Here is a 57,671-nt window from a genome sequence, read left to right as displayed (position 1 = left end):
TAATGATCACCTTTTTAACGAATCAAGAAGATTATTTAAAAAGCAAATTGAAGAAAACATGAATAGTGAGGGGGAGGTTGTTGACTTCAAACAACGAGATGCTATTCATTATGTTGTATACGACCTCCAGCCGCTACTACAGGCTGCACTTGCCGCAATGTCACGCGGTGAAGATTGGTACCATTGGACTGCTCCAAATAATGCGTCACTTGAAAAAGGAATAAACTGGCTGACCCCCTATGTCACAGGAGAAAAAACGCATAATGAATTTATAAATTCAAAAATAAAACTTGACGCCATAAGAAAGCAGCGCGGTCTAAAAAATTTCAATGGTATATTTCGGCCTGAGGAAGCTAAATCAGTTTACTGGTTAGCATCTGCATTCAATGCATCATATGAGCCACTAGCCTTGAAGCTCCTGGCTAAACCTCCTTTGATTATGGATTGGTGCAATTAATTTCATTTCAACAATAGTCATCTACATTATAATATGATGCATTCTGGTTAAGGATGCATCTTTTCGCAGTCCTAAGTCTCATTGGGTTAAATATATTGTCACATCAACATTTGATAACTCGCGGCAATGGCACAAATTCAGTGCAGTGCTAAATCAGAGCTCCTCGTCTTTCCGAAGACTTCGAATGAATTCAGCCAGAGTCGTGTCATTAAGTGACGAATGCTCCCTATCATGATTATATTCCCTGCGCCACTTGGCGAGTTTGTCCTGCGCATCTTCCCGTGGGAGGAACCAGTGAAAGTTTGCGCAGACTTTCTCAATAAACGGATTATCCTTTGGTTTTCCTAGGCGTGAGAAGTCCAGCGTGACACCGTGCCCATACAGCTATTTCCCCAGACTTTTCGAGATAAACTCGCTGCCGTTATCCGTCTGGATACGTACTGGCAAGCGCTTATTCAGCCCCCGTATTCCTTCCATTATGCTGACCACATCCTCGCCTTTCAGCTATATTCCGGCATGGTTAGCCAGACACTCACGACTAAAAATATCCACTACAGTCACCACCAGAAAACGTTGCCGGTTAAAAAGACTATCCGCCATGAAATCCCTACTCTAACACTGATTGATGTGCGTCAGACCCGAGCGCTGCTGGTGAAGTGCGGCACTGAAATGCTTGCAGGGGCGTTTTCTGCGCAGATTCAGCCCTACCTGGCAATAAATCCTGTGTGTTTAATTTTTGTTAATTTTCCAGCCTTCCCGCTATAACTGAATAGAAATACGTGGACAACCGAATAATATTAGGAAGAAGAAACTGATCGAATCCGCAGAGGATGTCACTCACACCCTGCATAACACTTACTCACTGCGCGGGGCGAAGATCCGTGAGCCGCTGCCGTGGTCGAAATATATCAACCAGGCGATCGTTCGCTGGGGCGATAAGGCTGAGATCATTATGGCCCAGCATCACTAGCCGACCTGGGGCAACGAGAACGTGGTGAACCTGCTGAAGAGCCAGCGTGACCTGTATCGTTATATCAACGACCAGACCCTGAGGATGGCTAACGAAGGCCTGACCCGCGATGAAATCGCCGCTAACTTTAAGCTACCGGACAGCCTCGCCAATACCTGGGCTAACCGCGGCTACTACGGCTCGGTCAGCCACGATGTGAAGGCCACCTACGTGCTGTATCTCGGCTGGTTCGACGGCAACCCGGCCACCCTTGACGAACTGCCGCCGGAAGAAGCGGCGAAGAAGTTCGTCGATTACATGGGTGGCGCGGATGCCATCCTGAAGAAAGCGAAAGAGGACTACGACCAGGGTAACTACCGCTGGGTTGCCCAGGTGGTGAGCAAAGTCGTCTTCGCCGACCCTAACAACCAGCAGGCGCGTAATCTGGAAGCCGATGCCCTGGAGCAGTTAGGCTATCAGGCGGAGTCCGGCCCGTGGCGTAACTTCTATCTCACCGGCGCCCAGGAGCTGCGTAACGGTGTGGTAAAAGGCCCGACCCCGAACACCGCCAGCCCGGACACCGTCCGCGCCATGACCCCGGAAATGTTCTTTGATTATCTGGCGGTCCATATCAATGGCGAAAAAGCGGGTAACGCGAAGTCGGTGTTCAATATCGATCTCGGCAGCGATGGCGGCCAATATAAGCTGGAGCTGGAAAACGGCGTGCTGAACCACACCGCGAATGCGCAAGCCAAAGAGGCGGATGCCACCCTGACGCTGGATCGCGCCACCCTGAACAAAATCATCCTCAAAGAAGAGACCCTGAAGCAGGCGGAAGATAAGGGTGAGGTGAAAATCAGCGGTAACGGGGCTAAACTCGATGAAATGCTTGGCTATATGGACCCGTTTGACTTCTGGTTTAACATCGTGACGCCGTAATGATTCGCTGACGGGCGTCGTGGGTAGCAGGGCGGTGAATGCCGCCTTGTTACCTTCTCAGCGACGTTTAGTACTCTGCGGGCAACGGTCGATCGATAGAGATAAGCTTGCCACGTTTCATGGTGATATATCCCCCCGCCTTTAAGTCCGCCAGCACGCGAAAAACATGGGTACGCGAAAGATTGGTACGCCTGATGATAAATAACGCCAGTCCCTCATTTTCACCCTCATGCGTATGCTGCCGATACAGATAGCGATATAGCATCGGGCGAATCGTCTGATAGCTCGTCACCTGACGGCGTTCATTGTGCAGGTCGATGGTAAAGATACTCATGAACACCAGCACTTTCGCCAGCGCCTCAACGCGCTGCGGGTGATTATTAATGAACAGACGATCGAAGGTCGCGTAGGTAATTTTACGCAGCGTCACCGGAGCGCTACCGATATATTCAAATTTCGCCATCGGGCAATATCGCTCCATCAGGCCAATCGGCATATGCTCAATGGAATTACCAATACTCAATCCATTATCCGGCATTAATATTGATAACGAACCCTCGGTACAAAAATAAATATATCCTGACTCCGGACGCCATTTTTTACTGGCGGCGAGAATAACCTCTTCACCTTCCACGAGGATATCGGCAAAAAAGTCGGCTATGGCTAACATTTTATAATAACTATGTATTTCCTGGAAATTCATCCTCTACCCTCGCCTGCGCCGTTAGCGACAGTATAGCAGTCCTCGCCTGCTAAAGACGAGAGGATCCTTTGGCGGCGCCGCGCCAGTCCCATATGGGACTATTCAGCGAAATATTAGTCTTTAGAATAAACCGCAAGCCATTCACTTTTTAAGCGGGAAATATTGCTTTTATTCCCACGTAATAAATTACCTGAGAGGTAGTGATGAAATTAAATCAGAGAGCCAAAAATCTGGCGCTGGCCGGAATGTTATCGTCTTTGTCGATAACCGCCTTTGCCGCCGCGCAACAACAGGATGCCACACCGGCCACGCGGGAGGCGAATCAGGCGCTATACCGCAAACTGCCGTTCGCGGATAAAACTGACTTTAACAACGCCCATCAGGGCTTTATCGCGCCCCTGCCGCCAGCGATGCTCAAAGGCGCACAGGGAAATATTATCTGGGATCCCGCCAAATATGATTTCGTCAAAGAAGGCGAAAAGGCGCCGGACACCGTCAATCCCAGCCTGTGGCGACAGTCACAATTGCTCAATATCGGCGGCTTGTTCAAAGTTACCGACGGCGTTTACCAGATCCGTAATCTCGATCTTTCCAATATGACCATTATCGAAGGCAAAACCGGGATTACGGTCATCGACCCCTTGCTGAGCGCCGAACCGGCCAAAGAGGCTCTGGCGCTCTATTTTGCCCACCGGCCGAAAAAACCGGTGGTGGCGGTGCTGTTTACCCACAGCCATGTGGACCACTACGGCGGTATCCGTGGCGTAGTCGATGAAGCTGACGTGAAAGCCGGTAAAGTGAAGATTTACGCCCCTGCCGGCTTTATGGAGGAAGCGGTTTCCGAGAACATCATGGCCGGTACTGCGATGAGCCGCCGCGCCAGCTACATGTACGGCAACCTGCTGAAGCCGGACGCTAAGGGACAGGTCGGCGCCGGTCTCGGCACCACCACCTCGGCGGGTACCGTTACGCTGATCCCGCCGACCCACTACATTACCCATACCGGTCAGCAGGAAGTGATCGACGGTCTGACCTATGACTTTATGATGGCGCCGGGCTCGGAAGCGCCGTCGGAAATGCTGTGGTATGTCAAAGAGAAGAAAATGATCGAGGCGGCAGAGGATGTGACCCATACCCTGCACAACACTTACTCTCTGCGCGGCGCCAAAATCCGCGATCCGCTGGCGTGGTCGAAATACATCAACGCCGCCATCGACCGCTGGGGCAACGAGGCGGAAGTGATTATCGCTCAGCATCACTGGCCGACCTGGGGGAACGACAATATCGTGAAGCTGATGAAAGGTCAGCGCGATATGTATCGCTATATCAACGACCAGACCCTGCGTATGGCGAACTTAGGCATGACCCGCGATGAGATCGCCGCCAACTTCAAGCTGCCGGATTCGCTGGAGAAACAGTGGTCCAGCCGCGGCTACTACGGTTCCGTTAGCCACGATGTGAAAGCGACCTACGTCTTCTATCTCGGCTGGTTTGATGGCAACCCGGCCACCCTCGACGAGCTGCCGCCAGAACAGGCGGCGAAGAAGTTCGTGGAATATATGGGCGGCGCCGATGCCATCATGCAGAAAGCCAAAGCCGATTACCAGCAGGGGAACTACCGCTGGGTGGCCCAGGTGACCAGCAAAATCGTCTTCGCCGATCCTGACAATCAGCAGGCGCGTGATCTGGAAGCCGACGCCCTGGAGCAGCTCGGATATCAGGCGGAAGCCGGGACCTGGCGCAACTTCTACCTCACCGGCGCTCAGGAGCTACGTAACGGCGTGCAGAAACTGCCTACGCCGAACACCGCCAGCCCGGATACCGTGCGGGCGATGACGCCAGAAATGTTCTTCGATTACCTCGGGGTGCATATCAACGGCGAAAAAGCCGGGGCGGCTAAAGCGGTCTTTAACATCGACCTGGGTAAAGACGGCGGCAAGTACAAACTGGAGCTGGAAAACGGCGTGCTTAACCATACCGCCAATGCGGTGGCGGACAATGCCGACGCCAGCATCTCGCTCAGCCGCGACACCCTGAATAAGATTATCCTCAAGCAGGAAACGCTGAAGCAGGCTGAAGCTCAGGGCAAGGTCAAGATTAGCGGTAATGGCGCTAAGCTCGATGAGATGCTGAGCTACATGGACACGTTTGCCTTCTGGTTCAATATCGTCACACCATAAGCGTTTAACGCGGACATCCCCCGTCGCCGGTCAGGCCGCGGGGGATTTTTTGATCCCCCCCGCCACGATAATCAATGTGCGGATCAGGCATCAGCGCGACGCAATTCTCCCTGCAGCAGGGAAAAACAGGCTTCGATAAGCGGCGGCAGCGCCTGCGGGCCGCGCATCAGGGCCACCGTACGGGTCAGCGCCGGCTGCTGCAACTGGGCGACCTGGAGCGCCGGGTCCTGCAGATGGGTGGTGTACAGCGCCGGCAGAATGGCCACCGCTAAGCGCGAGCGCACCAGGCCATACAGGGTTTCGATATAGTCCACCTGGTAGCGGGTGGTCAGCGTCAGGCGATGGCTCTCCACTAATGCCGCCACCAGCCGTTGAATATTGCCCTTCGAGAACACAGCAATATCCCGCCCCACCAGCTGCTTCCACGGCAAGTGCGCCTGCGCGGCCAGCGGATCGTCGCGGTGCAGCACCGCCACAAAGGGATCTTCGCGCAGCGGATAGACCAGCAGTTCAGCAGGCACTGAGCTGTCGATCGCCCCGATACCGAAATCAATCTCGCCGCGCAGCAGCGCCTGGATAAGCGCATCGTTGGTCTGATCGTGAAATTCAATGCGCAGACGCGGAAAGGCCTGGGCCAGGGTCTGCGGCAGCAATGGGAACAGCAGCGAACTGACCGACGGCACCAGACCGATGCGCACAGTCCCGTCGCCGCCCGCCTCGACGATCTGCTGCATATCGAAAAAGGCCGCCTGCGCTACGCTGAGGATCCGCTGGGCGTGGGGTAAAATCGCCGCCCCCAGTTCAGTCAGGGTGACCGCCGAAGCGGTACGGTTGACCAGCTTACCGCCGAGTACCGTTTCAATCTGCCGCAGGGCGCTGCTCAGCGCCGGCTGGCTAATCGCCAGCCGACTGGCGGTATCGGTAAAATGGCGCAGCTGGGCCAGGGTGACGAAATACTGAAGCTGTTTAAGAGAGAGCGCGGGCAGCCGCTGCCAGGGTTCGTTCATCATCGGGTTCGCTACGGTGGTCCTGCACAATAACCCGAGCTTATCGGGTGATAAATTTATTCATCTGGGCAAACGTTTGCTGTGCCCCTAGAGTATCCGCATTATCCTTGTGCCGGAGTGGTTATGTCCAGCAATGCTCAAGTCCGCCGTCGCGCCGTGCAGGCCGCGCGCGGTGAATCCCCGTTTGATCTGCTACTGATCGATGCGCAGATCGTCGATATGGCCACGGGCGAAATTCGCCCCGCTGACGTCGGTATCGTCGGCGAAATGATCGCCAGCGTCCACCCGCGCGGCAGCCGCGCCGACGCCCATGAAGTACGTTCCCTGGCCGGTGGCTACCTGTCCCCCGGCCTGATGGACACCCACGTACACCTCGAAAGCTCGCACCTGCCGCCGGAGCGCTACGCGGAAATCGTCCTCACCCAGGGAACCACCGCGGTGTTCTGGGATCCGCATGAGCTGGCCAACGTCCTCGGCGTCGAGGGCGTGCGCTACGCGGTTGACGCCAGCCGCCATCTGCCGCTGCAGGTGATGGTCGCCGCCCCGTCCAGCGTCCCCTCCACGCCGGGTCTCGAAATGTCCGGCGCCGATTTCGCCGGCGCGGAGATGGAGACCATGCTCGGCTGGCCGGAAGTACGCGGTGTGGCGGAAGTGATGGATATGCACGGCGTGCTGCACGGTAGCGAGCGGATGCAGGAGATTGTCCAGGCCGGTCTCAACAGCGGCAAACTGATTGAAGGCCACGCCCGCGGCCTGAGCGGCGCTGACCTGCAGGCCTACCTCGCCGCCGGCGTCACCTCCGATCATGAACTGACCTCGGCGGACGACGCGCTGGAAAAACTGCGCGCTGGTCTGACGATCGAGATCCGCGGCTCGCACCCCTATCTGCTGCCGGATATCGTCGCGGCGTTAAAAACGCTGCCGCACCTCTCCTCGCAAATCACCGTCTGCACCGATGACGTGCCGCCGGATATGCTGCTGGAGAAAGGCGGGATCATCGCCCTGCTTAACCTGCTGATCGAGCACGGTTTACCGGCGGTCGATGCGCTGCGATTCGCCACCCTCAACGCCGCTATTCGCCTGCAGCGCCACGATCTCGGGCTGATTGCCGCCGGGCGGCGCGCCGATCTGGTGGTGTTTGATTCCCTGGAGAAACTGGTGGCCCGTGAAGTCTACGTTGGGGGGGAACGGCTGGCCTATGCTGGCCGCCTGCTGAAGCCGATCGCGCCCGCCGCGGGCGTCACGCCGCCGCGCGATACTTTGCAGATCGCCCCCCTCCGCGCCGATGACTTTATTCTGCGCGTCCAGGGCATTCGTCACGGCATCGCCCGCCTGCGCCATATCCGCGGCGCGCGCTTCACCCAGTGGGGCGAAGTAGAAGTGCAGGTTCGTGACGGGAAAGTCCAGCTGCCCGCCGGCTTCAGTCTGATCTGGGTCAAGCACCGCCACGGCCGCCATCAGGCGACGCCGCAAATCGCCCTGCTTGAAGGCTGGGGTGAGCTGCGTGGCGCCATCGCCACCAGCTACTCCCACGACTCGCATAATCTGGTGGTGCTCGGACGCGACGCTAATGATATGGCGCTGGCGGCCAACCAGCTTATCGCCTCCGGCGGCGGGATGGCGCTGGCGCAACAGGGCGAGATCCTCGCCCATGTGGCGATGCCGATTGCCGGCATGCTGTCGGATCTCCCGGCCGCGGAACTGGCGCGTCAGTTCCGCGAGCTGCGCGATCTGAGCAGCCAAGTCGCCGACTGGGAGCCGCCGTACCGGGTCTTCAAGGCCATTGAAGGCACCTGCCTTGCCTGTAACGCCGGGCCGCATTTAACCGATTTGGGTCTGACCGACGGCGGCAGCCGCCAGATAGTCGACCCGTTGATAGCCTGCCGGGAGATCCCGGAGCCAACCGATCACAACAATAATCCTCAGGGAGCCTGAGCATGGCCGATAACACACTTCACTCTTCCGCCCGCGCTAACTGGCTGGAGCGCCGCTTTGCGCTGCGCTCGCGCGGCGGCACGCTACGCACCGAATGCCTGGCCGGGATCACCGGTTTCCTCGCCGCCGCCTATTTACTGGTGGTTATCCCGGGGCTGCTGGCGATCGGCGGGATGGATAAAGGCGCCGCCACCACCGGCACCATTCTGGTCTTCGTCGTCGGCTCGCTGCTGATGGCGTTTTATGCCAACCTGCCGTTTATCGTCGGCCCGGGCATTGGCGGCTCGGTGCTGGTGGGGGTGACGCTGGCCGGTAGCGAAGGGATTGGCTGGCAGACTGGCCTCGGAATTGCCTGCTGGTCGGGGATCCTCTTCTTCCTGCTGACCCGCTTTGGCCTGCGCGAAGTGGTCACCCGCTCGGTGCCGCAGTCGATCAAGCTGGGATTGACGGCCTCCATCGGCCTGTTTGTCGCCGTCCTCGGTTTTCGCAATGCCGGGCTGGTGCTGGCCAATGCGAAAACCAACGCCCTGATGCTCGGCGACTTTCTCGCCCCCGGCGCGCTGGTGGCGCTGTGCGGCCTGTTCCTGGCGATAGCCCTACAGGCGCGTAAGGTACCGGGCGCCATTTTGTGGGCCATTCTGTGCGCTACCCTGGTGGGTATCCCGTTCGGCGTGACTAAACTGCCGACGCATTTTATCGATGCCCCCCACTCGCTGGCGCCGGTGCTGGGACAGGTTGACCTGCTGGGGGCGTTAAACATCGCCTTCCTGCCGTTCCTGTTCGTCTTTTTCGCATCTGAGTTTTTCTCCACCATGGGGACAACGCTGGCGGTGGGCGGCGAGGCGGGTCTGCTGGATGAAGAAGGCAACATGCCGCAGATTAATCGCCCGTTCATGGTCGATTCGATTGCCGCCGCGCTCGGCCCGTGGGTGGGCATTCCGGCGGCGACGGCGCTGATTGAATCTTCGGCGGCAGCGGAAGCGGGCGGCAAAACCGGCCTCACCGCCCTGTCGGCGGCGGTAATGTTCCTGCTGATGCTGCTGTTCACGCCGGTGGCGTTGATGATCCCGAAAGAAGCCACCGCCCCGGCGCTGATCCTGATTGGCCTGAACATGTTCAGCGGCCTGCGCAAAGTGGATCTTGCCAACTTCACCGACGGGCTGCCGGTGCTGATGATGGTGATGATCACCCTTATCGCCAACAGCTTTGGCACCGGGATTGCCGGCGGGCTGCTGTTTTACATTGTGATCAAGGCTATCGCCGGTAAGTGGCGGGAGATCCCGATTGGCCTGTGGGTATTGGCCGTCCCGCTGGTGTATTACTTCGCGACCTTAGTCAGGCATTAAGCCCTTCACAATGTGATTTCACCTCTTCATATAACAAACGCACCGCGGCAGAGAGCTGTTTGCGGTGCGGACAAATCAGATTCAACGGCACTACATCCCCCTGATAACGCGGCAGCAGGCGCCGCAGGCGCCCCGCCCGCAGATCGTCGCTGACGTCGAGCATCGATTTATAGGCAATGCCCTCCCCGGCGATCGCCAGCCGACGGATCACCTCGGCGTCGTCGCTCATCACCGTGCCGGAAACCTTCTGCTGCTGAACCACGCCGTCGAGGCTCAGCGACCAGCGGTCGAACGGACGGCCGCGCAAAATGTAGATCAACGCATTATGCTGGCTGAGTTCCTCGAGGGTCTGCGGTTCGCCATGGCGGGCGATCCACTCAGGCGAGGCCACCAGCACCCGACGATTTTCCGGCGCCACCGGCAGCGAGATAAACGAGGCATCGTCGTTATTGCCATAGCGAAACGCAACGTCCACCGGATCTTTAAACACGTCGGTCAGCTGATCGGAAAAGAGCAGCCGCAGGCGCAGCGCCGGGTGGCGTTGGCGGAAATCGCGGAACAGGGTCAGGAGCAGGTTACGCCCGAGGTCCGACGGCACGGCAATCTGCAACATGCCGCGAACTTCATCATCCGGGGTCTGGATCTTCTGCAGACCGGCCTCGAGGGTATCGAGCATCTGGGTGGCGTAGGGCAGCCAGGTCTCCCCCTCCGGCGTCAGGCGCAGGCTGCGGGTCGAACGGGCAAACAGGCGAATATTGAGGATCGTCTCCAGACGCTTAATTGCCGCGCTGACCTGCGCCGGCTGCTGCCCGGCCTCGCGCGCCGCGTCGCTAAAACTGCCCAGCGCCGCGGCGCGGACAAATAAGGTCAGATCTTCCAGCCTGAACATGCCGATTCTCCCCTGCTTCAGATTGCTCCCAAAATACGCATCACCGTCGCTGCAACGCAAGCGGCACAAGACTTGCGCCGCGTTTTGCTTACACTTTTTAAAAATCCAGTGCTTGCCATTTCAGCAACGCATCAGGAATGATACGAGGCTGCTATTTTGAGTCCAGGTAATATTGAGGAAACTATGCGTAAAACAAAAATGATGCTTCTGGGCGTACTTCTTGCCACCGCTGGCGCCAGCTGGACGGCTACTGCCGCGGGGATCGATCAGTATGCGCTGAAAGAGTTCACCGCCGATTTCACCCAGTTTCACATCGGCGACACCGTTCCGGCGATGTACCTCACCCCGGAATACAACATCAAACAGTGGCAGCAGCGTAACCTGCCTGCGCCGGACGCCGGCAGCCACTGGACCTATATGGGCGGTAACTACGTGCTGATCACCGATACCGAAGGCAAAATCCTCAAAGTGTACGATGGCGAGATCTTCTATCATCGCTGATCCGCGCAATCTCCACGTCCGCCCCGGCGAGCCAGCGGACTCTCCGGCGCTGCGCCAGATCTTCCTGCGGGCGCGCAGTTTATCGTGGACCTGGCTTCCCGCCGCGGCGTGGCGGCTGGAAGATTTCGATGCCGCCACCGCGGATGAACAACTGTGGGTCGCGGAATGCGACGGCCAGCCGGTGGGCTTTGCCGCCGTATGGACCGCCGATAATTTCCTTCACCATCTGTTTGTCGACCCCGACTGGCAAGGCAAACATATCGGCAGCGCGCTGCTGGCGCAGGTCGAACGGAGCTTTACCGCCAGCGGAACGCTGAAGTGCCTGATGGAAAATAAAAACGCCCTGCGCTTCTACCAGCGTCATGGCTGGACCATCGAAGCACAGGGCGCGTCGCCCGAGGGCAGATACTGGCTAATGCGCTCGCCGCGGCCTTAAACGGCGCGGAAGGCAATCTCACCCGGGATCACTTCTCCCTGCCAGTACATCTGGGCCGCCACCCGGCCCGCCAGCTGGCGGTAGATGTCGGTAAATTCGCTGTCCGGACGCGCCACCACCGTCGGCGTGCCGTTATCCAGATCTTCCCGCAGCGTAATATGCAGTGGCAGCTGGCCCAGCAGCTGGGTGTGGTATTTCTCGGCCAGTTTTTGCGCGCCGCCGGTGCCGAAGATAGGCTCGTGGTGCCCGCAGTTGCTGCAGATATGCATGCTCATGTTTTCCACGATCCCCAGCACCGGCACTTCCACTTTCTCGAACATCACGATGCCTTTTTTGGCGTCGATCAGCGCGATGTCCTGCGGCGTGGTGACCACCACCGCGCCGGTCACCGGAATGTTCTGCGCCAGGGTCAGCTGGATGTCGCCGGTGCCCGGCGGCATATCCAGCACCAGGTAATCAAGATCCGGCCACAGGGTCTCCTGCAGCATCTGCATCAGCGCCTTGCTGGCCATCGGCCCACGCCAGACCATGGCGTTGTCGTCGGTCACCAGGTAGCCGATGGAGTTGGTTGCCAGACCATATTTCATGATCGGCGCCATATGAGTGCCGTCCGGCGAGGTCGGGCGGCTGTCTTCCGCACCCAGCATGGTCGGAATCGACGGACCATAGATATCGGCATCCAGAATGCCCACCTTCGCCCCTTCCGCCGCCAGGGCCAGCGCCAGGTTTACGGCAGTAGAAGATTTACCGACGCCGCCTTTGCCGGAGCTGATGGCGATAATGTTTTTCACGCCGTTGACCCCGGGCTGGTTTTTCACCCGCTTGAGGGTTGCGATGCTGTGGGTCAGCTTCCAGTCGATGGCCTTCGCGCCGGTGATGCGCAGCAGTTCGGCGCTGCACTGCTCTTTCAGCGCTTCGAAGGCGCTGCTCCAGACGAACGGCATTTGCAGTTCAATATGGACGGTATCGTCCAGCCAGGCGACATGGTGCAGCGCCTTAAGGGCGGTGAGATTATGCTTCAGGGTTGGGTGCTGGAAATTGGCCAGCGTCCCGGCGACCATCGCACGTAGGCGCTCAGGGGATTTGGCCTGGGATTGCGAATTCATCCCGACTCCTTTGTTGTTTTGAGATGCTTTCAGTAATCACAGAGTTTATCACAGGTAACGATTATCCATATATGGGCAGCCATTTATGGCGCACCCACAGCCCTTTTGGTAATATCGGAAGCCCTTTTTACAACAGAAGATGTAATGCTCACTATGACTCAAGTCGCGAAGAAAATTCTGGTAACGTGCGCCCTGCCGTACGCCAACGGCTCCATCCACCTCGGCCACATGCTGGAGCACATCCAGGCTGATGTCTGGGTCCGTTACCAGCGAATGCGCGGCCACGAGGTCAACTTCATCTGCGCCGACGACGCCCACGGCACGCCGATCATGCTCAAAGCGCAGCAGCTCGGTATCACACCGGAGCAGATGATTGGCGAAATGAGTCAGGAGCATCAGACCGATTTCGCCGGCTTCGACATCAGCTATGATAACTATCACTCGACGCACAGCGACGAGAACCGCGAGCTGTCGGAGCTTATCTACACCCGCCTGAAAGAGAACGGTTTTATTAAAAACCGCACCATCTCTCAGCTCTACGATCCGGAAAAAGGCATGTTCCTGCCGGACCGTTTTGTGAAAGGCACCTGTCCGAAGTGCAAATCTCCGGACCAGTATGGCGATAACTGCGAAGTGTGCGGCGCGACCTACAGCCCTACCGAGCTTATCGACCCGAAATCGGTGGTCTCCGGCGCCACGCCGGTGATGCGTGACTCCGAGCACTTCTTCTTCGACCTGCCGTCGTTCAGCGAAATGCTGCAGGCGTGGACCCGCAGCGGCGCGCTGCAGGAGCAGGTCGCGAACAAGATGCAGGAGTGGTTCGAATCCGGCCTGCAGCAGTGGGACATCTCCCGCGATGCGCCGTACTTCGGCTTCGAAATTCCCAACGCGCCGGGCAAATATTTCTACGTCTGGCTGGACGCGCCGATCGGTTACATGGGTTCCTTCAAGAACCTGTGCGACAAGCGCGGCGACACCACCAGCTTCGACGAATACTGGAAGAAAGACTCCACGGCCGAGCTGTATCACTTTATCGGCAAAGACATTGTCTACTTCCACAGCCTGTTCTGGCCGGCGATGCTGGAAGGCAGCAACTTCCGTAAGCCGACTAATCTGTTCGTGCACGGCTACGTGACGGTCAACGGCGCCAAGATGTCCAAGTCGCGCGGCACCTTTATCAAGGCCAGCACCTGGTTAAATCATTTCGATGCCGACAGCCTGCGCTACTACTACACCGCCAAGCTCTCTTCACGCATCGATGACATCGACCTGAACCTGGAAGATTTCGTGCAGCGCGTGAACGCCGACATCGTCAACAAGGTGGTTAACCTCGCCTCGCGCAACGCCGGCTTTATCAGCAAGCGTTTCGACGGCGTGCTGGCCGCGGAGCTGGCCGACCCGGCGCTGTACAAAACCTTCACCGACGCGGCGGAAAGCATCGGCGAAGCATGGGACAGCCGCGAGTTCGGTAAGGCCATCCGCGAAATCATGGCCCTCGCCGACGTGGCTAACCGCTACGTCGACGAGCAGGCGCCGTGGGTGGTGGCGAAACAGGAAGGCCGCGACGCCGACCTGCAGGCCATCTGCACTATGGGCCTGAATATGTTCCGCGTGCTGATGACCTGGCTGAAGCCGGTCCTGCCGCAGCTGGCCGCACGTGCGGAAGCGTTCCTCAACAGCGAACTGAGCTGGGACGCCATTCAGCAGCCGCTGCTGGCGCATAAGGTCAATCCGTTCAAGGCGCTGTACAACCGTATCGAGATGAAGCAGGTGGAAGCCCTGGTAGAAGCCTCTAAAGAAGAGGTGAAAGCCACCGCGGCGCCGGTCACCGGTCCGCTGGCGGACGATCCGATTCAGGAGACCATCACCTTTGACGATTTCGCCAAAGTCGATCTGCGCGTGGCGCTGATTGAAAACGCGGAATTCGTCGAGGGCTCCGACAAGCTACTGCGCCTGACGCTGGATCTCGGCGGCGAAAAACGTAACGTCTTCTCCGGCATCCGCTCCGCCTATCCGGATCCGCAGCCGCTGATTGGTCGCCTGACGGTGATGGTCGCCAACCTGGCGCCGCGCAAAATGCGCTTCGGCATCTCCGAGGGCATGGTGATGGCCGCCGGCCCTGGCGGGAAGGATATCTTCCTGTTAAGCCCTGACGACGGCGCCAAGCCGGGTCAGCAGGTGAAATAACAAAAAAGCCGGAGAGTATCTCCGGCTTTTTTTTGCCCGGCGGCGCTATGCTAGCACGCGCCCGGGGGCAGTCGTTGTAGGCCGGGTCAGGCGAAGCCGCCACCCGGCAAAAAATCATGCCTTCGGGTTATGCACCCGCTGGGTCAGTCCGCGCAGGAAATTGCGCAAAAACTGGTCGCCGCACTCGCGGTAGTTTTTGTGGTCAGGCGAGCGCATCATGGCGGTGATCTCCGGCACCGACACCCGGTATTTCTGCTCGCTCATAATCGCCTGGATATCGTCCGTTTTCAGCGAGAAGGCGATCCGCAGCTTTTTCAGCACCGTGTTGTTATTCACCCGGCGCTCCAGCGCCAGCTCCGGGGCCGAATCATCTTTGCCGCGCTTGTCATAGATAAGGCCGTTCAGGAAACCCGACAGGATAATGTCCGGGCAGCGAACAAAGCCCTCTTCATCCTCTTTCGTCGTCCAGGTGTCGAAGCTGGCGGCGGTGGATTCCATAGCGGAGAGCGCGAGAATGCGCACCATATCGTTATTATTGACTTTCAGGGTGTAGCGCAGGCTACGAAGAATATCATTACTGAGCATGAGGGCCTTTTACTGTCGATGATGCAATGGGGCGCAGTGTACCAGCTTTACAGGCCAATCGCCTCTTTCAGGCTTTTTAAATAGCGTCGGCTCACCGGCACCGTTTGCCCGGCGCGCATCAGCAGCTCCGCCTGACCATTCTCCTCCAGGCGAATCTCCTTCAGGTGCGCCATATTCACCAGATACTGGCGATGGCAGCGCAGCAACGGCGTGCGGCTCTCAAGGGTGCGCAGGGTCAGTTCGGTAAAGCCCTCTTTTCCCTCGCGGTCGGTCACGTAGATGCCGCTCATCCGGCTGCTGACGAAGGCCACATCCTCCATCTGCAGCAGCCAGATACGACTGTGGCCGGTACAGGGAATGTATTTCAGCGTCTGCTGAGCATCATCCAGCAGCGACACATCCTGCAGATTACGCTCCTGGCGCAGGCGGGCGAGGGTTTTCTCCAGCCGGGCAGCTTCAATCGGCTTCAGCAGATAGTCAAAGGCATGCTCCTCAAAGGCTTTCACCGCGTATTCATCAAAGGCGGTGAGAAACACGATATAGGGGCGGTGCTCCGGGTCGAGCATCCCGACCATCTCCAGACCGCTGATGCGCGGCATCTGGATGTCGAGAAACAGCACGTCGGGACGCAGCTTATGCACCGCGCCAATGGCCTCCACCGCGTTGCCGCACTCGCCGACAATCTCGATATCGCGCTGTGTCTCCAGCAAAATGCGCAGGTTTTCCCGCGCCAGCGGCTCATCATCGACGATCAATACTCTCAGCATGCATTCTCCTCCAGGGGCAGACGTAGGGTGACACAGGTAAAGCGCTCCGGCTCGCAGGTGACGCTGATGCCGCAGTCGGCGCCAAAACGCGCCCGCAGCCGCCTGTCCACCAGATTCATCCCCAGCCCGCTGGCCTGGGGGTTGGCCCGGTACAGCCCGGCGTTATCTTCGATATCCAGCTGCAGCCAGCGATCGTCCTGGCTGGCGCGGATGGTAATTTCGCCGACGCCAAGATGTTGCGATGTACCATGCTTAATGGCGTTCTCCACGATCGGCTGCAGGGTAAAGGCCGGCAGCTGGTGATGCGCCAGCCCTTCCGGCACCGCCATCTGGATCTGCAGGTTAGCCTGAAAGCGAGCCTTCTCAATCTGCAGATAGGCGTTAACATGCTCGATCTCATCGGCAAGAGTGACAATTTCCGTCGGCCGTTTCAGGTTCTTGCGAAAGAAGGTCGACAGATACTGCACCAGCTGGCCGGCCTGTTCGCTGTCGCGGCGGATCACCGCCTTCAGCGTGTTAAGCGCGTTAAACAGGAAGTGCGGGTTGACCTGGGCGTGCAGGAGCTTGATTTCGGATTGCGTCAGCAGCGCCTTCTGCCGCTCGTACTGTCCGGCGAGGATCTGCGCCGACAGCAGCTGGGCAATCCCCTCCCCGAGGGTGCGGTTGATTGAACTGAACAGGCGATTTTTCGCCTCATACAATTTAATGGTTCCTATCACCCGTTGGTTCTCGCCGCGCAGGGGGATCACCAGCGTCGACCCCAGCTTACAGTGCGGATGAATCGAGCAGCGGTAAGGCACCTCGTTGCCGTCGGCGTAGACCACCTCCCCGGTCTCAATCGCCCGTTGCGTATACGAGGAGGAGATAGGCTTGCCCGGCAGATGGTGGTCGTCGCCGATGCCGGTAAACGCCAGCAGCTTGTCGCGATCGGTGATCGCCACCGCGCCGATGTCCAGCTCCTGGATCAGCACCTGGGCCACCTTCATGCTGTTCTCTTCGTTGAACCCCTGACGCAGGATCCCCTCGGTGGACGCCGCCACCTTCAGCGCCGTGGCGGAAAAGGCGGAGGTGTACTTCTCGAACATCGCCCGTTTATCCAGCAGAATGCGCATAAACAGCGCCGCACCGACGGTATTGGTGACCATCATCGGCGCGGCAATGCTCTGCACCAGATGCAGGGCGTCCTGGAACGGGCGGGCAATCAGCAGAATGATCATCATCTGCACCAGCTCGGCCACGAAGGTGATCGCCCCGGCGGTCAGCGGGCTAAAGACTTTGTCCGGCCGGCCGCGTTTGACCAGCACGCTGTGCACCAGACCGCCCAGCAGCCCCTCAACGATGGTGGAAACCATGCAGCTTAAGGCGGTCATTCCCCCCAGCGAGTAGCGGTGCAGGCCGCCGGTGAGCCCTACCAGCCCGCCGACCACCGGCCCGCCGAGCAGGCCGCCCATCACGGCGCCGATGGCGCGGGTGTTGGCGATGGAGTCTTCGATATGCAGACCGAAATAGGTCCCCATAATGCAGAAAATGGAGAAGGTGACGTAGCACAGCAGCTTGTGCGGCAGGCGAACGGTGACTTGCATCAGGGGGATAAACAGTCGGGTTTTGCTCATCAACCACGCGATGACCAAAAATACGCACATCTGCTGAAGCAGCAGCAACACCAGATCAAACTCGTACATACCCGCAAACCACACATGCCTGAAAGCGCGTACCATACCCTGCCTGGCGAAAAGTTTCTTTGAAGCCCTGCATAAAAATGAAAAATGGCGGCCAGGATCACACTTTTCCCGGTGCATTTGCTTAGTAAACGCGGCAAAAACCCCGGCGCGGCGCGCTAAACCGCAATTAATGTTTCATTAACACCTGCGCTTCACCGTATAATCCCCCTGTTAACATCAGGAGCCTATTATGAAGCCAGCGAAAATCGCGGTCGTCACTCTCTTCTTACTTATGGCCATCGGCGGGATCAGCGGCGTAATGCTGGCCGGCTATTCCTTTATTGTGCGTGGCGGTGTCGGCTGATCCAGCGGGTCAGACGCTCAAACGCGCGGTCGACGATAATCGCCGCCAGGGCCACCAGCAGCGCCCCCTGAACAATATAGGCGGTATTAAAGCCGCTCAGGCCGATGATGATCGGCGTCCCGAGCGTACTGGCCCCCACCGTCGAGGCAATGGTCGCGGTACCAATATTGACGATGACCGAGGTGCGGATCCCCGCCAGGATCACCGGGGCCGCCAGCGGAAGCTCCACCTTATACAGACGCTGCCAGCCGGTCATTCCCATCCCTTCAGCCACGCCTGACACCCCAGGCGGTATCGAACCCAGCCCGGCCAGCGTCCCCTGCAGCACCGGCAGTATGCCATACAACGCGAGGGCGATGAGCGCGGGCAGCCAGCCAAAGCCCAGCACCGGCACCGCCATCGCCAGCACCGCCACCGGCGGAAAGGTCTGCCCGATAGCGGCGATGGTCTCCACCAGCGGACGAAACGCGCCGCCGGCGGGCCGGGTGACCGCCACCCCAGCCCCCAGCCCGATTGCCGTTGCCGCGAGGCTGGACGCCACCACCAGCCAGCCGTGATCGAGAGTGAGCGCCCAGAAGCTCTCCTGCTGGTAGACCGGCCGCGGCAGTTCCGGGAACAGCCGACTGAACAGCGGCGCGCTGTAGGGCAGCCCTGCCAGCAGGCCGATAAACAGCGCGATAAGCCACCACAGCGGCTCACGAAGCGCCTTCATGGCTCATCTCCTGACGCAGCAGATCGGCAAAATGCAGCGTACCGCAGGGCCTGCCTTCGGCATCGACCACCGGCAGCGTCTCGCAGCGCCGGGCGACAAACTGCGACAGCGCTTCCCGCAGGGTCATGGTGACGGTCAGCCCCTCGCCCGCCAGCCGTTCGTCGGGACGCAAATAGTCCCCCACCTCGCGCAGCGACAGCAGGCGCACACCCAGCTCGCTGCGGCCAAAAAAGGTCTGTACAAAGCTATTTTTCGGTCGCAGGAGCATCTCCAGCGGCGCCCCCTGCTGGACCACCTCGCCCCCGTCCATCAGCACCAGGTGGTCCGCCAGACGCAGCGCTTCGTCAATATCATGGGTCACCAGCACAATCGTCCGTCCCAGCAGACGGTGGATGCGCAGCATCTCCTGCTGCAGCGCCTCGCGGGTCACCGGGTCGAGGGCGCCGAAGGGCTCATCCATCAACAGCACCTCCGGATCTGCCGCCAGCGCCCGCGCCACCCCCACCCGCTGCTGCTGGCCGCCGGAGAGCTGATGCGGGTAACGGTCGCGCAGCGTCGCCTCCAGCCCCAGCAGCGCCATCAGCTCGTCGATCCGGTCGGCGATCCTTGCCTGCGGCCATCTTTGCAACTGCGGCACGGTGGCGATATTCTGCGCCACCGTCCAGTGGGGAAACAGGCCGATGGACTGGATGGCATAACCCATCCGCCGCCGCAGGGTCAGGACCGGCTGCTGGCGGATGTCCTCGCCGGCAAAGCGAATGGTGCCCCGGTCCGGCTCCAGCAGACGGTTGATCATCTTCAGCGTCGTCGACTTGCCCGAGCCGGAAGTCCCCACCAGCACCGAGAAAGCGCCTTCGCGCAGCTCCAGGGTCAGGTCCTTCACCGCCGGGTGGCCGGCAAACACTTTGCTCACCCCGTGAAATTCAATCATTGGCCTCTCCTTTTAGCCAGGCGCCCCACAGGGCGAACAGGGCATCCACCACCACCGCCAGGGCAATGGTCGGCACCACGCCCAGCAGCACCAGATCCAGCGCACTGCTCAGCAGCCCCTGAAAAACCAGCGCGCCAAAGCCGCCGGCGCCGATCAGCGCGGCCACTACCGCCATGCCGACGGTTTGCACGCTGACCACCCGCAGGCTGCGCAACAGTACCGGCATCGCCAGCGGAAGCTGCACCTGACGAAAGCGCTGCCCGGCGCTCATGCCCATTGCCGTCGCGCTTTCCAGGGCATCCTGCGGCACCTGCTGCAGGCCGGTCACCACCCCGCGCACCAGCGGCAGCAGCGCATAGAGAGTGAGAGCGATCAGGGCTGGCGCCACGCCGGTCCCGGAGACGCCCAGCTCGCCCAGCGTCGGGAAATAACGCGCCAGACCGGCAAGCGGCGCAATCAGCAGGCCAAAAAGCGCTACCGACGGAATAGTCTGGATCACATTGAGCGCGGTGAAAGCCGGCGCCTGCCAGCGCGGACGCCGCCACAGCCATACCCCCAGCGGCAGGCCAATCAGCAGGCCCGGCAGCAGGGTGCCGAACAGCAGAAGCAGATGCTGGCGCAGGGCGTCATCAAATACCTCCTGACGGTTGGCATACTCCTTCAGCAAGGAGAGCTGATCGAGCGCCCCGATAGCGAGCAGGATGATGGGCAACAGCCAGACTTGCGCATTGAGCAGCCAGCGCCAGAGCGGCCGGACGGTAAGATGACGGATGGCCTCGCTGGCCAGCAGCAGACAAAGCGCCAGCGACAGCCACAGGCCGCTGCCGGGCGAGGTGCGCGCCAGCGGCGAGCCATGGCGGGAGAGCTCAAGCGCCGCCTGGCCGCTGCCCCAGATAAGCAGCGGGAAGAGCAGTTCGGCCAGCAGCAGGTGGAGAAACGGCACGATCCTGCCCGGCAGCCAGCAGAGCAGCATCCCGGCAAGGGCCGCCGCCAGCTGAACGCCGGCGAGCCAGGGCAGCGCCTGCCATAGCCCGCGCCCTTCCCCGGAGAGTAAGCGATTCGGCGCATAAGTGACAAACGGCAGCGCCAGCGTAACCAGCAGCAGACCAGTCAGCAGCAGGCCGACGCGATGAGTACAGCGAATGGTCACCGGTGGCTTACTTCAGCAGGCCTTTCTGCTGCAGATAATCTGCCGCCACGCGCTTCGCATCCTGGCCCTCCACCGCAATGCGGGCGTTCAGCTGCTGCAGCGTTTTTTCATCGAGGCTGGCGAAGACCGGCTGCAGCCAGTCGGCGATCTGCGGGTAGGCCTTCAGCACCGCCTCGCGCACCACCGGCGTCGGGGCATATATCGGCTGCACGCCCTGCGGGTCGCTCAGCGTCTGTAACCCCAGGGCCGCCACCGGGCCATCGGTGCCGTAGGCCATCGCCGCGTTAACGCCGGAGGTCTGTTGCGCCGCCGCTTTGATGGTCACCGCCGTATCGCCCCCGGCCAGCGACAGCAGCTGGTTCTGGTTGAGGTTGAAGCCATACGCTTTTTCAAACGCCGGCAGCGCGTCCGGGCGCTCAATAAATTCCGCCGAAGCCGCCAGCTTAAATTCGCCGCCCTGCTTCAGGTAGCGACTGAGGTCGGCCAGCGAGGTCAGCTTATTTTTCTCCGCCAGGTCCTGGCGCACGGCGATAGTCCAGGTGTTGTTGGCCGGCGCCGGGGTGAGCCATACCAGCTGATGTTTCTCCTGATCGAGGCGCTTCACCTTCTCATAGCCCTGTTGGGCATTCTTCCACGCCGGGTCGTTTTCATCTTTGAAGAAGAAGGCGCCATTGCCGGTATATTCCGGGTAGATATCCAGCTCGCCGGCGACAATCGCCCCGCGCACCACCGGCGTGGTGCCGAGCTGGATTTTATTAATCGTTTTTACGCCGTGGCTTTCCAGCACCTGCTGGATCATATTGCCCAGCAGCGCGCCTTCGGTATCAATTTTCGAGCCGACCTTCACCGGCTCCGCCGCCTGCAGCGGTAAACTTATCAGGGCGGCCAGCGCCAGCGCGCCGGACCATGTCGTTGCCATCTTCATCCCGCATCCCTCAGTTCTTTTGCGCTTCGCTTACAGAAGCTTAAGAGAAAAGCGTAGCCCATTTGCCAGCGATGCGAAAAAGAAAAGGCCGATTAATCGGCCTTTAAAGCGTGACGTTGGGCTTAAGAGCGATACCTTACAGCAGCTCAAACTCGCTCTGCTTCACGCGGGCGGAGTCCAAGCCGATAAAGACATTAAATTTGCCCGGCTCAGCAACGTATTTCATTTGCTGATTCCAGAACTTCAGCGCGTCGACGTCGATTGGGAAGCTAACGGTTTGCGTTTCGCCCGGTTTGAGGGTGACCTTTTTAAAGCCGCGCAGCATTTTCACCGGCCGGCTCATGGAGGCGGTGACGTCCTGTAGGTAGAGCTGGATCACCGTCGCCCCTTCGCGATTGCCGGTGTTGGTCACCTGCACGCTGGCGGTCACGCTGCCATCGCGCGGCATGGTGGCCGACGACATGTTGACATCGGAGACGCTAAAGGTGGTGTAGCTCAGACCGTAACCAAACGGATACAGCGGGCCATTGGCTTCATCGAAGTAACGCGAGGTGTACTTGTTCGGCTTCTCCGGATTATACGGCCGGCCGGTATTCAGGTGGCTGTAGTAGGTTGGGATCTGGCCCACCGAGCGCGGGAAAGACATCGGCAGCTTGCCCGACGGGTTGTAGTCGCCAAACAGCACGTCGGCGATGGCGTGGCCGCCTTCGGTGCCGGCAAACCAGGTCTCCAGCAGCGCATCGGCTTGCTGATCCTCTTTCACCAGCGCCAGCGGACGCCCGTTCATCAGCACCAGCACCAGCGGTTTGCCGGTGGCTTTAAGAGCGGCAATCAGATTGCGCTGGCTCTGCGGCAGGGTGATATCGGTCCGGCTGGAGGCCTCATGCGCCATGCCCTGCGCCTCGCCCACCACGGCGACCACCACATCGGATTGCTTCGCCGCCGCGACCGCTTCGTCGATCATTTCCTGCGGCGAGCGTGGGTCAACCTGCACCGCGTTCTCATACAAATTGAGGAAATCGACAATGCCTTTGTCATCGGTAACGTTCGCCCCTTTGGCGTAAATCACTTTGCCGTTATCGCCCAGCGCTTCTTTGATGCCGGTCAGGACGGTCACCGACTGGTCGGCCACCCCGGCCGCGGACCAGCTGCCCATCATGTCGCGCTTGCTGTCCGCCAGCGCGCCCACCACCGCGATAGTGCCGGATTTTTTCAGCGGCAGCGTATCAAGACGGTTCTTCAGCAGCACCAGGCTCTCGCGAGCCACTTCGCGCGCCTCTTTACGATGCAGACGACTTTCCGCATTGGTGTCCTGCGGGTCAGAATCTTTCGGTCCCAGGTGGCTGTAGGGATCGTTGAACAGTCCCATATCATATTTCACGTTGAGCACGTGTCGGGTGGCATCATCCAGCTCGGCCATGGTCACCTTGCCGGACTTCACCAGCCCCGGCAGGTACTTACTGTAATACTCGTCGCTCATGCTCATGTTGATGCCGGACTTCAGCGCTACGCGCACCGCGTCTTCCGGGTCGGAGGCCACGCCGTGCTTAATCAACTCTTTGATGGCGCCGTGGTCGGAAACGGTGATGCCTTTAAAGCCCCACTGGTCGCGCAGGACGTCTTTCAGCAGCCAGGAATCAGAGGTCGCCGGGGTGCCGTTCAGCGAGTTCAGGGCCACCATCACCGCGCCGCTGCCGGCATCAAGCCCGGCTTTGTACGGCGGCATATAGTCGTTGAACAGGCGCTGCGGGCTCATGTCGACCGTGTTGTACTCTTTCCCGCCCTCCACCGCGCCGTAGGCGGCGAAATGCTTGACGCTGGTCATCACCGAATAGCGGTCCGCCGGGCTCTTGCCCTGCATCGACTCCACCATCGCCTGGCCCATCATCGTGGTCAGATAGGTGTCTTCCCCGAACCCTTCGGAAGCGCGTCCCCAGCGCGGGTCGCGGGAGACGTCGACCATCGGCGCCCAGGTCATGTTCAACCCGTCATCGGCAGCTTCATAAGCTGACACGCGGCCCACGGTCTTCACCGCATCAAGGTTAAACGACGAGGCCAGGCCGAGGCTTATCGGAAACACGGTGCGCTGACCGTGCAGCACATCGTAGGCAAAGAACAGCGGGATCTTCAGGCGGCTAAGCTGCATCACCTGATCCTGCATCACACGGATATCCGGGCGGGTAACGGTGTTAAAAATCGCCCCCACCTGACCGTTCTTGATCATTTCACGGATCGCCTCTTTCGGGTTATCCGGGCCAACGCTTATCAGACGCAGCTGGCCGATTTTCTCGTCCACCGTCATTTTTTTCAGCAGGTCGGTGACAAAGGCATCCCGCGCCTGCGGGGTCAGGGGGTGGTTACCAAACAGTTCATCCGCCAGCGCGGGTTGCAGCGCCAGACTCACGGCGACGCCTACAGTGCAGAGCCATTTCATTGTTATCTCGCTTTATCTCAGACGGGGACTCGGTAAAACATAATAAAAACCGCAGTTTGCCATATATATAAACAACGCGCCCGCAGAATGCTAAGGTTCTTCTCTGATTTTTGCGAAACATTCATGCATCAAATTGTCATACAAAGCGCTATGCTTATCCTCGATATTTCGCGCACCACCACAAGGAGTGGAACATGTCATCTGCACCCACTGACACCCATAAAACGTTTCTGGCTGACCTGGCGCGCCTGGTTGGCCCTTCGCATCTGCTGACCGACCCGGCAAAAACCCAGCGCTACCGCAAAGGCTTCCGCTCCGGTCAGGGCGAGGCCCTGGCGGTTGTCTTTCCCGGCACCCTGCTGGAACTCTGGCGCGTGCTCAACGCCTGCGTAGACGCCGATAAAATTATTCTGATGCAGGCGGCCAACACCGGCCTGACCGAAGGTTCGACCCCCAACGGCAATGATTACGATCGCGAGATCGTGATTATCAGCACCCTGCGCCTGGACAAACTGCATCTGCTGGACAAAGGCGAGCAGGTGCTGGCCTGGCCCGGCACCACCCTCTATTCGCTGGAAAAAGCGCTCAAACCGCTGGGACGCGAACCGCACTCGGTGATCGGTTCGTCATGCATCGGCGCGTCGGTCATCGGCGGGATCTGCAACAACTCCGGCGGCTCGCTGGTGCAGCGCGGGCCGGCCTACACTGAGATGTCGCTGTTCGCGCAGATTGACGCCGACGGCAAGCTGAAGCTGGTCAATCATCTGGGCATCGATCTCGGCAGCACGCCGGAGCAGATCCTCAGCCGCCTCGATGACGAACGGATTAGCGATAGCGATGTCCTGCACGACGGCCGCCACGCCCACGATCACGACTATGTCACCCGCGTGCGCGATGTCGATGCCGACACCCCGGCGCGCTATAACGCCGACCCGGACCGCCTGTTCGAATCCTCCGGCTGCGCCGGCAAGCTGGCGGTTTTCGCCGTGCGTCTCGATACTTTCCCGGCGGAAAAGCGCCAGCAGGTGTTTTACATTGGCACCAACCAGCCGCAGGTATTGACCGAGATCCGCCGCCATATCCTCGCCGAGTTCCAGCATCTGCCGGTGGCGGGGGAATATATGCACCGCGATATTTACGATATCGCCGAGAAGTATGGCAAAGACACCTTCCTGATGATCGACAAGCTCGGCACCGACAAAATGCCGTTCTTCTTCACCATGAAGGGGCGCACCGACGCGATGCTGGAGAAAGTCTCGCTGTTTAAGCCGCACTTTACCGACCGCTTTATGCAGAAGCTCGGCCACGTCTTCCCGGCGCATTTACCGGAGCGGATGAAAACCTGGCGCGATAAATATGAACATCATCTGCTGCTGAAGATGGCTGGCGACGGCATCGAAGAAGCGCAGCGTTGGTTGACGGAGTACTTCCAGCAGGCCGAGGGGGATTTCTTCGCCTGTACGCCGGAGGAAGGCAGCAAGGCGTTCCTCCATCGCTTTGCCGCCGCCGGCGCGGCGATCCGCTATCAGGCGGTGCATGCCGACGAAGTCGAAGATATTCTGGCGCTGGATATCGCCCTGCGCCGTAACGATACCGAGTGGTTCGAACATCTGCCGCCCGAAATCGACAGCCAGCTGGTGCATAAGCTCTACTATGGCCACTTTATGTGCCATGTGTTCCATCAGGATTACATCGTCAGGAAAGGGGTCGACGCCCACGCGCTGAAGGAAAAAATGCTGGAGTTACTGAAAGCGCGCGGCGCCCAGTACCCGGCGGAGCATAACGTGGGTCATCTGTATGAGGCCCCGGAGAGCCTGCAGCAGTTCTATCGCCAGAACGATCCGACCAACAGCATGAACCCGGGGATTGGTAAAACCAGCAAGCAGAAATACTGGGGTGAAGCGGCCCCGACGCCAGCCTCTCCGGCGGATCCGCAATAATCGACGACAGGACTATTCAGCCTGGCGCTTCTGTATTACGCTGCACGCCGGAGAATGTTTCTCCGGCAGATTCAGGAGCGCCGCCATGCCCGCAGAGGCCCCGTTACTCGACAGTGATTTAGAAATTCGCGAAGCGCTGCCCGACGATGCGCACGCCATCGCCGCGCTGTATGTCTGGCACGTGCTTAATGGCCGCGCCTCCTTCGAAGAGATCCCCCCCACCGTTGACGAAATGCGTAAACGGATCCAGACCGTGCGCGACAACGGGCTGCCGTGGCTGGTAGCACTGTGGCGCGGGGCTATCGTCGGCTACTGCTATGCCACCTTCTATCGCCCGCGTCCGGCCTATCGCTACACCCTCGAGGAATCGATATACGTGGAATCCGGAATGGGCGGACGCGGCATCGGCAGCGCGCTGCTGTCCAGGCTAATCGCTGAGTGCGAGAAAGGCCCGTGGCGGCAGATGCTGGCGATCATCGGCGATGGCCATAACAATGCCGGCTCGCTGGCGATCCATAAAAAGTTCGGCTTTACCGTGGCGGGTCAGCTGCGCAGCGTCGGCTACAAGATGGGCGACTGGCGGGATACGTTGATTATGCAGCGCGCGCTGGGTGACGGCGACTGGACGCTGCCGGAGTGATATCCGGCGTCAAATCCCCGGCTCGCGGCGTAAACGCCTTAGCCGGGCTACCGTTCAGCGCGGTTCCGGAGAGGCGTCAGCCGCCATCCGCCACAAACACCGGCACTCGACCTGATTGCCCGGCGGCGCTGCGCTTGCCGGGCCTACGAAGGGGATGAACCCGCCGCCAAATCACGTAGGCCGGATAAGGCGCGAGCCGCCATCCGGCACATACGCGGCACGGTGTCGGGTATATTGTCCGGCGGCGCTGCGCTTGCCGGGCCTGCGAAGGGGGCAAACCCGGTGCCAAATCACGTAGCCCGGATAAGGCGCAATGCGCCGCCATCCGGGAGACATGCAGATTAATCGTTCTGCGCGGTCTGCGCGCCGCCTTTCAGCATCGCCTCCGCCATCTGCGCTTCGCGCTGCTTTTTATAGCTCAGCGCCGAGGCGGGTACCGGCATCACCTTCCCGGTTTCAATCCAGGTCCGCAAGCGGCTGGCGTCAGCGAAGTGGGTATATTTGCCGAAGGCATCCATCACCACCAGCGCCACCGGACGTTGGTTAATCACCGTGCGCATAATCAGGCAGTGGCCGGCAGCGTTGGTGAAGCCGGTTTTGGTCAGCTGAATGTTCCAGTTATCGCGATACACCAGATGGTTGGTGTTGCGGAACGGCAGGCTGTAGGCCGGATGGGCGAAGGTGGCGGTCTCTTCTTTGGTGGTGCTCAGCTGGCCGATCAGCGGATACTGCTCGCTGGCGATCAGCAGTTTGGTCAGATCGCGGGCGGTGGAGACGTTATGCACCGACAGGCCGGTGGGCTCCACGTAGCGGGTATGGGTCATGCCCAGCGCCTGGGCTTTGGCGTTCATCGCGCGAATAAAAGCGTCGTAGCCGCCCGGATAGTGATGCGCCAGGCTGGCGGCCGCGCGGTTCTCGGAAGACATCAGCGCCAGCAGCAGCATATCGCGGCGACTAATCTGGCTGTTGAGGCGCACGCGGGAGTAGATCCCCTTCATTTCCGGCGTATGGCTGATATCCACCGTCAGCATCTCATCCAGCGGCAGATGGGCATCGAGCACCACCATGGCCGTCATCACTTTGGTGATCGACGCCATCGGGCGCACCAGATCCGGCTGGCTGGCATAAATGATTTTTTTCGTGGCCAGATCGACGATCATGGCGCTGCCGGAGGCAATTTCCGGCTGCGAGGCGGTCACCGCCGTCGGGGTTTTTGCTAACGCCTGGGGCGCAAAAGGCACAGCCAGCAGCAAGGTCAGGCTGAGCAAAGAGACTCGAAATTTCGGCATCATGGGCATTCTGAAAAGTATTTTTGCACGTTATGGAACGTACGCCGCGAGGTTAAGTGGGCAACTTCGCTGGCAAACGCCATCATACCGCGCCGTAAGGCCCTGTGCCTAATAAGAATCGTGAAGAAATGCTGCATTGCCGACATAAAATACATATTTGCCGGCAATGCATATTTACCCGTGTCGCCCGATCAGAAGAGTCGGTAGCCATACCCCCAGAGCACCACGGTGATGGCCAGCAGCACTTCCAGCACCAGTACCCCAATAGCTAGCGTCGAGCTGGCAAAGCTTAACCCCTCTTCCCGATTAATGCTCAGGAAGGTCGGAATGCCGAGATACAGCAGATACCCGGTATAGAACAGCGCAATAGTACCGACCAGCGCGCACAGCCAGACCAGCGGATAGAGCGCCACAATCCCGCTCAGAAACAGCGGGGTGGCGACGTAGCCGGCAAACACCATGCAGCGTTTCAGGGAAGGCTGCTGCGGATACTGCCTCGCCATCCACCAGATGACCCGCCCCATGATCGCCACCCCGGCGAGCATCACGGCGTAAAACAGCACCGCCAGCGCCAGTCCGGTCAGCATCGACAGTTTAATCACGGTGCCATCGCCGAAGTTCCAGCCCAGCTGCGTGGTGCCGATAAAGGCGCAGATTACCGGAACCGCCGCCATCAGCAGCACATGATGCGTATAGTGATGAGAAATGGTTTCATTCTCGCTCTTAATCACGCTCATTTCCCGGTTGGGATGAGCGAAGAGCCCCCAGACATGGTTCATAGCGTCCCCCTTGTCACGGCTTCGTACTGCACTGATCCAAGTATAATTCACCCTGTAGATTATTTTATGTACAGCACAGAAAATTCTGCGTCGCCGCGTTTTGGTCAGCAGGGTGTATGATTAAGAGGTGATGAGGTAAGGAGAAAAGCTTTTTATGGATATCAATCACCTGATTTCCCAGTATGGCTACGCGGCGCTGATCGTCGGCAGCATGGCGGAAGGTGAGACCATTACCCTGCTGGGCGGCGTCGCGGCGCATCAGGGGCTACTGAAATTTCCCCTGGTGGTGATCGCCGTCGCCCTCGGCGGGATGATTGGCGATCAGCTGCTCTATCTGGTCGGCCGCCGCTTCGGGGGACGCATCCTGCGCCGTTTCGCCAGTCAGAAAGCGCGGATCCGTAAAGCGCAGCGTATGATCCAGCACCGGCCGTGGCTGTTTGTCATCGGCACCCGCTTTATGTATGGCTTCCGGGTAATCGGCCCCCTGCTGATCGGCGCCAGCCGCCTGCCGCCGCGCATTTTCCTGCCGCTGAATATTGTCGGAGCGCTGGTGTGGGCCCTGCTGTTTACCACCATTGGCTATCTCGGCGGCGAGGTGGTTGGCCCGTGGCTGCACCATCTGGATGCCCATCTGAAGCACTGGATCTGGCTGATCCTCGCGGTGGTGGTGGTGGTGGCCGCCCACTGGTGGCTCAGGCGGCGCGAGAGTAAGAAGAAAGACTAAGCGGCGCGCCCGCGGGCGCACCGTGGTTGGCGGTTACTTCACCGTCTGGTGGTAGCCGCCGCCGAGGGCCGAGGTCAGTTGAATGCTAGCGTCAATCCACTGGCCGTGCAGGCGCAATGCGGTGATCCGCTCCTGCAGCGCCGGGAGCTTCGCCATACTGACTCTGGAGCCAGGTAAGATCCCCGCCGCCATTCGGGCCTGCGCCAGATCCACTACCCGTTGAGCGTCTTTTTCAACCTGCTGCTGCTGCTGGCTTTTGGCCATTAATGTTTCGACCTGGCTGGCGGTTTTCGCCACCTGGTTAACGGCATCCACCACCGCTTTGTTGTACTGGGCGATCGACAGGCTATTCTGCGCGCTGGCGATATCCAGGTTGGCGTTAAGGCGGCCGCTGTCAAAGATCGGCAGCGTCAACCCGGCAGTAACGCCCATCTGCTGCGCCGAATGGCGGAAAAGATCGCTTAAGTGCAGGGCATCCTGCTGCAGGAACGCCATCAGATTGATGTCCGGATAAAACGCCGCTTTCGCCGCGTCCATTTCGCTCAGGGACGCCTCAATATACCAGTGGGCGACCTGCAGATCCGGGCGGCGCGCCAGCAGCTCATAGCCGAGGGTATCTGGCAGCTGCGCGCTGACCGTTGGCAGGCTGGCGGGTTTGAGGTTTAGCGACTGGCTCTGGCTGTTGGTCAGGGCCATCAGCCGCGCTTCAATCTCTTTCATCGTGCCCGTCACGTCCGCCAGCTGCTGGTCGGTTTTGCTGACGTTAATATCGTTCTCCGCTCCTTCGGCGGAGTTAGTGATCCCGCGCTGATACAGGGCCCTGTCGACCGTCACGATATTATTTTGCTCGTTTTTCACCTGCTGCAGCACCGCTTTGATCGCCGCTTCCGTCTGCCACTGCCAGTACAGACGCGCCACGCTGCCGGAGAGCAGCTCACGGGTCTGGGCCTGTTCAGCAACCTGGGCTTTCAGCTCGCCGATACGCGCTTTCACCAGCGCACGGTTTTTTCCCCACAGATCGAGATCCCAACCGGCGGTCAGGCCAAAGGTACCGTTGGTGTACCACGGGCCGGTATTGCCGTCGGTGTCGGTAGCAAACGGTCCCATCAGGCCTTCGGCCGACATGCGCTGGCGTTCAATATCGGCGGAGAAATCCATCTCCGGGCCAAGATTCGCCTGCGACATTCGCGCCTGCGCTTCGGCAAGCCTGATGCGCTGTTCGGCAATCTGCATATCCGGCGCGTTGGCCAACGCTCGCTGAATCAGATTATTAAGCTGTGGGTCATGGTAATCTTTCCACCAGTCAGTCTGCGGCCAGCCATTTTTCACGGCGGCAGGGAGATCCATGGAAACATGGGAGGCTGGAATTTGCTGCTGCGGCGGATTAGCAACCTCAATGAGATGGCGCGCAGCCAGCCAGCGCGATGGCCAGGGGCAATGCCGCCAGCACGCTTTTATTTAATATCAATTTCATTGGACAGGTCAGATAACTTAATCAGGTTGGTTATCATAAGTTAATTGAATTAAACGCGTTTAGTAAAGCGTGTGACTAAATTATTAGTTTGCTAAAAATAAACAACCTTATCAATTCAAGGGATGAATATAAGCCGGCATCTTTTAACGAGCCGCACCTCTTTTCCACCCTGCCCGCTCTGGATGAAGAGAAAGAACCTCCGATGACCTTTTTACTGCGCGCGCGTAAACCGGCTAATCTCCCGCCCGGCGATGGCCGGGCGGGCATCCTTTAGGCTTTCAGGCTGGCGCCGCGGCTGGCAATCACCTCTTTATACCAGCCAAAGCTCTTCTTCTTACTGCGCGCCAGGGTGCCGGTACCGTCATCATGGCGGTCGACATAGATAAAGCCGTAGCGCTTCGACAGCTCCGCCTTTGAGGCGCTCACCAGGTCAATCGGTCCCCAGCTGGTAAAGCCCATCAGCTCAACGCCATCGTCAATGGCTTCCCGCGCCTGCACCAGGTGGTCGTTCAGGTAACTGATGCGGTAGTCATCGTTAATGCTGCCGTCGGCTTCCACCTTATCTTTGGCGCCCAGACCGTTTTCCACGATAAACAGCGGCTTCTGGTAGCGATCCCACAGCACGTTCAGCAGCGTGCGCAGGCCCAGCGGGTCTATCTGCCAGCCCCACTCCGAGCTCGCCAGGTGCGGGTTCGGCACCATGCTGAGAATATTGCCGCGCGCCTGCTGGTTCAGCGCCTCGTCGGCGGTGACGCAGCCGGTCATGTAGTAGCTGAAGGAGATAAAGTCGACGGTGGTTTTTAGCGCTTCACGATCGGCGTCGGTGATGGTGAGCGTGATGCCGTTGTCACGGAAATAGCGCTGCATATAGCCCGGGTACGCGCCGCGCGCCTGTACGTCGCCGAAGAACTGCCAGCTGCGGTTCTCCTGCAGCGTCTCGAACACATCCTCCGGTTTGCAGCTCAGGGGATACATCAGCCCGCCGAGCAGCATATTGCCGATTTTGCCCTCAGGCACCAGCTCATGACAGGCTTTGACCGCCAGCGCGCTGGCCACCAGCTGGTGGTGAATCGCCTGATACACCTCGCCTTTGCTGCTGCCGGCCGGCAGGCCGACGCCGGTCATCGGGGCATGCAGCGACATATTGATTTCGTTAAAGGTCAGCCACAGTTTGACCTTATTTTTATAGCGGCTGAACACCGTCCGGGCGTAGCGCTCAAAGAAGCCAATCACCTCCCGGCTGCCCCAGCCGCCGTAGTTTTTTACCAGCGCCCATGGCATTTCATAATGCGACAGCGTCACCAGCGGGGTGATGCTGTGCTTCGCCATCTCGTCGAACAGCTTGTCGTAGAACGCGAGGCCAGCTTCGTTCGGCTCGGCGTCGTCGCCGTTGGGGTAGATGCGGGTCCAGGCGATGGAGACTCGCAGGCAGTTAAAGCCCATCTCGGCAAACAGGGCAATATCTTCCGGATAGCGATGGTAAAAATCGATCGCCACATCTTTTATGCCGCTGTCGCCGGGTACGCGCTCGACCACTTCGCCGAAAACGCCGTGCGGCTGCACATCGGAGGTGGATAAGCCTTTGCCATCTTCCAGATAAGCACCTTCCACCTGATTGGCCGCGGTCGCGCCGCCCCATAAAAAATCCGTCGGGAATGTTTTCATCTTTTTCTCCTGTGATTAATGGCTGACTGACAACAGCGGCTGACCGGCTTCGACGGTGCTGGACGCCACCGTATCAATCTCCCGGTATTCGTCGCTGTTGCTGATAATGATCGGGGTCGCCAGGTCGTAGCCGGCGTCCAGAATCGCCTGGCGATCAAACTCAATCAGCAGATCGCCGGCCTGTACCCTGTCGCCCTCTTTCACATGCGCGGTAAAGGGCACGCCGTCGAGTTTGACCGTGTCGATGCCGACGTGGATCAGCAGCTCAATGCCGCTGTCGCTTTGCAGGCCGATGGCGTGTTTAGTCTGAAACAGGGAGGCCACTTCGCCCGGGAACGGGGCAATCACTTGGCCCACCGCCGGGATAATGGCGACACCTTTACCCAGCAGGCCGCTGGCGAAGGTGCTATCCGGCACCTGCTCGAGGGCGATAACGCTGCCGCTCATCGGCGCCAGAATATCGTTTGCCGAGGCCGGGGCTACCGTCACGGCGCCTGGTGCGGCGCTGGCGCGCGGCAGGCCGGCGAAGAAGGTCAGCACGCAGGCGAGCACGAAAGCCACGCCGGTGCCGATAAGCCCGCCCCAGACGCTGGCGTCAATCCCGCCGGGCGGGATCATTTGCGCCGGGAAAAAGATGTTTGGCAGGCCAAACGAGTAGGCATAACTGTTGCTAAAAGCAGTGATCGCCCCGCCAATCGCCCCGGCGACACAGCCGAAGATAAACGGACGGCGCAGCGGCAGAGTCAGGCCATAGATAGCCGGCTCGGTGATGCCGAACAGCCCGGCGGAGAAGGCGGAACCGGCCAGCACCCGCTGGCGCGCATCGCGGGTGGCGAGGAAAATACCGAGCACGGCGCCCACCTGGGCAATCACCGCCGGGAGGATAATAGGCAGCATGGAGTCGTGACCAAGCACCGTCATGTTATTGATCATCAATGGCACCAGCCCCCAGTGCAGGCCGAAAATAACGCACACCTGCCACATGGCGCCCAGTACCGCGCCCGCCAGCCATGGGGCAAACGCATAAATGAACTGGTAGCCGTTGGCCAGCAGATGGCTCAGCCAGGTGGCGACCGGACCAATCACCAGGAAGGTGAGCGGGACCACCACCGCCAGGCAGATCGCCGGGCTGAAGAAGTTTTTCATCGATGACGGCAACAGCGCATTGCTCTTGCGCTCCAGCCAGCAGCAGACCCATGAGGCGAGAATAATCGGGATCACTGACGAGCTGTAGTTGATAAAGGTCACCGGAATGCCGAGAAAGTGCTCCACCGCCGCGCCCGGCGCCTGGCTGGCCTCAAAGGCCTGAATCATCAGCGGGTGGGTTAACGCCCCGCCAATCACCATCGAGATAAACGGGTTGCCGCCAAACTTCTTCCCGGCGGTATAGCCAAGAAACAGCGGGAAGAAAAAGAACAGCGCGTCGCTGGCGGCAAACCAGATTTTATAAGTCCCCTGCTCCGGCGTAAGCCAGCCGCAGGTCACCGCCAGCGCCAGCAGGCCTTTCAGCAGACCGGTTGCCGCCATCACGCCGATAAACGGTGTAAAGATGCCGGAGATGATGTCGATAAGCTGGCTTAACACCGATCCTTTGGCCGCTTTTTCCTCGGCAACCGGTTCGCTGTCATCGCTCAACCCCGCCTCCTGGCGCACCGCCAGCCAGACGTCGTGAACGTGGTTGCCAATCACCACCTGAAACTGGCCGCCGCTCTCCACCACCATAATCACGCCCGGATTGGCCTTCAGCCCTTCGGCATCGGCTTTGCCGTTATCCTTCAGTTTAAAACGCAGACGTGTCGCACAGTGAACCAGACTCACAATGTTCTCTTTGCCGCCGACGCGGTTGAGAATATCCTGCGCGAGTGCTTTATATTCCATGCTCTTTTCCTTACTGCCGCTGCCCGCAGACAACCGGCGACTGAGTAGTAAAAAATAAAAAAACCCGAGAACCACGCCGGTGGGCGTCGCGCTCAGGTTTTGCCTGCATCATGCAGTAACAATCCAGTTTTGTTGGGGAGAATTAACGCCCCTCTTTTCTTACCCGTTCGATATGAATGGCAAGAAACATAATTTCTTCGGTGGTCAGCGACCGCTGATACTGCTTTTGCAGATGCGTCGCCACCGTTTCCGCACACTTCCACGCTTTGGCGTAGTTATCTTTCACCGCGCTGTGCAGCGAGACGTCGTCATCTTCCACCACCGTGCGCGTCAGCATCCGCTGGGCGAAAAACTTCAGGTGGGTGACGAAACGCTGATAGCTCAGCGACTCTTCATCGTAGTTAAGCTGCAGCTGATACTTCACCAGCTGCAGGATCTCCTGCATCACCCGGGTCACGTGCATGACCTCCGGCATTTCGCTGTTAAGCTGCGCCGTCACCAGATGCAGGGCGATAAATCCGGCTTCATCCTCCGCCAGCTCCACGCCGAGCCTTTTAGCAATGATGGCCCTTGCCTCCTGGCCCAGCGCGAACTCCTTCGGATACAGCCGCTTAATCTCCCACAGCAGCACGTTACGCAGTGCGATGCCCTTTTTCTGCCGCTCGATAGCAAAATGACAGTGATCCGTTAACGTGATGTACAAACTTTCCTGTAACTTGCCCAGCCGTCCGCGTGCCAGGTCGATAATGCGATCGCAGGTGGTCATCACTTCTAACGGTATTTGACTGAGCAGCTCGCCTAAGCGGCCGACCAGCTCATCGCTTTGTAAGGCGAAAACTTTTTCAATTTTACTGTCGTCCAGCACGTCGCCCGGGCGTTTCTGAAAGGCCAGCCCTCGCCCCATCACCACCTGTTCGCGCCGGTGCTCGTCGAGAACCACCACCACATTGTTATTGAGTACTTTGGCGATTTGCATATAGACCCCAGAAACAAAAAAACCTGACCCCCGACGAAACGCCAGGTGATCAGGTTTTGCCTGCCGCAGCAGTTGCAATCCAACACCCGCACTGTAACAACTTCTGCTGCGCGCTCAACCTGACAAGTGAAAAAACGTGATTAAGATCGCGACTATCAGAAGGTCACGACGGTTTTCCACTCCACTACCCACGCGTCCTGGGTCTGCGCGACGCCGCCCGGACGGTGCCAGTACTGCAGGCCCGGCTGCAGCTCCAGCCAGGAGACCGGGCGCAAGCGATAATAGAGTTCACCGTTCAGCGAATGACCGGCCACCGGCTGGTAAGCCGGATCGTTATAGTCGGTGGCGCCGTTTATCTGATTCATATAGCGCTGATTACGTGCGTAGTGGCTGCTCATGTCGATCCACGTCAGGCCGAAGCCAATCCAGTCCTCCGGGCGGGCGTCAAACAGACCGCGGTAGCGCATGGAGGCGGCGACGGCGGAGTGGATATAGTTGCTGCGCTGGTCGCTGAGGCTGCCGCTCAGTGAGACGCTCATCCCCCGCAGCGGGTCGTCGGCGTGGCGGGTGATCTGCTGGTTCAGGCCGGCGTACATAAACCAGGTGCTGTCGTGCTCGGCGTAACCTTGCGGATCGGTCGCCCCGGCGCCGCCGGATTTACCGCTGTAGAGGTCGCTCTGCGGCGCGTTAGTCCAGACCACGCCAAGGTTATAGGCTCCCGGCAGGCCATTAATCAGCGGACGGGTTTCGATCTCCATCGGCAGTAAGATGCCTTTGCTACCCTTCGTCGACCAGCTCCACGCGTGGCTGCGCGCGGTAGCCTGCGGGTTTTGCTCCATCACTCCGCCTTTCAGGGTGACGGTCGGCGTCAGCTTGTACTCCAGGGTGGTGCCCCAGGTATGAATGTTCCAGTTATTCCAGGTCAGCGAGTTGGCCGATTTCCCACCGCACTGGGTCAGCAGCTGAAAATCGCAGGGTATGATCTGGTCGAAGGTTTGCACCTTGTTCATCATGCCGATGCGCCAGGTCAGGCGGCGGTCGTCAAAGCTGCGGGCAAAGGTCAACCAGCCAAGGCGGGTAATCGACCCGCCGCCCCAGCTCTCCTGCGATAGATCGTTGAAACTCACCCGCGGATCCTGCAGCCGTTTCGTGGTGAGGTTATCATCATGGTTGCGGTTGACGATATTGCCCTCAAGCCGCGCGTCCGGTATGCCGGTCCAGCGCTCCAGATCCTGGGTAAAGGTCAATGACACCTGGTCAATATAGGCCAGATGTTTATCATGGTTATAGCCGCCGCCGGCGTTGTAGGCCATCTCGTTAAGATAGCCGAGATTATAATGAAAGCCGTTTTCTTCAAGGATCGGACGAATGCCTAGCATATCGCCCAGCAGCCCTTGCTGCCCGGCTTCAAACCCCAGCGCGCTGCCGTTCCACGCCGGGATGTCCGCGGCGCTCACGGCAGGCGCCATGGCCGCCAGCATAGCGCCGATCAAAAGCTGATTTATTTTTTTGTTATGCATTGTGATATCCACCGTGACTGAATAAAAACAAAGGGGATCCCCAGGCTATTTATTTACCCGTTTTCTTTTTTTAAAAATGAATGGCAAAAAGCGTCCGTCGGTAATAAAACCGCGACAATGCCAGAGAAATCGTTATTCACATCTCATTGTTTTACATCATCATTTTATCCACCCTGAATTTTTACCAAAAAAAAACCTAAGCACTTTGCGCCACGAATGACGAAAGTGCTTAGGTTTTGCCTGAGTTCAGTAGCAATCCTGAATTGATTGACCGCACATTATCACTTTATTCAACCCATGCCTATCATCAATAGGCATGCAAGTAATAATATGTGAAGCGAATAACAGTATGGCGGTTAATAGCGGCCGATCGCCGCCGCTATTTCAGCAGACGTTTGCAGGGCGCGAATTTCATTAAACAGGGTCAGCGCCTCGGTATATTCCTTGCGTAAATAGCCTAACCACTGCTTAATTCTCGCCACATGATACAGACCGGTATCACCCTGCTTTTCCAGGCGGGTATATTTTTGCAACAGCTGGACCACCTGCGGCCACGGCATGCGCGGTTCATTGTATTTGATCACCCGGCTGAGGTTCGGCACATTGAGCGCCCCGCGGCCAATCATCACCGAATCGCAGCCGGTGACAGCCATACAATCCTGGGCGCTTTGCCAGTCCCAGATTTCACCGTTGGCGACCACCGGGATAGTCAGGCGCTGGCGGATCTCGCCGATCGCCTGCCAGTTGATGCGTTCGGCTTTGTAGCCATCTTCTTTGGTACGGCCGTGAACCACCAGTTCGCTGGCCCCCGCCTGCTGCACCGCGTCGGCGATTTCAAAGCGCCGTTCACCGCTGTCCCAGCCAAGACGAACTTTCACCGTCACCGGCAGATGCTCGGGAACCGCCTCTCGCATGGCTTTCGCGCCGCGATAGATCAACTCTGGATCTTTCAGCAGCGTTGCCCCGCCGCCGCTGCCGTTTACCAGCTTCGACGGACAGCCGCAGTTTAAATCCACCCCCCATGAACCCAGCGCCACCGCGCGGGCGGCATTTTCCGCCAGCCACTCGGGATATTGTCCCAGCAGCTGGACGCGCACGCGGGTTCCGGACGGCGTGCGGCTCTGGTGATGCAGTTCCGGGCATAGCCTGTAGAACGATTTTACCGGCAGCAGTTGATCCACCACGCGCAGAAATTCGGTGATGCAGAGATCGTAATCGTTAACCTCGGTCAGCAGCTCGCGCACCAGCGAATCGAGCACGCCTTCCATCGGCGCCAGTAGAACACGCATATCGTTACCCGGAAAAAAAAGAGGCGCTATGGTAGCGCCTCCGGGCGCTGGTTGAAAGCGCTCAATGCGTCGGACCAGACGCACGCCGTTCCCCGCACGCTCGATGCGGCAAAGCGGCGAGATAATCTCTATGCTTTACAGGGGTCTGTGGCGTCCCATTCGCCTTTATTTGCCGCGCCTCATCCAGCAAGGTAGCGTGGGGAGCGATCCCGCCTGAGCCGCAATGTGTCGGGCCCTGACGGGTGAGACTATGGTTCCCGTAAGCTATCAGCGCTATGCATAGAATTCATGATGTGATCGGTAGCACATTTTAGGGATTAATTGTATGATGAATGCACTTCATCAAGGGTTATTACCATGAGTAAATCGCTGACTATTATCTGGCAGTACCTGCGGGCTTTCGTCCTGATTTACGCCTGCCTGTACGCCGGAATTTTTATCGCCGGGCTGCTGCCTATCACTATCCCCGGCAGCATCATCGGCATGCTGATCCTCTTCGTGCTGCTGGCGCTGCAAATTATGCCGCCGCAATGGGTCAACCCCGGCTGCAATATCCTGATCCGCTATATGGCGCTGCTGTTCGTGCCGATCGGCGTTGGGGTGATGCAGTACTGGGATCTGCTGCGCGCCCAGCTGGGGCCTGTCGTTATCTCCTGCGCCATCAGTACGCTGGTGGTGTTTGTAGTGGTGAGCTGGAGCTCCCATTTGGTGCATGGCGAACGTAAAGTGATTGGCCAAAAAGGAAAAGAAGAATGATGCATGAAATCTGGTGGTCGCTACCGCTAACCCTGATCGTCTTTTTTCTCGCCCGCAAACTGGCGGCCCGCTTTAAGTTCCCGCTGCTCAACCCGCTGCTGGTGGCGATGGTGGTGATTATTCCATTTCTTCTGCTGACCGGGATCTCCTATGAGCGTTATTTTGCCGGCAGCAAAGTCCTGAACGATCTACTGCAGCCGGCGGTAGTGGCCCTTGCGTTCCCGCTGTATGAACAGCTGCACCAGATCCGCGCCCGCTGGAAATCTATCATTACCATCTGCTTTATCGGCAGCTGCGTGGCGATGATCACCGGCACCACCGTCGCTCTGCTGATGGGCGCCACGCCGCAAATCGCCGCCTCTATTCTGCCTAAGTCAGTCACTACGCCGATTGCTATGGCGGTTAGCGGCAGCATCGGCGGCATTCCGGCCATCAGCGCCGTGTGCGTAATTTTTGTCGGCATCCTCGGCGCGGTATTTGGGCATACGTTGCTTAACCTGATGCGCATTCGCACCAAAGCGTCGCGCGGCCTGTCAATGGGCACCGCCTCGCACGCCCTCGGCACCGCCCGCTGCGCCGAGCTGGACTATCAGGAAGGCGCGTTTAGCTCACTGGCGCTGGTGCTGTGCGGGATCATCACCTCGTTGATGGCGCCGTTCTTATTTCCGCTGATCCTCGCAGTGGTAGGTTAATCGTGATTTAAATCACATTTTTTAATGCAACAAATCAGAGTTGCATAAAGAATGAGATATTCATCACATATGGAACCGCTGGCCGCCCGTACACTGGCTTCCCATTACACTGTTATGAGGCAACGCTATGCACTCACGTTTTCAAGCTGCTTTGACGACTCTGGCAGCAGATCTGCAGGCGGCCATCGCCCCGATGCTCGCCGACCCGCATTTCCCGGCGCTGCTCGAAGCCGATCAGGTGGCGACGCTGCAGCATGCGACAGGTCTGGACGAAGACGCGCTGGCTTTTGCGCTACTGCCGCTTGCCGCTGCCTGCGCGCGCCCCGACCTTTCTCATTTTAACGTCGGGGCTATCGCCCGCGGCGTCAGCGGCCGCTGGTACTTTGGCGGCAATATGGAGTTTCTCGGCGCTACCATGCAGCAGACCGTTCACGCGGAACAGAGCGCCATCAGCCACGCCTGGCTGCGCGGCGAGACCTCCCTGCGCGCTATCACGGTGAACTACACGCCGTGCGGTCATTGCCGTCAGTTTATGAACGAACTGAACAGCGGGCTGGCGCTGCGCATTCATCTGCCGGGTCGCGAAGCGCATGCCCTGGAGCACTATCTGCCGGACGCCTTTGGCCCGAAAGACCTCGAGATCAAAACCCTGCTGATGGATGAACAGGACCATGGCTTCCCGGTCAGCGGCGATGCCCTAACCCAGGCAGCTATTCAGGCCGCCAACCGCTGCCATGCGCCCTATAGCCACTCGCCTTCCGGCGTGGCGCTGGAGCTGAAAGACGGTACCATTTTCAGCGGTAGCTATGCGGAAAACGCAGCGTTCAACCCGACGCTGCCGCCGCTGCAGGGGGCGCTGAATCTCCTGAGCCTCAACGGCTATGATTATCCCGCTATCCAGCGGGCAATCCTGGCGGAGAAAGCCGACGCGGCGCTGATCCAGTGGGATGCCACCGTCGCCACCCTGAAGGCGCTGGGCTGCCACAATATTGAGCGCGTCCTGTTAGGTTGATCAGCCTGAGCAGATTGCCGGACGGCGTCTTCGGCTTATCCGGCCGACTTTTTATACCGTTAGGTGTCGGGTGGCGCTACGCTTACCCGACCTACGGTTCGCGCCATGGCGACCTGAAGATCCCTATGCCGGGTGTCGGCTCACGCCTTACCCGGCCTGCGTTCGGCGATCTGTCTATATTGCTGAAAATCCCCGCAATCAAACGCGGGTTTCTTGCGCTTACCCGGCGGGTAAAGTAGCCTGAAGACTCCGTTGTCTATTATTGAGCCAAGTTCATGTTAAAGCGTGCGTTCTACAGCCTGTTAGTCCTGCTCGGCCTGCTGCTGTTGACCGTGCTGGGCCTTGACCGCTGGATGAGCTGGAAAACCGCGCCCTATATCTATGATGAACTGCAGGACCTGCCCTACCGTCAGGTCGGTGTGGTGCTGGGCACCGCCAAATATTACCGCACCGGCGTCATCAATCAGTATTACCGCTACCGCATCCAGGGTGCGCTGAACGCCTACAACAGCGGCAAGGTCAACTATCTCCTGCTGAGCGGCGATAATGCTCTGCAAAGCTACAATGAACCGATGACCATGCGTCGGGACCTGATTAAAGGCGGCGTCGATCCCGCGGATATCGTACTGGACTATGCCGGCTTCCGTACCCTCGACTCGATCGTCCGTACCCGGAAAGTGTTCGACACCAACGACTTCATTATCATCACCCAGCGCTTCCACTGCGAACGGGCGCTGTTTATCGCCCTGCATATGGGGATCCAGGCCCAGTGCTACGCGGTGCCGTCGCCGAAGGATATGTGGAGCGTGCGGCTGCGCGAGTTCGGCGCCCGCTTTGGCGCGCTGGCGGACCTCTATATCTTCAAACGGGAACCGCGCTTTCTCGGCCCTCTCATCCCGATTCCGGCGCAGCAGCATGACGTGCCGGATGACGCCCAGTCCTACCCGGCCGTCACCCCGGAGCAGCTGCTGGAGCTGCAGAAAGAAAAGTAGCCTCCATCAACGCATTCGTTTCAGATATAAAAAAACCCGCGCCAGGCGCGGGTTTTTGATGCGTTCAATCTTATTTCTTACGGGCGTATTTCAGGGAGTCCAGCGCCACGGCGAAGATAATAATCGCCCCCTTAATAATGTACTGCCAGTAAGGGTTGACGCCGATATAGGTCAGGCCGTAGTTGATGACGGTGAAGATAATCACCCCGGTCACCACGCCAAACACCGTCCCTACCCCGCCGCTGAACGATACGCCGCCCACCACACAGGCGGCGATGGCGTCCAGTTCATACATAAAGCCGAGGTTATTGGTCGCCGAACCGATACGTCCGGCTTCCAGCAGGCCGCCGAAGGCGTAGAACACGCCGGAGAGGGCATAGATCATCAGCAGGTTTAACGCTACGTTAACCCCGGAGACCTTAGCCGCTTCCGGGTTACCGCCGATAGCGAAAATGTTTTTGCCAAAGCGCGTCTTGTTCCACAGGATCCAGACAAAGAAGACGGCAATCAGCGCGTAGAAGGTAATGTAGGACAGGCGGAAGGAGCCCAGCGCCACAAACCCCTGCGCGAAATGGGAGAAGTGGCTGTCGAAGCCGGAGATCGGCGACGCGCCCACGAAGTCGTAGTACAGCGAGTTAATGCCGTAGACGATAATCATGGTGCCGAGAGTGGTAATAAACGGCGTCACGTTCAGGTAGGCAATGACGATCCCGTTAATCAGGCCGATGACCGCCCCGATGGCGCACACCAGCAGGATCACCAGCGGGATCGGCATGGTCGCCATATCCGGGAATACCTTATTGGCATTATCCACCGCCTGCAGCATGGTGGCGGCAATCACCGCCGCCAGACCCACCTGACGGCCGGCGGAGAGGTCGGTCCCCTGCGTGACGATAAGTCCGGCCACGCCGAGGGCAATAATAATACGCACCGAGGACTGGGTCAGAATATTACTCAGGTTGAGCAGACTTAAAAATGTCGGATCCTGGAAAATAATAATGGCCAGCAGGACCAGAAGGACAACATATATCCCACCCTCTTTCAGGTAAGTGAGAAAACTCTTTTTATTTAACGCACTCATGTGAAGCCCCTGATCTTAAAGGTGCAATGACGCAAGACGCAGTATTTCGTTTTGCGTAGTGGTTTTAGTCTCAACAATGCCCGCGACCAGGCCGTTGCTCATCACCAGAATGCGGTCGGTAATCCCCAGCAGTTCCGGCATTTCGGAAGAAATAATAATGATCCCTTTGTCTTTTTTAGCCAGTTCGGCAATCAGCTGATAGATTTCAAACTTGGCGCCGACGTCGATACCGCGCGTTGGCTCATCCAGCATCAGGATCTCCGGCTGGGTCAGCAGCCAGCGGCCTATAATGACCTTTTGCTGGTTACCACCGGAAAGCGAGCCAATCTGCGTATGCTGACCGGGGGTTTTGACGCGCATCGAGTCAATAACCCATTGGGTATCGCTCTTCATTCGCGAGTTATCCAGCAAGCCGACGCTGTTTTTATATTTCTTAATATTGGAGATCAGCGAGTTAAACCCGATATCCAGATAGGCGTAAATCCCGGTAGAGCGCCGCTCCTCGGTCACCAGCGCAAAACCGTGGTTTATCGCCTCGTTGGCGCTGTGGTTGTTGATCTTCTTTCCGTGCAGCGTGATGGTGCCGCTGGCCTTCTCACGGATGCCGAACAGGGTCTCCACGATGTCGGTGCGTTTAGCGCCCACCAGGCCGGCGATACCGAGAATTTCGCCCTTATGCAGGTCAAAGGAGACATCGCGAATGGAGGGCTGGCGCAGCGAGGTGAGATTGCGCACCTGGAGGATCACTTCGCCCGGGGTGTTTTCGCGATCCGGAAAACGCTGGTTAAGCGAACGCCCGACCATCATGGCGATGATCTTATCCATATCCAGCCCTTCCAGCGGCTGGGTGGCGATCCACTGGCCGTCGCGCAGGATGGTTATTTCATCGCACAACTGGAAAATTTCTTCCATTTTATGCGAGATATAGACGATACCGCAGCCGCGATCTTTCAGCTTACGGATGATCTTAAACAGATGGTTGACCTCTTTTTCCGTCAGCGATGACGTCGGCTCATCCATGATGACGATTTTGGCGTCATAGGAAAACGCCTTCGCGATCTCAATCATCTGCATCTGAGATACCGATAAGGTACCGACGCGGGCGCGCGGATCGATATCAATATCCAGCTCATCAAAAATGGCCTTGGTATCCCGGTACATTTTGTCCTGATCGACAAACATGCCTTTAGTTGGATAGCGCCCGAGCCACATGTTATCCATGACCGAACGCTGTAATACCAGGTTTAATTCCTGATGCACCATCGAAATACCGTTTTCCAGGGCTTCTTTCGCCGAATGGAAATCGATCTCTTTTCCCTGAAAAAGAATGCTACCGGAATCTTTTTGATAGATCCCAAAAAGGCATTTTAATAATGTCGATTTACCGGCGCCGTTCTCACCCATTAACGCATGAATGGAGTGCGGACGAACCTTCAGGTTGACATTATCAAGAGCCTTGACGCCAGGAAACGATTTGTTGATGTTGCTCATCTCCAACAAATATTCGCCTGACCGTTCGCTATTATAGCTGACCATAGTTATACCTGGCTGCGTTCATGCAAGCCCCGTCCGGCGCACTAGCGCCAGCAGGAGTCTGGTTCTGTATCAGGAATAATCGGGCGTGGATAACCCACGCCCGCAACTCACATCACGATTATTTGCCGGTAAACTGGCTCAGGTTGTCTTTATCGACGCCCACGTAGGGGACGCGAACAATCTTGTTGTCAATTTTCCAGTTGGTGCCTGCCGCGGCGTCTTTCCCGTCGGCAAGGTTTTTCGCCAGCTCGAAGGTCGCTTTCGCCTGGTTGTTGGCATCGTTCAGCACAGTACCGGCCATCGCGCCGGATTTCACCAGCGCCAGGGCTTCCGGCAGGGCATCAACGCCGAACACCGGAATGCTGCTCTTGTTGTGCGCTTTCAGCGCTTCAACCGCGCCCATCGCCATGGCGTCGTTGTTAGCGATCACCACTTCAATCTTGTTGGCATTCGGGCCGGAGAGCCAGGCGTCCATTTTGTCTTTCGCCTGGGCGGTATCCCACATCGCGGTATCCAGCTGCAGCTGCTGGGTCTTCAGACCTTTATCATTCAGCTCTTTAATAACGTAAGTGGTACGCGCTTCCGCATCCGGATGGCCCGGCTCGCCTTTCAGCAGGACGTACTGGATCTGACCGTCTTTATTCAGATCCCAGTTCGGGTTGGCTTTCCAGTGCTTGGCGATCAGATCGCCCTGAATAATCCCGGACTCTTTCGAGTCGGTACCGACGTAATAAGCCTTGTCATAACTATCCAGCGCTTTGCGGGAAGGCTCTTTGTTGAAGAACACCACCGGAATATTCTGCCCGCGCGCCTTTTCAATCACCGTACCTGCGGCGGCCGGGTCAACCAGGTTAATCGCCAGCGCCTTCACGCCTTTCGCCAGCAGCACGTCAATCTGATCGTTTTGTTTCGACTGGTCGTTCTGCGAATCATTCATCAATAGCTGGACGTCTGGCGCGGATTTGCCATCTTTTTCAATCGCCTTACGCACTACCGACATAAAGTTGTCGTCATATTTATAAATCGTCACGCCGATACGGGTATCTGCTGCGTGTGCGGCGGCGCCAAATAACAGACCAGCCATTACAGCAGACAGGGTAAACACCTTCTTATTCATGGAATCTCCGGTTTTATTATGCAGGGTCATTATTGTGAGAAAATGCAGGCGGGATTTGTTGCATTAGTGTTACCGCACAACGCATTTCACGACGAAAATTCGGTCTTCCGTGTCGGGTAACGCTCCAGAAAAATACGACTGTAAAACTCGTTTAACGCCTTGTTCCTACTAAATAAAGTGAGGAATATCCATCACCTCGTGGTTCAGACTGGTAAACGCTGCCATCATAATCAGGCGAATGTTAATATACTGTGAATTTACTCACAAATTGAAAGCGGTTACATCCCGCGATCGCGTCAGTTAGTGATCGGCCCCACAGTTTGCCGCTGGGCAACGGAATGACGGCGCACCAGCGTCGGCATAAAGCAGTGCGTTGCCTCGCGATCCAGCTTGCCGGCCGCCCCCAGCAGCGCCAGCTCGGTGGCCAGCTTTGCCATCGACATTACCGGATAGCGCACGGTGGTGAGCTGAGGATCGGTGTAACGGGAAATAGGAATATCATCAAAGCCAATCAGCGACAGATGCTGCGGCACGACAATGCCGTTGTCCTTCAGCGTCGTCAGCGCGCCGGCCGCCATGCTGTCGTTATAGGCAAACACCGCGGTGAGGCCGAGATTGCGCCCCAGCAGTTCGACCATCGCCGCTTCACCGCCCTGCATATCCGGGGAGCCGGAACCGATCCAGCTGTCCGGGGCGATGATGCCTTGCTCCTGCAGCGCTTTGCTCCACCCTTCCCGGCGCATATCGTCATCTTCAATGCCGTGGTTTGAGGAGAGATAGCCGATGCGCTGGTGACCATGATTGAGCAGCATACGGGTGGCCATCAGCGCGCCGCTGACGTTGTCGAGTCCGACGCAGCGATGGGCATACCCCGGCACGATGCGGTTGATCAGCACCATCCCCGGGATATGTTGCATAAAGTCGCTCAGTTCATCATCGCTCAGCGCTTTCGAATGGACGATCAGCGCCGAGCAGCGCTGACGGATCAGCACCTCGATGGCGTGACGCTCTTTTTCCGCCTCGTGATAGCTGTTGCCGATCAGCACATATTTCTGATGCTGCTGAGCAACGGTATCCACTGCTTTCACCAGCGCGCCGAAGAAGGCGTCGGAGACGTCCATCACCACCACGCCGATGGTATCGCTGACCTGGGTGGCCAGCGCCTGGGCGTTGGCGTTGGGCCGGTAGCCCAGTTGGGTCACCGCTTTCATCACCACGTCGCGCGTATCCGGACTCACCAGCGCGCTGTTATTCAGCACCCGCGACACGGTGGCCACGGAAACGCCCGCCTGGCGGGCGACATCACGAATGGTGATCATACTCAGCAACCTTAAGAGAATTACAGCACGTCACATTCACCTCCTGTGCTTAGCAAGGAGGCTATTCTGGCAGCGACCCGCGGTCCGCTGCGTGAGTGAGGTCACACGGCTGGAAACGTTTACATCCGTTTTGTTAATGATTGTGATCGAGATCGTTATCTGGATGTGTCTTTCAATGATGTGCCTGACGCACGCAGGGTTAACTGACGCCACAGCCATTCCACCGGCCCCTGGCGGAAGCGGCGCAGCCAGAGCGATGAGACAAGGAGGTTAACGGCCCAGATGGGGGGGACAAAGGCCAGCAGCTGCAGACGATCGAAGCGCATAAACAGCCCAAGATGATAAAACAGGGTGGTGCAGATCAGGGTCTGCAGCAGGTAGTTGGTCAGCGCCATGCGTCCGACGCAGGCGATAGCGCCCACCAGGCGGAAACGGCAGAGCTGTGGCCAGTAGCCCCAGGCCAGCGCGGCATAGCCGATAGCCTGCAGCGGGGCGCTAAGTTCGCGCGGCGCCTGCAGTAAAAACGCGCACCAGCGATAGTCCCAGGCCAGATACCACTGGGCGAATATTGCCGGCAGATTGACCGCCATGCCGGCCGCCACCAGCAGCGCGCCGGTACGCCGGTAGTGACGCAGGCTAAACTGCCCCTTCAGCCAGCCGCTGCGCATCAGCGCCGCGCCCATCAGCATCATCCCCGCCAGCTGCCAGCCATACTGCGCGCCCAGCGCCAGCAGATTGTCAGATAGCATATCCGCCCGGTTGCTGACCGCCTCCATGCCACCGTGCAGCTTCCAGTACTGCTCATACTGCAGGTTCGCCGCGTCCGGCGCCCACGAGCGATTCGCCGCGGTCCCGGAGATCATCCCCAACAGGACCAACACCGCAATGCCGGTGAGGTAGAGCACCACCCCGGTGTTGAACAGCGATTTGACATGGTGCGCCTCACGCACCATGCGCCAGCTCACCAGCCCCACCAGGGCATAGGCCAGCAGAATATCGCCATCCCAGAAAAAAAGACCGTGAATGAAACCGAGCAGCGCCAGCAGCGTCAGCCGCGACTGGATCCAGCGCTTCCCTCGCGGAAGCAATAGCTGAAGACCGGCGCCAAACAGCAGCGCGAACAGGGTGAGAAACTTCACCTGCGCCAGCAGGTCGAGGAGCGCCCAGGTCCAGGCATCGCTAAGGGACGCGCTTCCTGACCAGGCGGGATTGAGATAAGCGGCCTTCGGCAAGCCGAAGGCGCTGATATTGAGAAGCAGGATACCGAGGATGGCGACGCCGCGGACAAAGTCCAGCGTGACATTTCTCTCCATGCACCCTGCTCCGTTTTAGTTGTGGTGACGTACTGCGCGCAGGAATTCCTGGCGGGTATTCTGGCTGGATTTAAACAGGCCGCCGAGAGAGGTGGTGGTGGTGGCGCTGGTCGCGTCGCGAATGCCGCGCGCCTTCACGCAATAATGCACCGCGTCAATGGATACCGCCACGTTGTTGGTGCCGAGCAGCGTCTGCAGCGCGATCAGGATCTGCTGCGTCAGACGCTCCTGGACCTGCGGACGTTGGGCGAAGAACTGCACGATGCGGTTGATTTTCGACAGGCCGATCACCGAATCTTTCGGGATATAGGCTACCGTCGCTTTACCATCGATGGTAACGAAATGGTGTTCGCAGGTGCTGGTCAGGGTGATATCGCGCACGGTGACCATTTCATCGACCTTCATTTTGTTTTCAATGACGGTGATTTTCGGGAAGCGAGAATAATCCAGCCCGGAGAAGATCTCATCGACATACATTTTGGCGATGCGATGCGGGGTCTCCATCAGACTGTCATCACTCAGATCCAGATTCAGCAGTTGCATAATCTCGGTCATATGACCGGTAATCAAACGCTTGCGTGTTTCGTTATCAATTTCTTGTACTGGCGCACGCATCGGCGTCTCCAGCCCACGAGCGACCAGCGCTTCATGAACGAGGACGGCTTCTTTACTCAGTGATGACATTTATGTTTCTCCTGCAGGTGTGGCGCTCTTTGCTTTTTCTGGGGGCAAAGTTTGTATTCATTGTGCGTGAGGTGGCGCACAGAATCCAGTAGCCGTAACGATAATTATTGAAATTGGCGCTGCCTTTTATTAGGGAGCGAAGCCATGCCTCAGGCGCGACGCCAAATCCTTATCGCCGTATCCGGAATGTTCCAACCGCTGTACGCATTCATAAGCGCCGTCGCTACACCGGCATGTTGGCTATAAGTTGCATTAATGATGCAGTAAGTTCTCAAAAGGAGAAAGTGAAAGTTGCTCACCGGCTAATGAAATATCTGTATTATGAACGTTTACGCGCACATCCCTTCCGAGGAGCCTTGCATGGAACTGCTTGAAGAGCATCGCTGTTTTGACGGCCAGCAACAACGCTGGCGTCATCACTCCCCTGTCCTGAACTGCGCCATGACGTTCAGCATTTTTTTACCGCCTGAGCGCGAAACGCCGCCGCCGGTGCTGTACTGGCTGTCGGGGCTGACCTGTAACGATGAGAACTTTACCACCAAGGCGGGCGCCCAGCGCATTGCCGCCGAGCTGGGCATCGCGCTGGTGATGCCGGATACCAGCCCGCGCGGTGACGAGGCGGCCAACGACGACGGTTACGATCTCGGACAAGGCGCCGGCTTCTACCTGAACGCCACCGAGGCGCCCTGGGCGGCGCACTACCGAATGTACGATTACCTGCGTGACGAACTGCCCGCGCTTATTCGTAGCGAGTTTAGCGTCGGCGAACGCTGCGCCGTCAGCGGCCACTCGATGGGCGGCCACGGCGCGCTCATTATGGCGCTCAAAAATCCCGGCCGCTACGCCAGCGTCTCCGCCTTCGCGCCGATCGTCAATCCCTCCCAGGTCCCGTGGGGCAAGAAAGCGTTTACCGCCTATCTCGGCGCGGATGAATCGGCATGGCACTCCTGGGACAGCTGCGCGCTGATGCAGGCCAGCCGGCCGGAGGACGCCGTGCCGACGCTTATCGATCAGGGCGACAACGATCCATTCCTTGCCGGACAGCTGCAGCCGGCGGTACTGGCGGAGGTCGCGCGGCAGAAGGCCTGGCCGTTAACGCTGCGCATCCAGCCCGGTTACGACCACAGCTATTACTTCATTGCCTCGTTTATTGAAGACCATCTGCGCTTCCATGCGCAGCATCTCTTTGGCTAAACGCCAATGCGCCGCGAAGCTGCTTCGCGGCGCATGTTCAGGCCTACAGGACGCGTTTTAGCGCCGGCAATCAGAAGCGATAATCCACCGCCATAAAGTAGCGACGGCCTTCTTCGGTATAACTGTAGTCGTCCCGGCTCAGATCTTTATCACCCACGTTCTGCACCCCGGAGCGCAGTTTCACGTTTTTGGTCACCTGCCATGCCGCGCCAACGTCAAACAGGGTGTAGCCGCCCGGCGTTTTGCCGGTGGCGCTCACCGCGCGCTGCTGGCCGGTATAGTTGGCCGTCACGTAAAAGGACCAGTCGTCCAGCGGTTTCCAGTCGAGCGTGCCGTTGGCGGTATGGAACGGCAGCGTCTGCAGCGGTTTGTCGCCGCCATTGCTCAGATCGCGACCATCGTTGTAGGTGTAGTTCACCGTCAGCTTCCACTCATCGCCAAACGGGATCTTCACCTCCGTCTCCACCCCTTTGATGCGGGCTTTGTTGACGTTGAAATAGCGGAAGATCGGCACGCGCTTGCCGTTGACGGTTTTCCAGCCGACAAAGTTCGGGTAGCCCGGCGCTTCGCTGGCGCTGGAGGTGCGCAGAACGTCGATCATGTCGTCGACATTATTCTGGAAGGTGGTGATGCTGCCTTCGACATTTTCAAGCCAGCCCTCTTCCCCGCGGTAGTAGAGACCAAGCTCGAAGCTTTCGCTGGTTTCCGGTTTCAGATCCGGGTTACCGACGATGCTGCACGAGCCGCGACAGGAGTTGGTGGTCCAGTCGGGGTTAAGCTGCAGCAGCGACGGGGCTTTAAACGCCGTCGCCCAGCCGCCTTTGACGGTGACGGTATCGGTGGCGTTATACACCAGATAGGCGCGCGGGCTCCAGTGATCGCCATAGGTCTGATGGTCGTCCATACGAATGCCGGTGGTCAGCGCCAGCGGCTCGATGATGCGCCATTCGTCTTCGATAAACAGGGCGTACTGGCTGGCCGACGTCGACTGGCCGCCGCTGCTCAGGTTGACCGGATCTTTCAGTTTGTCGTGGCGCCATTCGCCGCCGAAGGTCACCAGCTGGTTAATCATGCCCAGCGGCAGGACATACTTGCCGTCGATGGCATTGCTTTCCGAGGTAATAGTCCCGCTCTGCCCTGGATTTTTGTTATCCACCTTTTCGCCGTAGAACTTGAGCTCGCTATTGCCGATATCCCAGCGGCCGTTATGGCTCAGAGAGTAGTTCTCCCGCTCAAGGCGGTTGCGGTCAAGGGAATCGGAATCGCGATCCTGACGGTCAAAGCCGTAGCCTGCGGTAAAATCGTGGTTTTCGTTCGGCGTCCAGGCGAATTCAACATTGCCATCGCGGCTGGTGAAGCCCTCGATGCGCGGCGTCTCGCCGGTGGCATTACTGGATGACTGCGGATCGTCCTTGGCGCGTTTTGCCAGGCTGCCGTAGGCCTTCATTCCAAGTACGCCGTCGATCAGCGGGCCGCTGGTGAAGAACTGGCCGTTATAGGTATCCCCGCGATCGCGGTGCTCCTGAATAGTGGTATCAGCACTCAGCGTCCCGGTCCATTTCTGGCCGATTTTTTTGGTAATAATGTTGACCACCCCACCGAGCGCATCGGAGCCGTAGAGGGAGGACATCGGGCCGCGCACCACTTCGATACGCTCAATAGCATCCACCGGGATCCAGTTAAGGTCGAAGTCATTGTGGCGGAAGACGGCGTTCCGCGAGTTAACGCGCTTGCCGTCGACCAGGATCAGGGTATAGCTGCTGCTCAGACCGCGGATGCTAACGCCCTTGCGGTTATCCCCTTCGTTGGTGAGCTGGACCCCAGGCACATCGCGCAGCACGTCTTTCAGGTTCTGAACAGGCTTGCGTTGTAAATCCTGTTGGGTGATGACGCTGATGCTCGCCGGCGCGTCTTTGACATTCTGTTCAGTGGCCGAGGCGGTCACCACCAGCGTTTCTTCATTCACATCGGCCAGAGCCGGAAACGCCAACGATACGACGGACGCAGACAATCCCGCCCGGATAAAAGGGTTTAACCTGAACATTCCAAATCTCCATGAGGTGTACAACCAAACAAACAACAAGGTGCTGCTCACACGCGCTGGCGGCCTGTCGCTCTGTCGGCGGCATGCTCGCGCTGTTTTCTCGTCGATGTGGCTGGTCGCCCGATGTCAGTCTGACTCAATGGCAGAGACGGGGAGTGGCTTCATCCGTAATGGGCGAAAATGATAAAGATAATGATTACGATTATCAATATAATTATGAAGAATTGTGACAAGCTGTAACCGCACAAACATAAAAAAAGCCCTCTGTTCAGAGGGCTTGCGGGTGATGACAAATCTGTCTTCGTTATTGTGCTCACATGTCTGCCGGTTGGCGGCTTTCGCCTTACCCTGCCTACGAAACATCGCAATATCAATCAGTTACGCGGTTATCTGTAGGCCCGCGCAAGCGCAGCGCCGCCGGACAATCCCTGAAGATTGCACTTTGCCAGCAATATAAAGCCCTCTTCACAGAGGGCTTTTATCGCACAATCGCGAAGATTAACGCTTAAAGCGGTCCGGGAAGGTCATTTCGCTGTAGCGAACAAAGCGGGTGCCTTTCGCCAGTTTGTAACCAAACCAGATAACGAGGAACAGCGGAATACCAATGTAGGTCGCCGCCACGCCGCCCCAGTCAATAGTGTCCTTGAGGAACGCTTCGTAGTTCTGTCCGAGGGTGATGATCAGGCACAGCACGAAGGCGAAGATCGGCCCCAGCGGGAAGAACCCGGAACGATACGGCAGATTATTAATATCGTTACCCTGCAGGACGTAGCCGCGACGGAAACGATAGTGGCTGATCGCAATACCCAGCCAGGCGATAAAGCCCGTCATCCCGGAGGTGTTCAGCAGCCACAGGTACACCGTCTGGTTGCCAAACATGGAAGTCAGGAAGCACAGCGCCGCGATCACGGTGGTCGCGTACAGCGCGTTACGCGGCACGCCGCCACGCGACAGCTTCGAGAAAATACGCGGCGCTTTACCGTCGCAGGCCAGGGTGTACAGCATACGCGTGGAGGCGTACATCCCGGAGTTACCCGCCGACAGCACGGCAGTCAGGATAACGGCGTTCATGATTGCCGCCGCCGACAGCAAACCAGCATGCTGGAACACCAGGGTGAACGGGCTGACGGAGATATCCTTCACATCGTTGCGCAGCAGACTCGGATCGGTATACGGAATGATCAGGCTGATAATCAGGATCGCGAAGACGTAAAACAGCAGGATACGCCAGAAGACCTGGCGCACCGCGCGCGGAATGTTCTTCTCCGGATTTTCAGATTCACCGGCAGCGATGCCGATAAGCTCGGTGCCCTGGAACGAGAAGCCGACAATCATCGCCACGCCAATCATCGCCGAGAAACCGCCGGCGAACGGCGCATCCGCGATCCCCCAGTTGCTCCAGCCGGCTGGCTGCGCCCCTTTGAAGATGCCGACAATCATCATCACGCCGACGATGATAAAGATAATGACGGTGGCCACTTTTATCAGCGAGAACCAGTATTCCGCCTCGCCAAAGCCGCGCACCGAGATCCAGTTCAGCAGGAACATGATGCCGAGGAACAAGGCGCTCCAGATCCAGCCCGGAGTGTCAGGGAACCAGTAGCTCATCACCAGCTGTGAGGCCACGAGGTCAACGGCGATCGTCACCGCCCAGTTGTACCAGTAGTTCCAGCCCAGCGCGAAGCCGAAGCCTTCTTCAACATAATTCTGCCCGTAGGTGGCGAAGGAACCGGATACCGGCATAAACGCCGCCAGCTCGCCGAGGCTGGTCATCAGGAAATAGACCATCAAACCGATCAGAATATAAGACAGCAGCGCCCCGCCGGGACCTGCTTGCGAAATGGTTGCGCCAGAGGCAACAAAAAGACCCGTACCGATGGAACCGCCGATGGCGATCATGGTCAAGTGGCGCGCCTTCAGTTCACGACGTAGCGTGGGCGCTTCTGTGGTTTTAGTTTCCGAAACCATGTGATAATGCTATCCATCCAAAAAATGAGGCGCGATTGTAGCAGACGATCGGGGTTCCATCCGGTACAAATGCAAAGTTATAAGAGAGCTTCATGATCGCCCGCAAATTATTAGTAAAGCACTAACCTGCGGAATTGCCAGCGAATTCCCCCCGTAATCAGGCGATAAAACCGGGCTGCTACACCTGGCAATAGTGCAGAAAACGTTGTAATGCTTTAGAAATATGCTTCTGCCGGTGATGGATCCGCCACAGCGTGCGCGTCAGCCGGGGCAATGGCACTTTCAGCTCCGCCAGCGTGCCCGAGGCAAGCTGTTCGGCAATCACCCGCCGCGATAGACAGCTGATGCCCAGGCCATGCCTGACCGCGTGCTTGATCGCCTCTGAATTACCCAGCTCCATGCCCAGATGAAACGCCGGCAGATGCGACAGCAGAACGTAATCGACAATCTCCCGGGTGCCGGAGCCATGCTCGCGCAGGATCCACGGCGCCTCAGCCAGTTGCTGCAGGGTCACCTCCCCCGCCAGCAGCAGTGAGTTGGGCGCGGCAAACACCACCAGTTCATCCTCCAGCCACGGCTCGGCAATAATATCGGCGGCATGGCACGGCCCCTCAATCAGGCCGAAATCCACCCGCAGGTCGGCGACGGCGTTGATGACGTCCAGGCTGTTGCCGACGCTCAGCTCGACCGGCAGATCCGGGAAGTCATGACGATAGCGGGCAATAATCTCCGGCATAATATAGTTGCCGATGGTGCTGCTGGCGTAGACTCGGATCGCCCCGTTATCGCCGCGAAACAGCTGCTCGATCTCCAGGGCCCGCTCCAGCAGCGCCAGCGCACGCGGGTACAGCAGCCGTCCATGCTCATTCACCACCAGTCGTTTACCGACGCGGTCAAACAGCTGCACGCCGAGCTGCCCTTCCAGATCGGTCAGCGCGGCGCTGACCGCGGATTGCGAAAGCGCCAGCATCTGTGACGCCTGAGTGGTCGACCCACTCTTGTGGACTTCGGCGAACACTTCCAGCTGCCGCAGCGTAATATGCATAACCCACCCGTTTAGTAATCCAACCTGAATAACCTTCCTTACTATGGTGACACAAATCGAGGCGGCTGACGGAAGGAAAATCCGCTTATATCACAAAATCATCGTCTTGCCGGCGAGACCGCCCCGCTTCTGCCTAACCCGCTCTCGCCCCGTTGTAACCGGCGAAGCGGCCATTAACCACTTATTACGATTGATTATAAACATATAATCAATTTTATATTTAATCCCGCGCGGCGTAACCTTTAGGCAGACAAAGGAGAAGGTTATGACAGCACTCACTTTACCCACCAAACATCGTTCCCTGTGGCATTTTGTCCCAGGCCTGGCGCTGACCGCCGCTCTGACCGGCGCCGCCCTGTGGGCCGGTAGTTTCCCGGCCATCGCCGGCGCGGGCTTTAGCGCCCTGACCCTCGCTATCCTGTTCGGGATGGTCGTCGGCAACACGGTCTACCCGAAAATCTGGCAGCCCTGCGACGGCGGGGTGATCTTCGCCAAGCAGCATCTGCTGCGCCTGGGGATCATCCTCTACGGCTTTCGCCTGACGTTCGCCCAGATTGCCGACGTCGGCGTGAGCGGTATTTTGATTGACGTTCTGACGCTCTCCAGTACCTTTTTCATCGCCTGCTTCCTTGGCCAGAAAGTGTTTGGTCTCGATAAACACACCAGCTGGCTGATCGGCGCCGGCAGCAGCATCTGCGGCGCGGCGGCCGTGCTCGCCACCGAGCCGGTGGTCAAAGCCGAAGCCAGTAAAGTGACGGTTGCCGTCGCTACAGTGGTTATCTTCGGTACCATCGCCATCTTCCTCTACCCGGCGATGTACCCGCTGCTGGCGCACTGGTTTACCCCGGAGACCTACGGGATCTATATGGGCTCCACCATGCATGAAGTGGCGCAGGTTGTTGCCGCCGGCCATGCGGTCAGCCCGGACGCGGAGAACGCGGCGGTTATCGCCAAAATGCTGCGCGTCATGATGCTGGCTCCGTTCCTGCTGTTCCTGGCGGCGCGTGTTAAACAGCTGACCCCGGCAGGCAACGGCGAGAAAAGCAAAATCACCATTCCGTGGTTCGCCATTATGTTCATCCTGGTGGCGGTGTTTAACTCCTTCCATCTGCTGCCGAAAGCCGTGGTGGATATGCTGGTGACGCTGGATACCGTCCTGCTGGCGATGGCAATGGCCGCCCTCGGGGTCACCACCCACGTCAGCGCGCTGAAAAAAGCCGGGGCGAAACCGCTGCTGATGGCGCTGATGCTGTTCGTCTGGTTGATTGTCGGCGGCGGGGTCATTAACGTCGCTATCCACAGCCTGATGGCATAAAGCACTACATCTTTCTCCAGTTAAGCCGCTATCATTACCCACCCCCCAGCGGCTTTAACTGGAGTTTTTTTTATGAAATACGTAGGAGCGCACGTGAGCGCCTCAGGTGGACTGGCCAATGCCGCCATTCGCGCCGCCGAAATCGAAGCAACCGCCTTCGCCCTCTTCACCAAGAACCAGCGCCAGTGGCGCGCCGCGCCGCTCAGCGACGAGACCATCGCCGAATTCAAAGCCGCCTGTGAAAAGTATCACTTTGGCCCGGGGCAGATCCTGCCGCACGACAGCTACCTGATTAACCTTGGCCACCCGGTGGAAGAAGCGCTGGAAAAATCCCGTGATGCCTTCATTGATGAAATGACCCGCTGCCAGCAGCTGGGACTGACGCTGCTCAACTTCCACCCCGGCAGCCATCTGCAGCAGATCCCGGAGGAGGAGTGCCTGGCGCGCATCGCCGAATCGATCAATATCGCGCTGGCGAAGACCGAAGGCGTTACTGCGGTGATCGAAAACACCGCTGGCCAGGGCAGCAACCTCGGCTTTAAGTTCGAGCACCTCGCGGCCATCATCGACGGTGTGGAAGATAAATCCCGCGTCGGCGTCTGCATCGATACCTGCCATGCTTTCGCCGCCGGCTACGACCTGCGCAGCGCCGAAGCCTGCGAAAAAACCTTCGCCGCCTTCGAACGCATCGTCGGTTTTCAGTATCTGCGCGGCATGCATCTCAACGATGCCAAGAGCGCCTTCGGCAGCCGGGTCGACCGTCACCACAGCCTGGGGGAAGGCAACATCGGCCACGATTGCTTCAGCTGGATCATGCAGGACAGCCGCTTCGACGGCATTCCGCTGATTCTGGAAACCATCAACCCGGATATCTGGGCGGAAGAGATTGCCTGGCTGCGGGCGCAGCAGATTGCCGAAGTGGCGTAAATAGAGACAAAAAAGGGCCGAACAGTCGGCCCTTTTTTATTGCGGTAGGATTATGCCGCTTTTTCAACTTCCGCTGTTTGCGCCTCAGGGCGTTTCAGCACGGCGTAGGCAAGGCCCGCCACCAGCGTTCCGGCAACAATCGCCAGCAGGTAGCCCAGCACCGGCGTAATCGCCCCCGGGATCAGCAGAACAAACAGCCCGCCGTGCGGCGCCATCAGTTTCGCGCCGACCGCCATGGAGATAGCGCCGGTTACCGCGCCGCCGACGATACAGCACGGCAGAACGCGCATCGGGTCACGGGCGGCAAAAGGAATCGCCCCTTCCGAGATAAAGCACAG

The 57,671-nt window shown here is 58.5% G+C and carries 48 protein-coding genes and 3 pseudogenes (2 of these 51 only partly in view); 20 read left to right on the top strand and 31 right to left on the bottom strand.

Annotated features, from left to right (window positions below):
* Positions 1–457, top strand: the final stretch of a protein-coding gene (locus tag ACR809_RS08500) for an alginate lyase family protein (RefSeq protein ID WP_225315333.1). The gene continues 479 nt to the left of window position 1, outside the view; the window shows 457 of its 936 coding nt (coding positions 480–936); the start codon falls outside the window, past its left edge; the stop codon is at positions 455–457.
* A gap of 153 nt (positions 458–610) precedes the next feature.
* On the opposite strand, the gene ACR809_RS08495 is transcribed toward ACR809_RS08500, so the two are convergent.
* On the bottom strand, positions 611–778 hold the full coding sequence (locus ACR809_RS08495; protein WP_349815752.1) for an integrase core domain-containing protein: 168 nt from the start codon (positions 776–778) through the stop codon (positions 611–613).
* Between the two features lie 51 nt (positions 779–829).
* On the opposite strand from ACR809_RS08495, the gene ACR809_RS08490 reads away from it, so the two are divergent.
* Both ACR809_RS08490 and ACR809_RS08485 read left to right on the top strand, forming a co-directional pair.
* Positions 830–1,222, top strand: coding sequence for a hypothetical protein (locus ACR809_RS08490; RefSeq protein WP_050767837.1), 393 nt, complete (start codon positions 830–832; stop codon positions 1,220–1,222).
* A 31-nt stretch (positions 1,223–1,253) separates the two neighbouring features.
* Positions 1,254–2,345, top strand: a pseudogene (locus tag ACR809_RS08485) (alkyl/aryl-sulfatase); the annotation flags it as partial.
* A 67-nt stretch (positions 2,346–2,412) separates the two neighbouring features.
* On the opposite strand, the gene ACR809_RS08480 reads toward ACR809_RS08485, so the two are convergent.
* A complete protein-coding gene (locus ACR809_RS08480; protein WP_122051184.1) occupies positions 2,413–3,048 on the bottom strand; it encodes a helix-turn-helix domain-containing protein in 636 nt (211 codons plus the stop codon).
* Between the two features lie 203 nt (positions 3,049–3,251).
* Here ACR809_RS08480 and ACR809_RS08475 point away from each other — a divergent pair, with 203 nt between their 5' ends.
* The gene (locus tag ACR809_RS08475; RefSeq protein ID WP_122051183.1) at positions 3,252–5,228 is read left to right on the top strand and encodes an alkyl/aryl-sulfatase; all 1,977 of its coding nucleotides are present in this window, start codon (positions 3,252–3,254) and stop codon (positions 5,226–5,228) included.
* Between the two features lie 83 nt (positions 5,229–5,311).
* Here the strand turns inward: ACR809_RS08475 and ACR809_RS08470 are convergent, their stop codons facing one another.
* The gene (locus ACR809_RS08470; protein WP_117407221.1) at positions 5,312–6,238 is read right to left on the bottom strand and encodes a LysR family transcriptional regulator; all 927 of its coding nucleotides are present in this window, start codon (positions 6,236–6,238) and stop codon (positions 5,312–5,314) included.
* 120 nt (positions 6,239–6,358) lie between these two features.
* Between ACR809_RS08470 and ACR809_RS08465 the strand changes: the two genes are divergently transcribed.
* Together ACR809_RS08465 and ACR809_RS08460 are read left to right on the top strand one after the other, a co-directional pair.
* A complete protein-coding gene (locus ACR809_RS08465; RefSeq protein WP_023284047.1) occupies positions 6,359–8,170 on the top strand; it encodes an adenine deaminase in 1,812 nt (603 codons plus the stop codon).
* Between the two features lie 2 nt (positions 8,171–8,172).
* On the top strand, positions 8,173–9,516 hold the full coding sequence (locus ACR809_RS08460; RefSeq protein WP_002912743.1) for an NCS2 family permease: 1,344 nt from the start codon (positions 8,173–8,175) through the stop codon (positions 9,514–9,516).
* On the opposite strand, the gene ACR809_RS08455 is transcribed toward ACR809_RS08460, so the two are convergent.
* Positions 9,506–10,405 carry a LysR family transcriptional regulator gene (locus ACR809_RS08455; RefSeq protein ID WP_004149074.1) on the bottom strand — a complete coding sequence of 300 codons (900 nt, stop codon included), beginning with the start codon at positions 10,403–10,405 and terminating at the stop codon, positions 9,506–9,508. The genes ACR809_RS08460 and ACR809_RS08455 overlap by 11 nt on opposite strands.
* A gap of 183 nt (positions 10,406–10,588) precedes the next feature.
* Here ACR809_RS08455 and ACR809_RS08450 point away from each other — a divergent pair, with 183 nt between their 5' ends.
* Together ACR809_RS08450 and ACR809_RS08445 are read left to right on the top strand one after the other, a co-directional pair.
* Complete coding sequence (locus ACR809_RS08450; RefSeq protein ID WP_002912749.1) at positions 10,589–10,906, top strand: RcnB family protein; 318 nt, start codon at positions 10,589–10,591, stop codon at positions 10,904–10,906.
* Entirely contained in the window at positions 10,881–11,342 is a 462-nt protein-coding gene (locus ACR809_RS08445; protein WP_008804055.1) for a GNAT family N-acetyltransferase, read from the top strand. Before ACR809_RS08450 ends, ACR809_RS08445 begins: the two co-directional genes overlap by 26 nt.
* On the opposite strand, the gene apbC is transcribed toward ACR809_RS08445, so the two are convergent.
* Complete coding sequence (apbC, locus tag ACR809_RS08440) at positions 11,339–12,448, bottom strand: iron-sulfur cluster carrier protein ApbC (protein WP_002912751.1); 1,110 nt, start codon at positions 12,446–12,448, stop codon at positions 11,339–11,341. The genes ACR809_RS08445 and apbC overlap by 4 nt on opposite strands.
* Before the next feature lie 153 nt (positions 12,449–12,601).
* Between apbC and metG the strand changes: the two genes are divergently transcribed.
* Positions 12,602–14,635, top strand: a complete 2,034-nt coding sequence (gene metG / locus ACR809_RS08435) for a methionine--tRNA ligase (RefSeq protein ID WP_002912753.1) — start codon at positions 12,602–12,604, stop codon at positions 14,633–14,635.
* Positions 14,636–14,749: 114 nt separating this feature from the next.
* Here metG and ACR809_RS08430 read toward each other — a convergent pair whose 3' ends face one another.
* The 3 genes from ACR809_RS08430 to ACR809_RS08420 are packed head-to-tail and all read right to left on the bottom strand — an operon-like array spanning position 14,750 to position 17,669.
* Positions 14,750–15,220: a DUF1456 family protein gene (locus ACR809_RS08430; RefSeq protein ID WP_002912756.1), complete on the bottom strand. Its 471-nt coding sequence runs from the start codon at positions 15,218–15,220 to the stop codon at positions 14,750–14,752.
* A gap of 47 nt (positions 15,221–15,267) precedes the next feature.
* Positions 15,268–15,987, bottom strand: a complete 720-nt coding sequence (gene btsR / locus ACR809_RS08425) for a two-component system response regulator BtsR (protein WP_004144215.1) — start codon at positions 15,985–15,987, stop codon at positions 15,268–15,270.
* A complete protein-coding gene (locus ACR809_RS08420) occupies positions 15,981–17,669 on the bottom strand; it encodes a sensor histidine kinase (RefSeq protein ID WP_101970472.1) in 1,689 nt (562 codons plus the stop codon). Before ACR809_RS08420 ends, btsR begins: the two co-directional genes overlap by 7 nt.
* A 229-nt stretch (positions 17,670–17,898) precedes the next feature.
* Between ACR809_RS08420 and ACR809_RS08415 the strand changes: the two genes are divergently transcribed.
* Positions 17,899–18,012, top strand: coding sequence for a protein YohO (locus tag ACR809_RS08415; RefSeq protein ID WP_002912762.1), 114 nt, complete (start codon positions 17,899–17,901; stop codon positions 18,010–18,012).
* Here the strand turns inward: ACR809_RS08415 and ACR809_RS08410 are convergent.
* The 5 genes from ACR809_RS08410 to bglX all read right to left on the bottom strand — a co-directional run bounded on the left by ACR809_RS08410 (position 17,987) and on the right by bglX (position 24,164).
* Positions 17,987–18,724 carry an ABC transporter permease gene (locus ACR809_RS08410; protein ID WP_004180609.1) on the bottom strand — a complete coding sequence of 246 codons (738 nt, stop codon included), beginning with the start codon at positions 18,722–18,724 and terminating at the stop codon, positions 17,987–17,989. The genes ACR809_RS08415 and ACR809_RS08410 overlap by 26 nt on opposite strands.
* Positions 18,708–19,655 carry an ABC transporter ATP-binding protein gene (locus ACR809_RS08405; RefSeq protein WP_023317091.1) on the bottom strand — a complete coding sequence of 316 codons (948 nt, stop codon included), beginning with the start codon at positions 19,653–19,655 and terminating at the stop codon, positions 18,708–18,710. Before ACR809_RS08405 ends, ACR809_RS08410 begins: the two co-directional genes overlap by 17 nt.
* A complete protein-coding gene (locus ACR809_RS08400; RefSeq protein WP_009307420.1) occupies positions 19,648–20,805 on the bottom strand; it encodes an ABC transporter permease in 1,158 nt (385 codons plus the stop codon). Before ACR809_RS08400 ends, ACR809_RS08405 begins: the two co-directional genes overlap by 8 nt.
* Positions 20,806–20,812: 7 nt before the next feature.
* On the bottom strand, positions 20,813–21,730 hold the full coding sequence (gene osmF / locus ACR809_RS08395) for a glycine betaine ABC transporter substrate-binding protein OsmF (protein ID WP_002912823.1): 918 nt from the start codon (positions 21,728–21,730) through the stop codon (positions 20,813–20,815).
* A 136-nt stretch (positions 21,731–21,866) separates the two neighbouring features.
* The gene (bglX, locus tag ACR809_RS08390) at positions 21,867–24,164 is read right to left on the bottom strand and encodes a beta-glucosidase BglX (RefSeq protein ID WP_101970421.1); all 2,298 of its coding nucleotides are present in this window, start codon (positions 24,162–24,164) and stop codon (positions 21,867–21,869) included.
* Between the two features lie 194 nt (positions 24,165–24,358).
* Between bglX and dld the strand changes: the two genes are divergently transcribed.
* Together dld and ACR809_RS08380 are read left to right on the top strand one after the other, a co-directional pair.
* Entirely contained in the window at positions 24,359–26,104 is a 1,746-nt protein-coding gene (dld, locus tag ACR809_RS08385; RefSeq protein ID WP_002912827.1) for a D-lactate dehydrogenase, read from the top strand.
* Positions 26,105–26,189: 85 nt separating this feature from the next.
* Positions 26,190–26,744 carry a GNAT family N-acetyltransferase gene (locus tag ACR809_RS08380; protein WP_002912829.1) on the top strand — a complete coding sequence of 185 codons (555 nt, stop codon included), beginning with the start codon at positions 26,190–26,192 and terminating at the stop codon, positions 26,742–26,744.
* Positions 26,745–27,085: 341 nt separating this feature from the next.
* Here ACR809_RS08380 and pbpG read toward each other — a convergent pair whose 3' ends face one another.
* The gene (gene pbpG, locus ACR809_RS08375; protein ID WP_004180615.1) at positions 27,086–28,036 is read right to left on the bottom strand and encodes a D-alanyl-D-alanine endopeptidase; all 951 of its coding nucleotides are present in this window, start codon (positions 28,034–28,036) and stop codon (positions 27,086–27,088) included.
* 188 nt (positions 28,037–28,224) lie between these two features.
* Positions 28,225–28,812, bottom strand: a complete 588-nt coding sequence (locus ACR809_RS08370; RefSeq protein WP_002912831.1) for a Yip1 family protein — start codon at positions 28,810–28,812, stop codon at positions 28,225–28,227.
* A gap of 154 nt (positions 28,813–28,966) precedes the next feature.
* Here ACR809_RS08370 and ACR809_RS08365 point away from each other — a divergent pair, with 154 nt between their 5' ends.
* Positions 28,967–29,536, top strand: a complete 570-nt coding sequence (locus ACR809_RS08365) for a DedA family protein (protein ID WP_002912833.1) — start codon at positions 28,967–28,969, stop codon at positions 29,534–29,536.
* Positions 29,537–29,569: 33 nt separating this feature from the next.
* Here the strand turns inward: ACR809_RS08365 and mdtQ are convergent.
* The 6 genes and pseudogenes from mdtQ to dusC form a co-directional block, all read right to left on the bottom strand.
* Positions 29,570–31,010: pseudogene (gene mdtQ, locus ACR809_RS08360) on the bottom strand (multidrug resistance outer membrane protein MdtQ).
* A gap of 270 nt (positions 31,011–31,280) precedes the next feature.
* A complete protein-coding gene (locus tag ACR809_RS08355; RefSeq protein WP_015958733.1) occupies positions 31,281–32,675 on the bottom strand; it encodes a glycoside hydrolase family 1 protein in 1,395 nt (464 codons plus the stop codon).
* 15 nt (positions 32,676–32,690) lie between these two features.
* Positions 32,691–34,665: pseudogene (gene bglF, locus ACR809_RS08350) on the bottom strand (PTS beta-glucoside transporter subunit IIABC).
* 30 nt (positions 34,666–34,695) lie between these two features.
* A complete protein-coding gene (gene bglG, locus ACR809_RS08345) occupies positions 34,696–35,529 on the bottom strand; it encodes a transcriptional antiterminator BglG (RefSeq protein WP_002912842.1) in 834 nt (277 codons plus the stop codon).
* A 155-nt stretch (positions 35,530–35,684) separates the two neighbouring features.
* Entirely contained in the window at positions 35,685–37,049 is a 1,365-nt protein-coding gene (locus ACR809_RS08340; protein ID WP_101970420.1) for a carbohydrate porin, read from the bottom strand.
* A gap of 356 nt (positions 37,050–37,405) precedes the next feature.
* Positions 37,406–38,338 carry a tRNA dihydrouridine(16) synthase DusC gene (dusC, locus tag ACR809_RS08335; RefSeq protein ID WP_002912862.1) on the bottom strand — a complete coding sequence of 311 codons (933 nt, stop codon included), beginning with the start codon at positions 38,336–38,338 and terminating at the stop codon, positions 37,406–37,408.
* Positions 38,339–38,695: 357 nt separating this feature from the next.
* On the opposite strand from dusC, the gene ACR809_RS08330 reads away from it, so the two are divergent.
* The 4 genes from ACR809_RS08330 to sanA all read left to right on the top strand — a co-directional run bounded on the left by ACR809_RS08330 (position 38,696) and on the right by sanA (position 41,790).
* Positions 38,696–39,094 (top strand): CidA/LrgA family protein, encoded by a 399-nt coding sequence (locus ACR809_RS08330; protein ID WP_002912865.1) that lies wholly within the window; start codon positions 38,696–38,698, stop codon positions 39,092–39,094.
* Positions 39,091–39,786, top strand: coding sequence for a CidB/LrgB family autolysis modulator (locus tag ACR809_RS08325; protein WP_002912867.1), 696 nt, complete (start codon positions 39,091–39,093; stop codon positions 39,784–39,786). The genes ACR809_RS08330 and ACR809_RS08325 overlap by 4 nt, the downstream gene beginning before the upstream one ends.
* Before the next feature lie 127 nt (positions 39,787–39,913).
* The gene (gene cdd, locus ACR809_RS08320; protein WP_002912869.1) at positions 39,914–40,798 is read left to right on the top strand and encodes a cytidine deaminase; all 885 of its coding nucleotides are present in this window, start codon (positions 39,914–39,916) and stop codon (positions 40,796–40,798) included.
* A 275-nt stretch (positions 40,799–41,073) separates the two neighbouring features.
* Complete coding sequence (gene sanA, locus ACR809_RS08315) at positions 41,074–41,790, top strand: outer membrane permeability protein SanA (RefSeq protein WP_002912870.1); 717 nt, start codon at positions 41,074–41,076, stop codon at positions 41,788–41,790.
* 70 nt (positions 41,791–41,860) lie between these two features.
* On the opposite strand, the gene mglC is transcribed toward sanA, so the two are convergent.
* The 6 genes from mglC to folE form a co-directional block, all read right to left on the bottom strand.
* Positions 41,861–42,871, bottom strand: coding sequence for a galactose/methyl galactoside ABC transporter permease MglC (gene mglC, locus ACR809_RS08310; RefSeq protein WP_002912871.1), 1,011 nt, complete (start codon positions 42,869–42,871; stop codon positions 41,861–41,863).
* Positions 42,872–42,886: 15 nt separating this feature from the next.
* Positions 42,887–44,407 carry a galactose/methyl galactoside ABC transporter ATP-binding protein MglA gene (gene mglA / locus ACR809_RS08305; protein WP_101970419.1) on the bottom strand — a complete coding sequence of 507 codons (1,521 nt, stop codon included), beginning with the start codon at positions 44,405–44,407 and terminating at the stop codon, positions 42,887–42,889.
* 118 nt (positions 44,408–44,525) lie between these two features.
* Positions 44,526–45,524 carry a galactose/glucose ABC transporter substrate-binding protein MglB gene (gene mglB, locus ACR809_RS08300; protein ID WP_002912878.1) on the bottom strand — a complete coding sequence of 333 codons (999 nt, stop codon included), beginning with the start codon at positions 45,522–45,524 and terminating at the stop codon, positions 44,526–44,528.
* 296 nt (positions 45,525–45,820) lie between these two features.
* Positions 45,821–46,843: an HTH-type transcriptional regulator GalS gene (gene galS, locus ACR809_RS08295; RefSeq protein ID WP_002912919.1), complete on the bottom strand. Its 1,023-nt coding sequence runs from the start codon at positions 46,841–46,843 to the stop codon at positions 45,821–45,823.
* A 155-nt stretch (positions 46,844–46,998) separates the two neighbouring features.
* Positions 46,999–48,156, bottom strand: coding sequence for a DUF418 domain-containing protein YeiB (gene yeiB, locus ACR809_RS08290; protein WP_004149106.1), 1,158 nt, complete (start codon positions 48,154–48,156; stop codon positions 46,999–47,001).
* Positions 48,157–48,171: 15 nt separating this feature from the next.
* On the bottom strand, positions 48,172–48,840 hold the full coding sequence (gene folE, locus ACR809_RS08285) for a GTP cyclohydrolase I FolE (RefSeq protein WP_002912924.1): 669 nt from the start codon (positions 48,838–48,840) through the stop codon (positions 48,172–48,174).
* A 360-nt stretch (positions 48,841–49,200) separates the two neighbouring features.
* Between folE and fghA the strand changes: the two genes are divergently transcribed.
* Positions 49,201–50,034 (top strand): S-formylglutathione hydrolase, encoded by an 834-nt coding sequence (gene fghA / locus ACR809_RS08280; protein WP_004151123.1) that lies wholly within the window; start codon positions 49,201–49,203, stop codon positions 50,032–50,034.
* Positions 50,035–50,104: 70 nt separating this feature from the next.
* On the opposite strand, the gene cirA is transcribed toward fghA, so the two are convergent.
* The 3 genes from cirA to yieE all read right to left on the bottom strand — a co-directional run bounded on the left by cirA (position 50,105) and on the right by yieE (position 55,091).
* Positions 50,105–52,078 (bottom strand): catecholate siderophore receptor CirA, encoded by a 1,974-nt coding sequence (cirA, locus tag ACR809_RS08275; protein ID WP_002912926.1) that lies wholly within the window; start codon positions 52,076–52,078, stop codon positions 50,105–50,107.
* 498 nt (positions 52,079–52,576) lie between these two features.
* Entirely contained in the window at positions 52,577–54,046 is a 1,470-nt protein-coding gene (locus ACR809_RS08270) for an amino acid permease (RefSeq protein WP_002912929.1), read from the bottom strand.
* Positions 54,047–54,224: 178 nt separating this feature from the next.
* On the bottom strand, positions 54,225–55,091 hold the full coding sequence (gene yieE / locus ACR809_RS08265; protein WP_122051181.1) for a DNA-binding transcriptional regulator YeiE: 867 nt from the start codon (positions 55,089–55,091) through the stop codon (positions 54,225–54,227).
* A 265-nt stretch (positions 55,092–55,356) separates the two neighbouring features.
* Here yieE and ACR809_RS08260 point away from each other — a divergent pair, with 265 nt between their 5' ends.
* Positions 55,357–56,406 (top strand): YeiH family protein, encoded by a 1,050-nt coding sequence (locus ACR809_RS08260; RefSeq protein ID WP_002912935.1) that lies wholly within the window; start codon positions 55,357–55,359, stop codon positions 56,404–56,406.
* A 72-nt stretch (positions 56,407–56,478) separates the two neighbouring features.
* Entirely contained in the window at positions 56,479–57,333 is an 855-nt protein-coding gene (gene nfo / locus ACR809_RS08255; RefSeq protein ID WP_002912937.1) for a deoxyribonuclease IV, read from the top strand.
* Positions 57,334–57,383: 50 nt separating this feature from the next.
* On the opposite strand, the gene fruA is transcribed toward nfo, so the two are convergent.
* Positions 57,384–57,671: the final stretch of a PTS fructose transporter subunit IIBC gene (gene fruA, locus ACR809_RS08250; protein WP_004180640.1), read on the bottom strand. It continues 1,407 nt past the right edge of the window; only the last 288 of its 1,695 coding nucleotides appear in the window; the start codon falls outside the window, past its right edge; its stop codon occupies positions 57,384–57,386.

The organism is Klebsiella sp. CD33, from assembly GCF_051992865.1.
GTDB lineage: Bacteria > Pseudomonadota > Gammaproteobacteria > Enterobacterales > Enterobacteriaceae > Klebsiella > Klebsiella pneumoniae.
Note: the sequence above shows the minus strand (reverse complement) of the source record. Positions and strands in the feature narration are given on the sequence as shown.

Coding starts and splice junctions, on each gene's coding strand:
- ACR809_RS08480 (WP_122051184.1), bottom strand. CDS start 3,048: ATGAATTTCCAGGAAATACATAGTTATTATAAAATGTTAGCCATAGCC.
- ACR809_RS08475 (WP_122051183.1), top strand. CDS start 3,252: ATGAAATTAAATCAGAGAGCCAAAAATCTGGCGCTGGCCGGAATGTTA.
- ACR809_RS08470 (WP_117407221.1), bottom strand. CDS start 6,238: ATGATGAACGAACCCTGGCAGCGGCTGCCCGCGCTCTCTCTTAAACAG.
- ACR809_RS08465 (WP_023284047.1), top strand. CDS start 6,359: ATGTCCAGCAATGCTCAAGTCCGCCGTCGCGCCGTGCAGGCCGCGCGC.
- ACR809_RS08460 (WP_002912743.1), top strand. CDS start 8,173: ATGGCCGATAACACACTTCACTCTTCCGCCCGCGCTAACTGGCTGGAG.
- ACR809_RS08455 (WP_004149074.1), bottom strand. CDS start 10,405: ATGTTCAGGCTGGAAGATCTGACCTTATTTGTCCGCGCCGCGGCGCTG.
- ACR809_RS08450 (WP_002912749.1), top strand. CDS start 10,589: ATGCGTAAAACAAAAATGATGCTTCTGGGCGTACTTCTTGCCACCGCT.
- ACR809_RS08445 (WP_008804055.1), top strand. CDS start 10,881: ATGGCGAGATCTTCTATCATCGCTGATCCGCGCAATCTCCACGTCCGC.
- apbC (WP_002912751.1), bottom strand. CDS start 12,448: ATGAATTCGCAATCCCAGGCCAAATCCCCTGAGCGCCTACGTGCGATG.
- metG (WP_002912753.1), top strand. CDS start 12,602: ATGACTCAAGTCGCGAAGAAAATTCTGGTAACGTGCGCCCTGCCGTAC.
- ACR809_RS08430 (WP_002912756.1), bottom strand. CDS start 15,220: ATGCTCAGTAATGATATTCTTCGTAGCCTGCGCTACACCCTGAAAGTC.
- btsR (WP_004144215.1), bottom strand. CDS start 15,987: ATGCTGAGAGTATTGATCGTCGATGATGAGCCGCTGGCGCGGGAAAAC.
- ACR809_RS08420 (WP_101970472.1), bottom strand. CDS start 17,669: ATGTACGAGTTTGATCTGGTGTTGCTGCTGCTTCAGCAGATGTGCGTA.
- ACR809_RS08415 (WP_002912762.1), top strand. CDS start 17,899: ATGAAGCCAGCGAAAATCGCGGTCGTCACTCTCTTCTTACTTATGGCC.
- ACR809_RS08410 (WP_004180609.1), bottom strand. CDS start 18,724: ATGAAGGCGCTTCGTGAGCCGCTGTGGTGGCTTATCGCGCTGTTTATC.
- ACR809_RS08405 (WP_023317091.1), bottom strand. CDS start 19,655: ATGATTGAATTTCACGGGGTGAGCAAAGTGTTTGCCGGCCACCCGGCG.
- osmF (WP_002912823.1), bottom strand. CDS start 21,730: ATGAAGATGGCAACGACATGGTCCGGCGCGCTGGCGCTGGCCGCCCTG.
- bglX (WP_101970421.1), bottom strand. CDS start 24,164: ATGAAATGGCTCTGCACTGTAGGCGTCGCCGTGAGTCTGGCGCTGCAA.
- dld (WP_002912827.1), top strand. CDS start 24,359: ATGTCATCTGCACCCACTGACACCCATAAAACGTTTCTGGCTGACCTG.
- ACR809_RS08380 (WP_002912829.1), top strand. CDS start 26,190: ATGCCCGCAGAGGCCCCGTTACTCGACAGTGATTTAGAAATTCGCGAA.
- pbpG (WP_004180615.1), bottom strand. CDS start 28,036: ATGATGCCGAAATTTCGAGTCTCTTTGCTCAGCCTGACCTTGCTGCTG.
- ACR809_RS08370 (WP_002912831.1), bottom strand. CDS start 28,812: ATGAACCATGTCTGGGGGCTCTTCGCTCATCCCAACCGGGAAATGAGC.
- ACR809_RS08365 (WP_002912833.1), top strand. CDS start 28,967: ATGGATATCAATCACCTGATTTCCCAGTATGGCTACGCGGCGCTGATC.
- ACR809_RS08355 (WP_015958733.1), bottom strand. CDS start 32,675: ATGAAAACATTCCCGACGGATTTTTTATGGGGCGGCGCGACCGCGGCC.
- bglG (WP_002912842.1), bottom strand. CDS start 35,529: ATGCAAATCGCCAAAGTACTCAATAACAATGTGGTGGTGGTTCTCGAC.
- ACR809_RS08340 (WP_101970420.1), bottom strand. CDS start 37,049: ATGCATAACAAAAAAATAAATCAGCTTTTGATCGGCGCTATGCTGGCG.
- dusC (WP_002912862.1), bottom strand. CDS start 38,338: ATGCGTGTTCTACTGGCGCCGATGGAAGGCGTGCTCGATTCGCTGGTG.
- ACR809_RS08330 (WP_002912865.1), top strand. CDS start 38,696: ATGAGTAAATCGCTGACTATTATCTGGCAGTACCTGCGGGCTTTCGTC.
- ACR809_RS08325 (WP_002912867.1), top strand. CDS start 39,091: ATGATGCATGAAATCTGGTGGTCGCTACCGCTAACCCTGATCGTCTTT.
- cdd (WP_002912869.1), top strand. CDS start 39,914: ATGCACTCACGTTTTCAAGCTGCTTTGACGACTCTGGCAGCAGATCTG.
- sanA (WP_002912870.1), top strand. CDS start 41,074: ATGTTAAAGCGTGCGTTCTACAGCCTGTTAGTCCTGCTCGGCCTGCTG.
- mglC (WP_002912871.1), bottom strand. CDS start 42,871: ATGAGTGCGTTAAATAAAAAGAGTTTTCTCACTTACCTGAAAGAGGGT.
- mglA (WP_101970419.1), bottom strand. CDS start 44,407: ATGGTCAGCTATAATAGCGAACGGTCAGGCGAATATTTGTTGGAGATG.
- mglB (WP_002912878.1), bottom strand. CDS start 45,524: ATGAATAAGAAGGTGTTTACCCTGTCTGCTGTAATGGCTGGTCTGTTA.
- galS (WP_002912919.1), bottom strand. CDS start 46,843: ATGATCACCATTCGTGATGTCGCCCGCCAGGCGGGCGTTTCCGTGGCC.
- yeiB (WP_004149106.1), bottom strand. CDS start 48,156: ATGGAGAGAAATGTCACGCTGGACTTTGTCCGCGGCGTCGCCATCCTC.
- folE (WP_002912924.1), bottom strand. CDS start 48,840: ATGTCATCACTGAGTAAAGAAGCCGTCCTCGTTCATGAAGCGCTGGTC.
- fghA (WP_004151123.1), top strand. CDS start 49,201: ATGGAACTGCTTGAAGAGCATCGCTGTTTTGACGGCCAGCAACAACGC.
- cirA (WP_002912926.1), bottom strand. CDS start 52,078: ATGTTCAGGTTAAACCCTTTTATCCGGGCGGGATTGTCTGCGTCCGTC.
- ACR809_RS08270 (WP_002912929.1), bottom strand. CDS start 54,046: ATGGTTTCGGAAACTAAAACCACAGAAGCGCCCACGCTACGTCGTGAA.
- yieE (WP_122051181.1), bottom strand. CDS start 55,091: ATGCATATTACGCTGCGGCAGCTGGAAGTGTTCGCCGAAGTCCACAAG.
- ACR809_RS08260 (WP_002912935.1), top strand. CDS start 55,357: ATGACAGCACTCACTTTACCCACCAAACATCGTTCCCTGTGGCATTTT.
- nfo (WP_002912937.1), top strand. CDS start 56,479: ATGAAATACGTAGGAGCGCACGTGAGCGCCTCAGGTGGACTGGCCAAT.